This is a genomic window from Pseudomonas sp. GL_117 (assembly GCF_057835125.1).
The window spans coordinates 5,479,356-5,532,389 of sequence record NZ_CM174418.1 but is presented as its reverse complement, the minus strand read 5'-3'; the positions used below and the strand labels follow the sequence as shown (position 1 = coordinate 5,532,389).

Genomic DNA, 53,034 nt, shown 5'->3' with positions numbered 1-53,034 from the left:
CGTTCCGCTGGTGCTTCGGCTCAGCTGATCGCTCGTGAAGGTGTCTACGTGACCCTGCGTCTGCGTTCTGGTGAGATGCGTAAAGTGCTGGCTGAATGCCGCGCGACCCTGGGCGAAGTCTCGAACTCCGAGCACAGCCTGCGTTCGCTGGGTAAAGCTGGTGCCAAACGCTGGCGTGGCGTTCGCCCAACCGTTCGTGGTGTTGCCATGAACCCGGTTGACCACCCACACGGTGGTGGTGAAGGTCGTACCTCTGGTGGTCGTCATCCGGTATCGCCATGGGGCTTCCCGACTAAGGGCGCGAAGACTCGTGGTAATAAGCGTACCGACAAAATGATCGTCCGTCGTCGCAAGTAAATAGAGGGATACGACAGTGCCACGTTCTCTGAAAAAAGGTCCTTTTATTGATCTTCACCTACTGAAGAAGATCGAAGTGGCGGCGGAAAAGAACGATCGCAAACCAGTTAAGACCTGGTCGCGTCGTTCGATGATCCTGCCACAAATGGTCGGTCTGACCATCGCAGTACACAACGGTCGTCAACACGTCCCAGTTCTCGTTAACGAAGACATGGTCGGCCACAAACTGGGCGAGTTTGCCGGTACCCGCACTTATCGTGGGCACGTGGCAGACAAGAAAGCCAAGCGTTAAGGGGTTAGGAAATGGAAGTAGCCGCTAAGTTGTCGGGCGCTCGAATCTCCGCCCAGAAAGCCCGCTTGGTCGCCGACCAGATCCGCGGGAAGAAGGTGGGCGAAGCGCTCAACCTGTTGGCTTTCAGCAGTAAGAAAGCCGCCGAGATCATGAAGAAAGTGCTGGAGTCGGCCGTAGCCAACGCCGAGCATAACGAAGGCGCAGACGTTGATGACCTGAAGGTCAGCACCGTTTTCGTCAACGAAGGGCGTTCGCTGAAGCGCATCATGCCACGTGCCAAAGGCCGTGCTGATCGCATCGTCAAGCGGTCTTGCCATATCACTGTCAAGGTTGCTGACAAGTAACGGAGTCGAAGAGATGGGTCAGAAAGTACATCCCATTGGCATTCGCCTGGGAATCGTCAAGGAGCACACCTCCGTCTGGTACGCAGACGGTCGGACTTATGCGGACTACTTGTTCGCTGATCTGAAGGTGCGTGAGTATCTCCAAGACAAACTAAAAAGCGCGTCCGTAAGCCGTATCGATATCCATCGTCCGGCCCAAACTGCACGTATCACCATCCACACCGCTCGTCCAGGTATCGTTATCGGGAAGAAAGGTGAAGATGTTGAGAAACTGCGTCAGGACCTGACCAAGCAAATGGGTGTGCCTGTGCACATCAATATCGAAGAGATCCGCAAGCCGGAGCTCGACGGTATGCTGGTTGCGCAGAGCGTAGCTCAGCAGCTGGAGCGTCGCGTAATGTTCCGTCGCGCTATGAAGCGCGCAGTACAGAACGCCATGCGCATTGGTGCCAAAGGCATCAAAATCCAAGTGAGCGGTCGTCTCGGCGGTGCTGAAATCGCACGTACTGAATGGTATCGCGAAGGTCGTGTGCCACTGCACACCCTGCGTGCCGACATCGACTATGCCAACTACGAAGCTCACACCACTTACGGTGTGATCGGTGTAAAGGTTTGGATCTTCAAAGGCGAAGTAATTGGTGGTCGCCAAGAAGAACTGAAACCACAAGCACCAGCGCCTCGTAAAAAAGCTGCTAAGTAAGGGGTACGCCAAATGTTGCAACCTAAGCGTACGAAGTTCCGCAAGCAGATGACAGGCCACAACCGTGGTCTGGCTCAGCGCGGTAGCAAAGTCAGCTTCGGCGAGTTCGCGCTGAAGTCTGTAGCTCGTGGTCGTCTCACCGCTCGTCAGATCGAGTCAGCGCGTCGTGCTCTGACCCGTCACGTAAAACGTGGCGGCAAGATCTGGATCCGTGTATTCCCGGACAAGCCGATCTCCAAGAAGCCTCTCGAAGTGCGGATGGGTAAAGGTAAGGGTAACGTGGAATACTGGGTAGCCCAGATTCAGCCAGGCAAAGTCCTGTATGAGATCGAGGGTGTTTCTGAAGAGCTGGCGCGTGAGGCTTTCGCCCTGGCTGCTGCAAAGCTGCCGCTCGCCACCTCCTTTGTTAAACGGACGGTGATGTGATGAAAGCGAATGAACTTCGTGAAAAATCCGCACAGCAGCTGAACGAGCAACTGCTCGGCTTGCTGCGCGACCAGTTCAATCTGCGTATGCAGAAAGCAACTGGCCAGTTGGGGCAGTCTCATCTGCTCTCGCAAGTTAAGCGTGACATCGCTCGCGTGAAGACTGTGCTCAACCAGCAGGCAGGTAAGTGATCATGGCTGAAGCCGAAAAGACTGTCCGTACGCTGACTGGCCGTGTTGTCAGCGACAAGATGGACAAAACCATCACCGTTTTGATCGAGCGTCGCGTTAAGCACCCGATCTACGGTAAATATGTTAAGCGTTCGACTAAGCTGCACGCGCACGACGAAACCAATCAGTGCCACATCGGCGACAAAGTCACTATTCGTGAAACTCGTCCGCTGGCCAAGACCAAGTCTTGGGCACTGGTTGATGTTCTCGAACGCGCTGTGGAAGTCTAAGGACTAGGGGTCGGAGAAATTATATGATTCAGACTCAATCCATGCTCGATGTGGCCGATAACAGCGGCGCTCGCCGTGTTATGTGCATCAAGGTGCTGGGTGGCTCCCATCGTCGTTACGCTGGTATCGGTGACATCATCAAAGTTACCGTGAAGGAAGCAATTCCTCGCGGTAAAGTGAAAAAAGGCCAAGTGATGACTGCTGTTGTAGTCCGCACTCGTCACGGCGTACGTCGTGCTGATGGCTCCATTATCCGCTTTGATGGCAACGCTGCTGTTCTTCTGAACAACAAGCAAGAGCCGATCGGCACCCGTATCTTTGGGCCAGTGACCCGTGAACTTCGTACTGAGAAGTTCATGAAGATCGTCTCGCTCGCCCCAGAAGTGCTGTAAGGAGATCCGACATGCAAAAGATTCGTCGTGACGACGAGATCATCGTGATCGCCGGCAAAGACAAAGGTAAGCGCGGTAAGGTGCTTAAGGTTCTCGCTAATAACCGTCTGGTTATCGGTGGTCTGAACCTGGTTAAGCGTCATACCAAGCCTAACCCGATGTCGGGCGTGCAGGGCGGTATCGTCGAGAAAGAAGCTCCGCTGGATGCTTCTAACGTCGCCATCTTCAACGGCGAAACCAACAAGGCTGACCGCGTTGGTTTCAAAGTAGAAGACGGTAAGAAAATTCGTGTCTTCAAGTCGACCCAAAAAGCGGTTGATGCTTGAACACTGCTAGGTAGATTAGACCATGGCACGACTACAAGAGATTTACCGGAAGGAAATCGCCCCTAAGCTTAAGGAAGAACTTAAGCTTGGGAACGTGATGGAAGTTCCGCGCGTTACCAAAATCACCCTGAACATGGGTCTGGGCGAAGCGATCGGCGACAAAAAAGTCATCGAGCACGCTGTTGCTGACCTGGAAAAGATCACCGGCCAGAAAGTCGTTGTGACCTACGCTCGGAAATCCATCGCTGGCTTTAAAGTCCGTGAAGGTTGGCCGATCGGCGTCAAAGTGACCCTGCGCCGTGAGCGTATGTACGAATTCCTGGATCGTCTGCTGTCGATCTCCCTGCCTCGGGTTCGCGACTTCCGCGGCCTGAATGCCAAGTCCTTCGATGGTCGTGGTAACTACAGCATGGGCGTGAAAGAGCAGATCATCTTCCCGGAAATCGACTACGATAAGATCGATGCTCTCCGCGGTCTGGACATCACCCTGACCACCACTGCCAAGAACGATGATGAAGGTCGCGCCCTGTTGCGTGCTTTCAAATTCCCGTTCCGCAACTGATTGGAGTAGGACCATGGCCAAGATGAGCATGAAAAACCGCGAGCTGAAGCGTCAGCTCACGGTTGCCAAGTACGCCAAGAAGCGTGCAGCACTGAAAGCAATCATCGTTGATCTGAACGCAAGTCCAGAAGCGCGTTGGGAAGCTACAGTAGCTCTGCAGAAGCAGCCACGTGACGCAAGCGCTTCGCGCATGCGTAACCGCTGCCGCCTGACCGGTCGTCCACACGGCGTTTACCGCAAGTTCGGCCTCGGCCGTAACAAACTGCGTGAAGCGGCAATGCGTGGTGACGTACCAGGTCTGGTTAAAGCCAGCTGGTAAGTACTTTCAACGTCCGGGTGGTCTGAATCGAAAGATACTGACCGCCGGTGACCTTGAATCTGGAACAAGCCCCTTTTGGGGCTTGTTTCATTTCCGGAGTGTGTCTAAAATACGCGGCTCGCCTGAGCCCGTGTTTTTTACACGGAGATTCTCGGCGATATATGTAGCCGCAAGGCTAATTTTTTTGTATTAGGAGCGTCTAGCCCATGAGTATGCAGGACCCGTTAGCGGACATGCTAACTCGTATCCGTAATGCCCAGATGGCTGAAAAGTCCGTCGTAAGCATGCCATCTTCCAAGTTGAAGGTAGCTGTTGCCAAAGTCCTGAAAGACGAAGGCTACATTGCGGATTATCAGATCAGCAGCGATGTTAAAGCACTGCTGTCCATCGAGCTGAAGTACTTCGAAGGCCGTTCGGTCATCGAGGAAGTGAAGCGCGTTAGCCGTCCAGGCCTGCGTCAGTACAAGTCCGCTGAAGATCTGCCGAAAGTTCGTGGCGGTCTGGGCGTGTCTATCGTCTCCACCAACAAAGGTGTGATGACGGATCGTGCTGCGCGCGCTGCCGGTGTCGGCGGCGAAGTTCTTTGCACTGTGTTCTAAGGGGGGATAAGCATGTCTCGCGTCGCTAAGAACCCCGTTAAGCTGCCAGCCGGTGTCGAAGTAAAATTCGCAGGCCAACAGCTTTCGGTGAAGGGTGCCAAGGGTACTCTTGAACTGAACATCCATTCGTCCGTTGAGATCGTTGAAGAAGCTGGTGAGCTGCGTTTCGCTGCTCGCAATGGCGATCAACAAACTCGCGCAATGGCCGGTACCACGCGTGCGTTGGTAAACAACATGGTCCAAGGCGTAAGCCAAGGCTTCGAGCGCAAGCTCCAGCTGGTCGGTGTTGGTTACAAAGCGCAAGCAAAAGGCACGGTTTTGAACCTGGCCCTTGGCTTCTCGCACCCAGTGGATTACGAACTGCCGGAAGGCATCACCGCTGAGACTCCTAGCCAGACCGATATCCTGATCAAGGGCATCGACAAGCAACTGGTAGGTCAAGTGGCTGCTGAGATCCGCGACTTCCGTCCACCAGAGCCGTACAAAGGCAAAGGTGTGCGCTACGCGGACGAAGTCGTCCGTCGTAAAGAAGCCAAGAAGAAGTAGGGCATAGCAAATGACCGACAAAAAAGTTACTCGACTGCGTCGCGCTCGCAAAGCACGCCTGAAAATGCACGAACTCGAAGTCGTGCGTCTCTGCGTGTTCCGCTCGTCGCAGCACATCTACGCCCAGGTCATCTCGGCCGACGGCAACAAAGTCCTGGCAAGCGCCTCGACTTTGGATAAAGAACTGCGTGATGGTGCCACTGGCAACATCGACGCGGCCACTAAGGTTGGCCAGCTGGTCGCTACGCGTGCTAAGGCCGCTGGCGTCTCGCAAGTGGCTTTCGACCGCTCTGGCTTCAAGTACCATGGCCGCGTGAAAGCGCTTGCTGATGGCGCTCGTGAAGCTGGGCTGGAGTTCTAAGTTATGTCAAATAACGACCAAAAGCGCGACGAAGGCTACATTGAGAAGCTGGTTCAAGTTAACCGCGTAGCCAAAACCGTTAAAGGCGGCCGTATCTTCACCTTCACCGCGTTGACCGTGGTTGGTGATGGTAAAGGCCGTGTTGGCTTCGGCCGTGGCAAGTCGCGTGAAGTGCCTGCTGCGATCCAGAAGGCAATGGAAGCTGCTCGTCGCAACATGATCCAAGTTGACCTGAACGGCACCACTCTGCAGTACGCAATGAAGTCCGCCCATGGCGCTTCGAAGGTGTACATGCAGCCTGCTTCTGAAGGTACCGGTATCATCGCTGGCGGCGCTATGCGTGCTGTCCTCGAAGTTGCTGGCGTTCAGAACGTTCTGGCCAAGTGCTACGGCTCGACTAACCCGGTAAACGTGGTTCACGCCACTTTCAAAGGTTTGAAAGCTATGCAATCTCCTGAGTCCATCGCTGCTAAGCGTGGCCTGACTGTCAAGGAGATCTTCTGATCATGGCTACCGTTAAAGTAACGCTGATCAAAAGCATGACCGGCCGCATCCCTAACCACAAACTGTGCGTTAAGGGTCTGGGTCTGCGTCGCATCGGTCACACTGTAGAAGTACTTGATACTCCCGAGAATCGCGGGATGATCAACAAGGCTTACTACATGCTGCGTGTCGAGGGTTAATCGATGAAACTCAATGATCTGAGTCCAGCGCCGGGTTCCCGTCGCGAAAAGCATCGTCCGGGCCGTGGTATCGGTAGCGGTTTGGGTAAGACTGGTGGCCGTGGCCACAAAGGTCAAACCTCCCGCTCCGGTGGCACCATCGCTCCAGGCTTTGAAGGCGGTCAACAGCCGCTGCATCGTCGCCTGCCTAAGTTCGGTTTCGTATCCCTGAAAGCCATGGATCGCGCAGAAGTACGTCTGTCCGAGCTGGCTAAAGTGGAAGGCGACATCGTTACTGTGCAGACCCTGAAAGATGCCAACGTGATCAACGTCAACGTACAGCGTGTGAAAATCATGCTGTCCGGTGAAGTGACTCGCGCTGTCACTATCGGCAAGGGAATCGGCGCCACCAAAGGTGCGCGTTCGGCTATCGAAGCAGCTGGCGGCAAGTTCGAGGAATAAATGGCTAAGCAAGGTGCTCTCTCAGCGCTCGGCAAAGGCGGTATGTCTGAACTTTGGGCTCGTCTGCGTTTTCTGTTCCTGGCGATTATCGTCTACCGAATAGGCGCACACATCCCGGTTCCAGGTATCAACCCGGACCGACTCGCAGACCTGTTTCGACAGAATGAGGGGACCATTCTTAGCTTGTTCAACATGTTTTCCGGCGGCGCGCTGGAACGGATGAGCATCTTTGCACTGGGGATCATGCCGTACATTTCGGCATCGATCATCATGCAACTGATGACCGCCGTCAGCCCGCAGCTGGAGCAGTTGAAGAAGGAAGGTGAAGCTGGCCGTCGCAAGATTAGCCAGTACACCCGCTACGGCACTGTCGCTCTCGCCCTGGTTCAAGCTATCGGCATGTCCGTTGGCCTGGCGGGGCAGGGCGTTGCGTTCACTGGTGACTTTGGCTTCCATTTCGTCGCGGTATCCACTTTTGTGGCTGGTGCGATGTTCATGATGTGGCTGGGTGAGCAGATTACTGAGCGTGGTGTTGGTAACGGTATCTCGATGTTGATTTTCGCAGGTATCGTCGCCGGTCTTCCGAGAGCAATCGGGCAGTCTTTCGAGTCTGCGCGTCAGGGTGATATCAATATTTTCGCCCTGGTTGCCATCGGTTTGCTGGCAGTAGCGATTATCGGTTTTGTGGTGTTCATTGAGCGTGGCCAGCGTCGTATTGCTGTTCACTACGCCAAGCGTCAGCAGGGCCGTAAGGTTTTTGCTGCGCAGACCAGCCACTTGCCGCTGAAAGTGAATATGGCCGGTGTTATCCCGGCAATTTTCGCGAGCAGCATTTTGCTGTTTCCGGCTTCGTTGGGTACCTGGTTTGGTCAGTCTGAAAATATGGGCTGGCTGCAGGACCTCTCTCAGTCGATCGCTCCTGGTCAGCCGTTGAATATTCTGCTGTTTAGTGCAGGGATTATTTTCTTCTGCTTCTTCTATACGGCGTTGATGTTCAATCCGAAAGACGTAGCGGAAAACCTGAAGAAGTCCGGTGCCTTTATTCCGGGCATCCGTCCAGGTGAGCAGTCGGCACGCTACATTGATGGCGTTCTGACTCGTTTGACCCTGTTCGGTGCTCTATATATGACGGCCGTGTGCTTGCTGCCCCAGTTCCTGGTGGTTGCAGCAAACGTTCCGTTCTACCTTGGCGGGACCTCGTTGCTGATCGTCGTCGTGGTTGTGATGGACTTCATGTCCCAAGTACAATCGCACCTCGTTTCGCACCAGTACGAATCCCTGATGAAGAAAGCCAACCTGAAGGGCTACGGCAGCGGCATGTTGCGCTGAGTACCCATAAGGTTCGAGGAGTTGGTGATGAAAGTTCGTGCATCGGTGAAAAAGCTGTGCCGTAACTGCAAGATTATTCGCCGCGAAGGTGTTGTTCGAGTAATTTGCAGCGCGGAACCGCGTCACAAACAGCGCCAAGGCTGAGTGTGATCCGCTTGAAGCCCGGCAGCTAGTGCGCTGCCGGGTTGATTATTTGTTATTACAGCGATATTATCTCGCGCCCTATTTCTTGGCTTCCGGGGCGTAGGTAGCTGTCAATTGGAGTCCCACTGAATGGCCCGTATTGCAGGCGTTAACATTCCAGATAACAAGCACACTGTTATCTCGCTGACCTACATCTATGGTGTTGGTCGCACTACTGCGCAGAAAATTTGCGCAGTTGCTGGGGTAAACCCAGCCGCTAAGATCAAGGATCTGAGCGACGAGCAGATTGAACAGCTGCGTGGCGAAGTGGCGAAGTTCACCACTGAAGGTGATCTGCGTCGCGAAATCAACATGAAAATCAAGCGTTTGATGGACCTCGGTTGCTATCGCGGTCTGCGTCATCGTCGTGGTCTTCCAGTACGCGGTCAGCGTACCAAGACTAACGCGCGTACCCGTAAAGGTCCGCGTAAGCCGATCCGCAAGTAATCGCCCCAGCGAATCGACAGGAAAATTATCATGGCAAAACCTGCTGCTCGTCCTCGTAAAAAAGTTAAAAAGACAGTGGTTGATGGCATCGCCCACATCCATGCTTCTTTTAACAACACCATCGTGACCATCACCGACCGTCAAGGTAACGCGCTTTCTTGGGCTACCTCTGGTGGTTCGGGTTTCCGCGGTTCCCGCAAGTCCACCCCGTTTGCTGCTCAAGTAGCTGCTGAACGTGCTGGTCAAGCTGCGCTGGAATATGGCCTGAAAAACCTCGACGTTAACGTCAAAGGTCCAGGTCCAGGTCGTGAGTCTGCTGTCCGTGCTTTGAACGGCTGTGGCTATAAGATCGCCAGCATCACCGACGTGACGCCAATCCCGCACAACGGGTGCCGTCCGCCGAAGAAGCGCCGCGTGTAATCCAGGAGATTGTAAAGAATGGCTCGTTACATTGGTCCAAAATGCAAACTCGCTCGTCGCGAAGGCACCGATCTCTTCCTGAAGAGCGGCGTGCGCGCGATCGAATCGAAGTGCAACATTGAAGCAGCACCTGGTATCCACGGCCAACGCCGCGGTCGCCAGTCCGACTACGGCACCCAACTGCGTGAAAAGCAGAAGGTCCGTCGTATCTACGGCGTTCTCGAGCGTCAGTTCAGCGGCTACTACAAAGAAGCTGCTGGCAAGAAAGGTGCAACCGGTGAAAACCTGCTGCAACTGCTCGAATGCCGTCTGGACAACGTTGTATACCGTATGGGCTTTGGTTCTACTCGTGCCGAATCCCGTCAGCTGGTATCGCACAAATCCGTCAGCGTAAACGGCCAAACCGTTAACGTCCCGTCCTACCAGGTTCGTGCTGGTGACGTGGTCGCGATTCGCGAGAAAGCAAAAAACCAACTTCGCATTGTCCAAGCTCTCGATCTGTGTGCCCAACGTGGCCGCGTAGAATGGGTAGAAGTAGACACTGAGAAGAAGTCGGGCGTTTTCAAGAACGTTCCAGCTCGCAGTGATCTGTCCGCCGACATCAACGAAAGCCTGATTGTCGAGCTCTACTCCAAGTAAGGGCTAGAAAATAGGTGCATCCATGCAGATTTCGGTAAATGAGTTCCTGACACCCCGCCACATTGATGTGCAGGTTGTCAGTCCAACCCGCGCCAAGATCACTCTCGAGCCTCTCGAGCGTGGTTTTGGCCACACCCTGGGCAACGCGCTGCGCCGCATCCTGTTGTCCTCAATGCCCGGCTGTGCAGTAGTCGAGGCCGAGATTGACGGTGTGCTCCACGAGTACAGCGCCATCGAAGGTGTACAGGAAGACGTAATTGAAATCCTGTTGAACCTTAAAGGTCTGGCTATCAAGCTGCACGGCCGTGACGAAGTTACGCTGACCTTGTCGAAGAAGGGTTCGGGGGTGGTTACCGCTGCCGATATTCAGCTGGATCATGATGTCGAGATCGTTAACCCCGATCACGTAATCGCTAACCTGGCGTCTAACGGCGCCCTGAACATGAAGCTCACCGTAGCTCGTGGTCGTGGTTATGAACCGGCCGACTCGCGTCAGAGCGATGAAGACGAAAGCCGCAGCATTGGTCGCTTGCAGCTTGACTCTTCGTTCAGCCCGGTTCGCCGTATCGCATACGTGGTGGAAAACGCCCGTGTCGAGCAGCGTACTAACCTGGACAAGCTGGTTATTGATCTGGAAACCAACGGTACTCTGGATCCTGAAGAGGCTATCCGCCGCGCTGCAACCATCCTGCAACAGCAGTTGGCTGCGTTCGTCGACCTCAAAGGTGACAGCGAACCAGTGGTAATCGAGCAGGAAGACGAGATCGATCCGATCCTGCTTCGCCCGGTTGACGATCTGGAACTGACTGTACGTTCGGCTAACTGCCTTAAGGCGGAAAACATTTACTACATCGGCGACCTGATTCAGCGTACCGAAGTAGAACTGTTGAAGACTCCGAACCTGGGCAAGAAATCCTTGACTGAAATCAAGGACGTTCTGGCCTCCCGCGGTCTGTCCCTCGGCATGCGCCTCGACAACTGGCCGCCTGCAAGTCTTAAGAAGGACGACAAGGCGACTGCCTGATCGTCGTAATCACCGAACGTGAGTTTGGTAAGGAATGAACCATGCGTCATCGTAAAAGTGGTCGTCACCTGAGCCGTACCAGCTCGCACCGCAAGGCCATGTTCCAAAACATGGCGGTGTCGCTGTTCGAGCACGAGCTGATCAAAACTACACTGCCGAAAGCTAAAGAACTGCGTCGCGTTGCTGAGCCGCTGATCACTTTGGCCAAGACAGACAGCCTGGCTAACCGCCGTCTGGCTTTCGACCGTACCCGTTCGAAAGCTATCGTTGGTAAGCTCTTCAACGACCTGGGCAAGCGTTACGCTACCCGTGAGGGTGGCTACCTGCGCATCCTCAAGTGCGGTTTCCGCGCTGGCGACAACGCGCCTATGGCGTACGTCGAGTTGGTTGATCGTGCTACTGCCGGCGAAGCTGTAAGCGCCGAGTAAGACGTCAGTCTGTAACGAAGAACCGGGCCTAGTGCCCGGTTTTTTGTGCGCGTAAGAAATAGCTCGATGGGTACAAGCTTCCACAGGCAGTGCTCGGCACTATGGCGTTTAGAGGGTTGGTAGTTATTCTCTATCGATGCTTACAATTTAATGAATTTGTAGGCTTCATAGGGATGACCAATACTCTATCCAAGCCGATTAGCCGGCAGTTCCAAGTCCGACCTGAGGAAAATTGAGCATGAGCCAGAATAAAGTTCTTACCACCGCCAGCGGCGCTCCCGTCGCGGACAATCAGAATTCCCGTTCCGCCGGCCCGCGTGGTCCGTTGCTGCTCGACGACTTCCACCTGATCGAGAAGCTCGCTCACTTCAACCGTGAAAACATCCCTGAGCGACGCGTGCACGCCAAGGGTTCAGGCGCCTACGGTACTTTCACGGTAAGCAAAGATATTACCCAATACACCAGCGCCAAGCTGTTCGAGAGCGTAGGTAAGCAAACCCCGACCTTCCTGCGGTTTTCCACGGTAGGCGGTGAGCGTGGCTCGGCGGATACAGAGCGTGACCCTCGTGGCTTTGCTCTGAAGTTCTACACCGAAGAAGGCAACTGGGACATCGTGGGTAACAACACCCCTGTGTTCTTCATCCGTGACCCGCTGAAATTTCCTGACTTCATCCACACCCAGAAGCGTCTGCCCCAGAGCAATCTGAAAAGCGCGCAGATGATGTGGGATTTCTGGTCGCACTCTCCAGAAGCGCTGCATCAGGTCACCATCCTGTTTTCGGACCGTGGTATCCCGGACGGCTATCGTCACATGCACGGCTTCGGTAGCCACACCTACAGCCTGATCAACGCCAAGGGTGAGCGTCACTGGGTAAAGTGGCACTACAAAACCAAGCAGGGCATCAAGAATCTGGCTCCAGCTGAAGCCGCTCGCCTGGCCGGTACAGACCCCGATTACGCGCAGCGCGATCTGTTCGGTGCGATCGAGCGTGGTGATTTCCCGAAATGGCGCGTGTGCATCCAGATTATGACGGAGGCCCAGGCCAATGCTCACTACGAGAACCCTTTTGACGTGACCAAGACCTGGTCGCAGAAGGAATTCCCGCTGATCGAAGTGGGTGAACTGGAACTCAACCGTAATCCGCAGAACTACTTCGCTGAAGTCGAACAAGCTGCGTTTGGACCGAGCAATATGGTTCCGGGTGTAGGCCTGTCGCCGGACCGCATGCTGCAGGGCCGTGTGTTCGCCTACGCAGATGCTCACCGCTACCGTGTCGGCACCAACCACCAGCAGCTGCCGGTGAACGCCCCACGTAGCCCGGTGAACAGCTACCAGCGCGACGGTTCGATGGCATTCGGCAGCAATGGCGGTGGTACACCTAACTACGAGCCGAACAGTTACGCCGATGCGCCTAAACAAGCGCCTCAGTACGCAGAGCCCGCGCTGGCCCTGAGCGGTGCCGCAGACCGTTACGATCACCGCGAAGACACGGATTACTACAGCCACGCGGGTGCCCTGTTTCGCTTGATGAGCGCCGAGCAGAAAGACTTGCTCGTCAACAACATCGCCGGCGCAATGGCTGGGGTTTCCAGTGATGTGGTTCAGCGTCAATTGGCGCACTTCCAAAAGGCCGACCCGGCTTATGGAGAAGCAATCGCAAAGGCGTTGGGTGTATCGCTTAACTGACTCTAAACGATAAGCAGAACCGCCCTCATTTGGGCGGTTTTTGCGTTATTTAAGCTACTTTTCTGCGAAAATCTTCACTTTTCTGCCGTTGATCCCGTGACCTCCAGGTCATCATGGTTCAAACTACAGACTTTCAAGCAGGGAGATGTAGGGCGATGCAAGGTCACCCCGACGTAATCGATTACCTCAACACGTTGCTGACGGGCGAACTGGCAGCTCGTGACCAATATTTCATCCATTCGCGTATGTACGAAGACTGGGGCTTTACTGAGCTCTACGAGCGTATCAACCACGAAATGGAAGAAGAGGCACAGCACGCCGACGCGCTGATGCGCCGTATCCTGATGCTCGAAGGCACGCCACGTATGCGTCCCGATGACCTGGATGTAGGTACCACAGTGCCTGACATGCTCGCTGCCGACCTGCGATTGGAATACAAAGTCCGTGCTGCACTCTGCAAAGGCATCGAACTCTGCGAACAGCACAACGACTATGTCACTCGTGAAATCCTCCGCGTGCAGCTGAACGATACCGAAGAAGATCACACCTACTGGCTGGAGAAGCAGTTGGGCCTGATCAAGCTCATTGGCCTGGAAAATTACCTGCAATCGCAGTTCTAATTCCCGGCTATAAAAAAGCCCCGGTCACCTTAGCGGTGACCGGGGCTTTTCATTGGGCCCGATAAAGTCAGGCCCGGTCGCGGGCCAACAATGGTTTCAAGTAGTAACCGGTGTGCGACTGAGGCATCTCGGAGACCTGCTCCGGCGTACCTACTGCGATGATCTGGCCACCTTTGGAGCCACCTTCCGGCCCAAGGTCCACCAGCCAGTCGGCGGTTTTGATCACATCCAGGTTGTGCTCGATCACGACCACCGTGTTTCCGTGGTCGCGCAAGCGGTGCAACACGTCCAGCAGTTGCTGGATGTCCGCAAAGTGCAGGCCGGTTGTCGGTTCATCGAGGATGTAGAGAGTCTTGCCGGTATCGCGCTTGGACAGCTCGCGCGACAGCTTGACCCGTTGCGCCTCACCACCGGACAGCGTGGTCGCCGATTGCCCCAGCTTGATATACGACAGGCCCACATCCATCAGTGTTTGCAGCTTGCGCGCCAACGCCGGGACTGCATCGAAGAACACCCGCGCTTCCTCGATGGTCATCTCCAGGGTTTCATGGATGCTCTTGCCCTTGTATTTGATCTCCAGGGTTTCGCGGTTGTAGCGCTTGCTCTTGCACACATCACACGGCACGTAGATGTCCGGAAGGAAGTGCATTTCCACCTTGATCAAGCCATCGCCCTGACAGGCTTCGCAGCGTCCACCCTTGACGTTGAACGAGAACCGGCCTGGCCCGTAGCCCCGCGAACGGGACTCCGGAACGCCGGCAAACAATTCGCGGATCGGCGTGAACAGCCCGGTATAGGTCGCTGGGTTTGAGCGTGGCGTGCGACCGATCGGGCTCTGGTCGATGTCGACTACTTTGTCCAGGTGTTCCAGGCCCTTGATGCTGTCGTGCGCCGCTGCTTCCAGGGTGGTTGCGCCATTCAAGGCGGTAGCGCTCAGCGGGAACAGGGTGTTGTTGATCAGCGTCGACTTGCCTGAGCCGGAAACGCCTGTCACGCAGGTCAGCAGGCCAAGCGGGATTTCCAGGTCGACATTGCGCAAGTTGTTCCCGCGCGCACCCTTGAGGTGCAACGCCAGCTTCTTGTTGCGCGGTGTCCGTTTGGCCGGCACTTCAATCTTGACGCGACCAGACAGGTACTTGCCGGTCAGTGAGTCCGGGTGCGCCATGACTTCGGCAGGCGTACCTTCGGCGACAATATGCCCACCATGCACACCGGCGCCCGGGCCAATATCGACGACGTAGTCCGCCAGGCGAATCGCATCTTCGTCGTGTTCGACCACGATCACGGTGTTGCCAATGTCCCGCAGGTGTTTCAGCGTACCGAGCAGGCGATCGTTGTCCCGTTGGTGCAAGCCAATGGACGGCTCATCAAGGATGTACAACACACCTACAAGACCGGCACCAATCTGGCTGGCCAGGCGAATCCGCTGGGCTTCACCGCCCGACAAGGTATCCGCGCTGCGATCCAGCGACAGGTAGTCCAGGCCCACATTGACCAGGAACTGCAGTCGCTCGCGAATTTCCTTGAGGATCTTGTCGGCAATTTCCCCGCGACGGCCTGTCAGTTTAAGCACGCCAAAGTACTCGCAGGCATCACCGATAGGCAGGTTGGTTACCGCCGGCAACGTCTTCTCGCCTACCCACACATGCCGCGCCTCGCGACGTAAACGAGTGCCCCGGCAATCCGGGCACGGTTGGGTGCTTAGGAACTTCGCCAGTTCTTCGCGCACGCTCGCCGATTCGGTTTCGCGGTAGCGGCGCTCCAGGTTCGGCACGATGCCTTCGAACGGGTGGGAGCGTTTAACGATGTCGCCACGGTCGTTCAGGTACTTGAAGTCGACATTCTGCGTGCCGCTGCCGTGGAGGATGACCTTCTGCTGATCCGCCGGCAGTTGGTTGAACGGCACTTCGAGGCTGAATTTGTAGTGTGACGCCAACGACCCCAGCATCTGGAAGTAGTAGACGTTGCGCCTGTCCCAGCCGCGTATCGCGCCCTCCGCCAGGGTCAGCTCGCCGTTGACCAGGCGCTTGATGTCGAAGAACTGCTTCACACCGAGGCCATCGCAAGTCGGGCACGCGCCGGCCGGGTTGTTGAAGGAAAACAGCTTGGGTTCCAGCTCACTGATGGCGTGGCCACAGATCGGACAGGCAAAGCGCGCGGAGAAGATGATTTCTTCACCCGGCTCGTCGTCCATCGGCGCCACCAGGGCAATGCCGTCTGCCAGCTTCAGTGCTGTCTCGAACGATTCCGCCAGACGCTGTTGCAGGTCGGCCCGCACCTTGAAGCGGTCCACCACGACATCGATGGAGTGCTTTTTCTGCTTGTCGAGTTTCGGCGCTTCATCCAGCTCATAGAGCTTGCCGTTGATCCGCGCGCGTACGAAACCTTGTGCGCGAAGCTCCTCGAAGACGGAAAGGTGTTCGCCCTTGCGTTCACGAATCACCGGCGCCAGCAGCATCAGCTTGGCGCCTTCCGGCTGTGCCAGTACCAGGTCAACCATCTGGCTGACGGTCTGGGCTTCCAGGGGAATGTCGTGGTCCGGGCAGCGCGGGATACCTACGCGCGCATACAGAAGACGCAGGTAGTCGTAGATTTCGGTGATGGTGCCCACGGTGGAGCGCGGGTTATGGGAGGTCGACTTCTGTTCGATGGAGATCGCCGGCGACAGGCCTTCAATCGTGTCGACGTCGGGTTTTTCCATCATCGACAGGAACTGCCGGGCATAGGCCGACAACGATTCCACATAGCGCCGCTGGCCTTCGGCATACAGCGTGTCGAACGCCAGGGACGATTTGCCGGACCCGGACAAGCCGGTGATGACGATCAGTTTGTCCCGGGGCAGGGTCAGGTCGATGTTCTTCAGGTTGTGGGTTCTAGCCCCACGAATCAGGATCTTGTCCAAGATGGCCTCGCACGGCGGGCGTAAATAATGCAGGAGTATACGGCTAAAGACTGGATGAATATACACTGTCAAGTGGCCGCTTGCAGCCTTACATGAAAGCTGCGCGGCAAAGCGCCGCATATACCCTCTCAATCGATGGGACTGGTAGAATCGCCGCCGGTTCACACGAGGTTTTTCCATGCACGATCCCCACAGCGAACGCATGAGTAGCGGCGAGACCCGAGCGGCAAGCGGTCTGGCCCTGGTGTTCGCCTTCCGTATGCTTGGCATGTTTATGGTGTTGCCGGTACTCGCGACCTATGGAATGGATCTCGCAGGCGCGACCCCCGCCCTCATCGGCCTGGCGATTGGCGCCTACGGCCTGACCCAGGCAATTTTCCAGATTCCGTTCGGGATCATTTCCGACCGCGTTGGCCGTCGTCCGGTGATTTACCTGGGGCTGATCGTGTTCGCCCTCGGCAGTGTGCTCGCGGCGCAGTCCGATTCGATCTGGGGCGTGATCGCCGGTCGCGTCCTACAGGGCGCCGGTGCGATTTCTGCCGCCGTCATGGCGCTGCTGTCGGACCTGACCCGCGAACAGCATCGCACCAAGGCCATGGCCATGATCGGCATGACCATCGGCCTGTCGTTTGCCGTGGCCATGGTGGTCGGCCCCTTGCTGACGCGCGCGTTCGGCTTGCACGGGCTGTTCCTTGCCACGGGCGGCATGGCGTTGTTCGGCATCGTGATCGTCGCCTTCATGGTGCCGCGCTCCACTGGCACATTGCAGCACCGTGAGTCCGGGGTTGCGCGCAAGGCGTTGTTGCCGACACTCAAGCACCCCGACCTGCTGCGCCTGGATTTAGGTATCTTCGTATTACACGCGATGCTGATGTGCAGCTTCGTCGCCTTGCCCCTGGCCCTGGTGGAAAAAGCCGGCCTGCCCAAGGAGCAGCACTGGTGGGTCTACCTCACCGCGCTGTTGATTTCGTTCTTCGCCATGATCCCGTTCATCATCTATGGCGAGAAACGACGCAAGATGAAACAAGTGCTGCTCGGCGCCGTCGCGACGCTGATGCTCACTGAGCTATTCTTCTGGCAGTTCGGCGATAGCCTGCGAGCGCTGGTCATCGGTACGGTGGTGTTCTTCACCGCGTTCAACCTGCTGGAGGCTTCGTTGCCTTCGCTGATCAGTAAAGTTTCACCGGCCGGTGGCAAGGGCACGGCGATGGGGGTGTACTCCACCAGCCAGTTCCTTGGTTCTGCATTGGGCGGCATCATGGGTGGCTGGATGTTCCAGCATGGCGGTTTGTCGGTTGTGTTCCTCGGATGCGCTGGGCTGGCTGCACTTTGGCTAGCCTTTGCTGTTACCATGCGCGAACCCCCATACGTCACAAGCCTGCGCCTGCCGTTGTCGCCCGAAGCCATTCGTGAAGCCGGCCTGGTAGAGCGCCTGAAGGCCGTTGTTGGGGTAACAGATGCGGTAGTGATCGCCGAAGAAGCCGCCATCTACATCAAATTGGACACCGAATTATTGGATCGCGCGACGCTCGAGCAACTGGTCAATCCAGTGCCGACAGCGCGCCCAGCCTAGGAGAACGTTATGGCCCGTGGGGTTAACAAAGTCATATTGGTCGGTACATGCGGCCAGGATCCCGAAGTTCGCTACTTGCCTAACGGTAACGCCGTGACCAACCTGAGTCTGGCGACCAGCGAACAGTGGACCGACAAGCAAACCGGCCAGAAGGTCGAGAAAACCGAATGGCACCGTGTGTCGATGTTCGGCAAGGTGGCAGAGATCGCCGGTGAATACCTGCGCAAAGGTTCGCAGGTCTACATCGAAGGCAAACTGCAGACCCGCGAGTGGGAAAAAGACGGTATCAAGCGTTACACCACCGAAATCGTGGTCGACATGCAAGGCACCATGCAACTGCTGGGCGGCCGTCCACAGGGCGACCAACAGGGCCAGGGCGGCATGTCCAACTCGGCTCCGCGCCCACAGCAGTCGCGTCCGCAGCCAAGCCAGCAGCCACAGCGTGAGTCGCGTCCAGCGCCACAGCAGGCTGCTCCGCAACCGGCTCCGGATTTCGACAGCTTTGATGACGATATCCCGTTCTAGGATACCGCCCGGACCTGCCGTGCAGCGTCTTTCCCAAAAGCCCCCTGAGCCCTGCTCTCGGGGCTTTTTGTTTGCCTGCGAAAAACACCCTCAAGGATGAACACCGTGCCAAACACTCTTCTGGTCTTCCTGTTCAGTGCGATTTTTGTTGGCGTCTGCCCTACGCTGCAAGCGGCCCCAAACGCCTCGGCGTCCCTTGCGGGCGACAAAAAACTGGTCGTAGGAATCTGGGCCATGCAGGCGTTGAACGAAGGCAGAACCAATGTGGCCGAATTCAGGCCTGACGGCCAACTGTTGCTGCACGCGTTCAACTGTGTGGCATCCAGCCAGGAACCGACCGATGTGATGCGTTATTCCGTGGCCGATGACGGCAAGGTGATCAACATGATCTTGCCGACCAAAACCATCGAGCTGAAGGTGCTGACCTTCTCGCCGCAGTTCATGCAGTTCACCTCCCGTACCGGGGGGATGGAAATCAGGTACGACTTCGAGAAAGTCGACGACGTCGACTCAGTGTGTGAGCGATACCCGAAACTCAAGGCGGAGAAGGCGCGCAATACCCCCTATGCGAGCAGTGACTTTGTCGCCGCGCCGGCCATTCCCGAACACCCGGGCATGGAGCGATACCTTGGGACATGGGGGTCCAACAACGTCGCTGTGGTTGAAATCCTGCGAGACGCCGCCGACGGTTTTTACCTGAGTATGCCCAGCGACGGAACCTGGCATTACCTCTATAACGACGTGCATTGGGTCGGCGACGAACTGCACTTCCAGAGTTACACCTACTCGGATAATTCTGCGTCGTTTCCCTCACCCAAACACAAGCAGCGGATTCCGACCAGCCTGACGCCCATGTCCGACGGCATCTTGCGCCAAAACTTCACCCTGTTTGGCGATCCCTATCTGGGCATTTTGACGCGCATGAAATAGTCGGCGTGGTGTTTCGGCGGGTTTGTCGTCACGCCTCACAAGATTTAGGCTGTGGCCCACCTCAAGCGAAGGAGAGTCGCCATGACCTGGTCTGCCAAGCAGTACACGATGTTCGAACAACAGCGTACCCGCCCAGTCCGGGATTTGGTCGCGGCCATTCCTGACACCGAAGTCCACAGCGCCGTCGACCTGGGCTGCGGCCCCGGCAATTCCACTGAAGTATTGGCCGAGCGTTTCCCAGACGCCCACGTCACTGGCATGGACAGCTCCGTCGACATGCTGGCCGACGCGCGTAAACGCCTGCCGGCGCTGAATTTCGAACTGGCGGATATTGGCGACTGGAGCCCGGCGCAACCACTCGACGTGATCCTGGCCAACGCCTCGCTGCAATGGCTGCCGGACCACGCCACACTCTATCCGCACCTGGTCAGTCAACTGGCACCCGGCGGCACCCTGGCCGTGCAAACCCCGGACAACCTCGACGAACCCGCCCACCGGCTCGCCCGCGAAGTCGCAACTGATGGTCCCTGGGCCGCCAAGATCGGCGCGGTCAGACACAACGAGCGCCACACCGCGAGTTACTACTACGAGCTGCTGAGCCAACATTGCAGCACCGTCGATATATGGCGCACCACCTACCTGCACCCGTTGGCGAATCACGCGGCCGTGGTGGAGTGGTTCAAAGGCTCGGCATTACGCCCATTCCTTGCAGCGCTTACCGATAGCGAAAAGGCTGCGTTCCTACAGCAATACCAGGCACGGATTACCCAAGCTTACCCAGCCCTGGCCGATGGTACTGTCCTGCTGCCATTCCCGCGCCTGTTTATCATCGCTTCCCGCTGACACCGGCCGAGCAAGTGACGGTCATGCCGCCGTCGCTTGCGCCTTCAGGTATTCGTCCGCCGAAACCACGCCTGCGTAACCGAACGCCAACGATGCCATATACGCATCGTGCACTTGCGCGGCCGGAATCACTCGGCCATTGAACTCCAGGTCCCGCGTCGCGCAGGCATCGTGAATCAGCGTGACCTTGTAGCCCAGATCCGCCGCCGCCCTCACCACGGCATCGATGCACATATGGCTCATGCTGCCGACCACCACCAGTTCGGTGATGCTGCGTTGCTCCAGCAATGCACGCAGGTTGGTTTCGCGAAACGCGTTGACGAAATGCTTCAGCACCACCGGCTCGTTGCCTTGGTTCAGCACCTTTGCATGCAAATGCGCGCCTTCGGAGCCCGGCGTGAAGAACGGCGCGTCCTCGGAGGTGAACTCATGGCGCACGTGAATCACCGCATCCCCAGCCTGTCGAAACGCTTGCAGCACCTGCGCCGCCTTGTCCGCAGCGGCGTCCACGCCGTCGAGCGGCCACTTGCCCTGCGGGAAGTAGTCGTTCTGTATATCGATTAGGATGAGTGCTCTCTTGGCCATGTGTATTGCCTCGTGATGGGTTGATAGGCCCAGTATCTTAGCTGGCGTGTGCACCCGGGATTGGCTGCACCGACAAAAACAGGGGGAAAACTGACAATGGCTGTTGTTGAATTGGGTGTGTTGATCTACCAAGGCGCGCAACTGGCCGCCGTGCACGGTTTGACCGACCTGTTTGGCGTGGCCAACCGGATCGCCGCCGAGCATCAATCTGCGCAGTTGCCGTTGCTGCGGGTCAGTCATTGGCAGGTGGATGTCACCGGCACACCTGCGCGGGTATTCGACAGCCATCCTGGCCCTGATCAACCGATGATGGCCGTCTTGGTGCCACCCTCGATTGGCGACTTTACCGAAGAACAAGCGCCGCCGGCGCTGCTGGAATGGATCCGCCAGCAGCACGCGATGGGTACGGTGCTCGGCGGCGTGTGTATCGGTTCGATCATGCTGGCGCGCAGCGGTCTGTTGGACGGGCGTAGCGCCACCACCCACTGGTCCTCCGCCCAGTCCTTCGCCAGGCGCTTTCCCGCTGTGCGCCTGGAAGCGGACAAACCCATCGTCGATGACGGCGACCTGATCACCACCGCCGGGCTGATGGCCTGGTCCGAACTGGGCCTGCGCCTGGTCGACCGGCTGATGGGCCCGAGTGTTGCAGCGGATACTGCGCGTTTTCTGGTGATCGAACACAGTGACAGCGCCAGCCAATGCGGCAGCAACTTCGCGCCGATTCTCGGGCATGGCGACGGCGCGATCCTCAAGGTTCAGCATTGGCTGCAAGCCAGCGGCGCAGTGGATGTCAGCGTCGCGGCCATGGCGCAAGAGGCGGGCCTGGAAGAGCGCACTTTCCTACGGCGCTTTCGCAGTGCCACGGGGTTGAAACCCACCGAATACTGTCAGCACCTGCGCGTGGGCAAGGCGCGGCAAATGCTTGAATTCACCAACGGCACCATCGACCACATCGCCTGGACCGTGGGTTACCAAGACCCCAGCGCCTTTCGTGCCACCTTCAAGAAAATCACCGGCCTGGCCCCCAGTGATTACCGCAGTCGGTTTGGTGTCTGATCGTGCAGAACACCACCGAATCACGGCCGCCTCGTGCAGAATAAAACAGGCGTTATGCCATCGCTTTTTGCTTAACAGCTTGATTTGACAGCCTTCTGTACTCTGCGGGCCTTGGCGTGATCCCTGCATTCCTTCCCCTACACACAGGGCTGCACAGCCGAGGGGAACGCATGACCCCGACACAACGCAAGAAACTCGTAGTCGCCCACTCCACCCGCGAGGGGGCTGCGCAGCATGAGGTCGACACCAACCACGCGCTGGCGCGCTGGCTGGCGCAGATTCTCGGCCTCAAGTTCGGCGGCAGTTACGACGCGCAGCAGCATGCCGGCCGGGAACTCTACGTGCTGCCCACCCAGACCCTGGTCGGCGCCGCGCAAGCGCGAGCGCTTCAAGTCAGAGGCCCGCAAGACCTGTGGGGCGGTTATGTCGATCACGACTTCATCTGCACCAAGGCGATCAGCCACGGCCTGTTCAACCCGCAGGCCAAGGCCCCGGAAGGCTGGTCATCCCTGTTCGCTGAGCGCGTACGAAAAGTCGTGTTGGATGGCGTGAGCGTCTTCGCGTTGGAGGACGCCAGGCCCGCCGCCGCGCACCTGCTCAAGTGTGGGCCGATCCGCCTGAAGCCCGTGCATGCTTGCGCCGGACGCGGCCAGGAAGTTATCCACAACCTGGATGAATTCGAGGCAGTGCTGGCGCGTCCCGGCGCTGCGGCAATGATTGATGAAGGCCTGGTGCTGGAGCAGGATTTGCAGGACGTGATGACCCACAGTGTCGGTCAGAGCTTTATCGGCGATCACGTATTCAGCTACTGCGGCGAGCAGTACCTGACCCAGGACGGGCAGGGTGAAGATGTCTACGGCGGCTCCGACCTGCTGGTGGTGCCGGGCTACTATGAAGACTTGCTCAAGCTCCCATTGCCTGGGGATGTGCGCCTGGCTATCGAGCAAGCCCGGGTTTTCGATAACGCCGCCGACGAGGCCTATCCCGGCTTCTACGCGTCCCGGCGCAATTACGACATTGCCCAGGGCCTGGACGGCAACGGCCAGCGCCGCAGTGGTGTGCTCGAACAATCCTGGCGCATGGGCGGCGCCAGCAGTGCCGAAGTGGCGGCGCTGCAAAGCTTTATCAACCACCCCGGCCTGCGCGCCATTCGTGTGTCTTCAGTGGAGACCTACGTGGACCGGGCACTGCCGGCGGATGCGATCGAGGTGTATCGGGGCCCGGCGCAAAACAGTGACTTTCTTCTCAAGTATGTGACGGTCAAATCCTATGACGGCTAGAAGCGAAAGCATTGCAATCGACATTGACGACGAGCAAATGAGCGGCACCTTCCTGAGCCCGAAATCCAAGGTGCCAGGGGTGCTGTTCGTGCATGGCTGGGGCGGTAGCCAGGAGCGTGACCTCGAGCGCGCCAAGGGCATCGCCGGGCTGGGCTGCGTGTGTCTCACCTTCGACCTGCGCGGTCACGCCGACACAGGCATTGCGCTGTCACGCGTGACCCGTGAAGACAACCTGCGCGATCTACTGGCGGCTTACGACCGCTTGCTCGCCCACCCGGCCATCGACACCTCGGCGGTGGCGGTGGTGGGCACCAGCTACGGCGGTTACCTGGCCGCCATCCTCACTTCCTTGCGCCCGGTACGCTGGCTGGCGCTGCGGGTGCCGGCACTGTATCGCGACCAGGAATGGCTCAAACCCAAGCGTGACCTGGATAAGGTCGACCTGATGGACTACCGCAGCACCCTGGTACACGCCGAGACCAATCGAGCCTTGCATGCCTGTGCGCAATTTACCGGCGATGTGCTGATCGTCGAATCCGAGACGGACGAGCACGTGCCCCACGCCACCATCATGAGCTACCGCGCGGCGTGCCAGCAGACTCACTCGTTGACCCACCGCATCATCGATGGTGCCGACCATTCGTTGAGCGATCCTGTGTCCCAGCAGGCCTACACCTCGATCCTGGTGGGCTGGATTACCGAGATGGTGGTGGGGGAGCGCTTGAGCATCATCCAGTCCCGATAAGCGGGGTGTCATTGACGCCGCCTTCGCGGGCAAGCCCGCTCCCACAGTTGGAATGCATTTTCCCTGCTGGAATGCATTCTTCCTGCTGGAATGCACTCCCCTGTGGGAGCGGGCTTGCCCGCGAAGGCAATAGATCAATCAACAGCGATTCAAGCCGGTGCCTTCTTCACCCGCAACGCCTTGGCCTTGGCCTCTACCGCGAGGTACATCACCAATGCAATCAACAGCGGCACAATAAAATAAATCGCCCGGTAGGCAATCAACCCCGCCAATAAACTGCCCCGCGACGCCTCATGCTGCAACAGCGCGATAAACACCGCCTCGAGCACGCCCAAACCCGCAGGAACATGGGTGAGCACACCGGCAATCGCGCTGATCAGCAATACCCCCAACACCAGTGGATAATCGAGCTTGGCCGGCAGCAGGGTGAAGATCACCGCCGCCATCAGCGACCAGTTCAACGCGCCCAAGGCCAGTTGCAGGCATGCCATGCGCACCGACGGCAGATTGATCTCCATGCCCCGGATCGCCCACGCGCGCTTTTTGCAAAACTGGCACGCTGCCAGATACCCCAGGCTCGCCAGCACCAACACCAGGCCAATGCCCTGCAACGCGCCGGTGCTGACTTTCCAGCCCGGCGGCATGCGCACCAGGCCGCTGCTGAACACCACCCCGGCCAGCGCCATGTAGCCAAACCAATTGGTTGCCAGGCTCAGGCCGAGGATCTTGGCGATATTGCCGTTGCTCACCCCCAGCCGCGAATACAATCGATAGCGCATGGCAATGCCGCCGACCCATGCGCTGAGGTTGAGGTTGAACGCATAACTGATGATCCCCACCGGCAGAATCTGTTTCCAGCCCAGGTTCTGGCGGATGTAGGTGCGGCCGATCAGATCGAAGCTGGCGTACACCAGAAAACTGCACAGCGTCAGCGCGCCCGCGATCAACAAGGTGCGCAGCTTGAAATCGCCCAGGGTCTGCAGCACTTCACTCCAATCGATGCGTCGGGCGAGGAGGGTGAACAGCACAATCAGCGCCAGGAAGAACAACACGGTCAGTGGTTTCTTCCAGTTGGCAAAGCGCGAAGCGCTGGCTTCAGAGGTCATGGGCCTGGCTCTCGATGGGTTTCAACCGCGGCTTGTGCGCCGGCAACCAGCCCGTCAGCGCGGGGAAGTGGCGCATCACATGAAACACCAGGAACCCCACGGTCAACCGCCATAGCCATAAACGCGGCTTGCGGTTTTCCGGCATGGTCTGACAGTGGTCTTTCGCTAGGGTTTGCAGGCGCTCGTACAGCTGTTGGTTGAACCGGCGGTCATGAATCAACACGTTGGCCTCCAGGTTCAGCGACAGGCTCAGCGGGTCCAGGTTGCTTGAGCCCACGGTGCTCCACTCTTCATCCACCAGCGCGACCTTGCCGTGCAGTGGGCGCTGGCAATATTCGTGGATCACCACGCCGTCCTTGAGCAAGTAGTCGTAGAGCATGCGCGCCGCCAGCTTGGCCAGCAGCACATCGGGCTGGCCCTGCATGATCAGTTGCACCTGTACGCCCCGGCGCGCCGCATTGCGGATTGCGCGCAGCAGGCGGTAGCCGGGGAAGAAGTACGCGTTGGCGATCACCACGCGTGTCTGCGCCTTGCCCAGGGCATGGATATAGGCTTCTTCGATGTCATCGCGGTGTTGCAGGTTGTCACGGTAAATCAGGCGCACCAGCCCCTCGCCTTGATCACCGGGCCACGCTGACGGTGGTTGCTGACGCCGCCGCCAGCCGCGCCGCATACGCACCTGGCGACCGCTCTGCGCCAGGGCGAAGTGATGCAAGTCCGCCACCGCCGGGCCCGTCACCTGCACGGCGTAATCCTGCTTGGCCTCAGGGCCGAAATCCCCCAGGTGATCCGCCGAAAAATTGATCCCGCCGATAAACGCCACGTTGGCGTCCACGACCACAATCTTGCGATGCAAGCGGCGAAACCAGTTGGTGCGAATGCCCAGGGTCTTGGACGCGGGGTCGAACATCTGCACCGTCACGCCGGCGTCGGCCAATTCGCCGAGAAACGCCGGCTGCAACTCACCGCAACCAAAACCGTCCAGGCTGACCACCACCTTCACCCCACGCCGGGCCGCCTCAATGAGCACGCCTTGCAGCTCAAGGCCTACCTTGTCTTCGAACAGGATAAAGGTCTCCAGCAGGATCTCCCGCTGCGCCTGGCGCAATACCTCGAACACCTTGGGGAAGTACGCTTCGCCGTTTTCCAGCAACTCAACCTGGTTACCGCTCTGCCAGCCGTAATCCAGGTCACGGGCCTTGGTTTGATCCGGCGGCTGGTCGGTGGCGATGTGTTCGACGGCAATGTTCATAGCTCGATCTCCACCGACAGCGGCACATGGTCAGACAAATGCGACCAGGGCCGCGTGGTCAACACCTGGGGGTTGTGTACCTTGAGGTTGCGCACGTAGATACGGTCCAGAGGCAGCAACGGCAGCCGCGCCGGGAACGTGCGCGCCGGCTTGCCATGGGCCTGCACGAATACTTCGGTGAGGCCGCTCTGGCTCAAGTCGGCCTTCTGCCGCCAGTCGTTGAAATCGCCAGCGACCACCAGCGGCGCTTCGGCGGGAATCTCGCGAATGCGCTGCTCCAGCAGGCGCAACTGTTGCTGGCGATGGACCTCGCGCAGGCCCAGGTGGATGCAGATCGCGTGCACCTCATGGCCGCTGCCCGGCAGGCGCAGCACACAATGCAGGAGGCCGCGGTTTTCATGGCCGCTCTGGGAAATGTCGAGGTTGTCATAGCGCACGATCTGGAATTTCGACAGCAGCGCATTGCCGTGATCGCCGTGGGGGTAGACGGCGTTGCGTCCGTAGGCGAACTGCGGCCAGATGCTGTCGGCGAGGAATTCGTACTGTGGCATGTTGGGCCAGTCGCTGTAGCGCTGCGGGTGGCGTTCGTGGGTGCCATGGATTTCCTGCAGGAACACCATGTCCGCGCCCACGGCACGCACCGCTTCGCGCAGCTCGGGCAGGATGAATCGCCGGTTCAGGGCGGTAAAACCCTTGTGGATATTGACCGTCAGCACCGTGAACCGAGTGATGGCGACGTTGGGCGTGATGGGCATCCAGTCGGGGATCGCAGCCATGGTTGCTCCTGAAAAAGAGTGGGGGGCTTACCCTCGTTTAAGGCTGACTCTAAGGGGCCGCGGAAAGTTTCCAGCGTCCTACGGATGGCATAAACATGGCCGCGCGGGGGAACGATCAAGCCTCAATCCCGTCAGTTCCTTACAGACCCATCTGCAAGGAGTCCGGTGTTTTGCTGAATTTCAAGACTGCAATCCTGCTCGGCGCGCTGCTGTTGTGCGCCAGCGGCGCCCTGTACGCCGCGGATTCCGCGCCCGAAGCCCAAGCACCGGCCAAGCCTGAGTTGTTGGTGGAAGGCGGGCTGTTGGGGGCCATCAGTTCCAGCATCGACGATGTGCAACAGCAGCTCGACCTCAACCAGGGCCTCATCGACGCCTGGCGCCTGCGCGCCGATCGCGCGGCGGATGAAGTAGGGCGGTTGGTCGATCAGACGTCCGAGCGTTCGCCATGGAGCGTGGCCGGGGACTTCGTCTTGTTGTCCGGGGTGTGGGTCGGTGCGTTTGCCTTGCTGACGTTGCTCGGGCGTTTGATTGTGCAGCGCTTGGGGCGACGCCCATGGTTTGAGCCGCGCGAGCGCCTGCAGGCGCTGCTCGGGTACGTGGTGCCCTATACGATTCCCGCACTGATTTGTCTGCCGCTGACCCTCTATGTCAGCCACTTTTTACCGACTTCCGTAGGACGTGCGCTGGCGCTGTGTTTTGCCTACGCCACCAGCAGCGGGATCTTTTCCACATCGATGCTGCTTTGCGTGATCGTCATGTTCAATCTCGGTCACAAGCGTTCGGCGGTGCGGATTATTCGCAATTATTGTCCCAAGCCGCTGTTCCTGATCGGCTTCCTGGCTGCCCTCAGTGATGCCCTGACCAGCCCGCAAATCGCTCGCCAACTCGGCGGCAATATCACCAGCAGCGTCGCGGTATTTACCGGCCTGTTTGCCGCCGTGATCTTTGGCGTACTGGTCGTGCGCCTGCGCCGCCCGGTGGCCCATCTGATTCGCAATCGGTCGCTGGCCCAGCGCCTGAAGCATCCGGCGTTGCAACAATCCCTGCGGGTGTTTTCCGGGCTGTGGTACTGGCCGATCCTGTTGATGGTGCTGGTCTCGGCGATCAACCTGATTGGCGCCGGCGACGACAATCAAAAAGCCCTGCGCTGCGCCCTGTTCACCACGATCCTGCTGATCGGCACCGTGTTCCTCAGTACCGTGCTGCAACATCTGTTCAAGTCGCGCAGCCAGGTGGCGATCCAGCGCAGCAGTGCCTACAAGGAGCGTTTTCTCAGCCTGCTGCACGCAATCCTGCGCATTGCCATGGCGATCGGCTTTATCGAGATCCTCGGGCGCATCTGGGGTGTCTCGCTGTTCGAGTTCGCCGAGCGCAATTCCATCGGCCGGGCGATCAGCGATTCACTCAGCAGCATCGGCCTGATCCTGTTGATGACCTGGCTGTTCTGGGTGGTGCTCGACACCGCGATCCAGGAAGCCTTGAAACCGCCGGTGAACAAACGCTCCAGCCGCCAGCCGAGCACTCGGGTGAAAACCATCCTGCCGCTGGTGCGCAATGCGGTGAAGATCATCCTGGTGGTGATCTGCGCGATCACCACCATGGCCAATCTGGGGATCAACGTTGCGCCGCTGCTGGCGGGTGCCGGAGTGGTCGGCCTGGCGATTGGTTTTGGTTCGCAGCAACTGGTGCAGGATGTGATCACCGGGCTGTTCATCATCATCGAAGACACGCTGTCCATCGGCGACTGGGTGGTGCTCGACTCGGGCCACGCCGGTACGGTCGAGGGCTTGACCATTCGCACGTTGCGCCTGCGTGACGGCAAGGGGTTTGTGCATTCGGTGCCGTTCGGGCAGATCAAGGCGGTCACCAACCAGTCGCGGCAATTTGCCTATGCGTTCTTCTCGGTGCAGTTCACCTACGACACCGATGTGGACAAGGCCGTAGAGTTGATCCGCGAGGCGGGGCAGTCGATTCGCGACGATGTGTTCCTCAAGTACAACCTGCAAGGGCCGCTGGAGGTGTTTGGCGTCGACAAGATGGACCTCAATGGCGTGGTGCTCACGGCGCAGTTCCGCACGGTGTCGGGCGGGCAGTACGCGGTGAGCCGTGCGTTCAACCAGCGCTTGAAAAAGCTTGTGGATAACTGTGCCGAGGTGCAGTTCGCGCAGACTTATCCACAGCAGGTCCTGGTGCCCGCACGAGCACCCCTTGAGCATGACCCGGCCGCGGCCGGCACGAAAACAGTTAATCCGTGACGGTTGCGCTACAAACCCGCAAAATGCAACGATTCTGACCAATACTTAAATAGCCATCGTTCCAAACTGACCGGGCCTGCTCAATCTATGCGAATGCGCCTTATGTTGTTGGGCGGCGGGAATGCCCTCGGGCAGGCGCTGATTCGCCTCGGTGCAGAGGAAGACATCGGTTTCCTCGCCCCCAAACCGCCCCAAGACGGCTGGGATGCCGCGAGCCTTACCCAATTGCTCGACGACACCCGTCCCGATGCGTTGATCAACCTCGCCTACTATTTCGACTGGTTCCAGGCCGAAGCCGTCAGCGAAACCCGTCTGGCCGCCCAGGAGTTCGCCATCGAACGCCTGGCCGAACTGTGCCAGCACCACACCATCACCTTGCTGCAACCCTCCAGCTACCGGGTGTTCGATGGCTCCCGCGCCACCGCCTACAGCGAAAAAGACGAGCCGGTGCCCCTGGGCCTGCGCGGCCAGGCGTTGTGGCGTATCGAACAGAGCGTGCGCGCCACCTGCCCGCAACATGTGTTGCTACGGTTTGGCTGGCTGCTGGATGACAGTGTCGAGGGCTCCCTCGGGCGCTTCCTTGCCCGTGCCGAGAAACCGGACGAATTGCTGATGGCGGACGACCGTCGCGGCAATCCGACGCCCGTGGACGATGCGGCGCGGGTGATCATTTCGGTGCTCAAGCAGCTCGATTGCGCGGCGCCGTTGTGGGGCACTTATCACTACGCGGGCCAAGAGGCGACCACACCGTTGGCGCTGGGCCAGGCGATCCTCACCGAAGCGCGCAATTACCACCCATTGGCCATCGAATCACCCACCGCCCAGGCCCATGCGGCCCGGCCGGATGCGGGTGACGAACCGCAGCATGCGGTGCTGGCCTGCAAGAAGATCCTGCACACCTTTGGTATCAAGCCACGGGCCTGGCGGGCGGGGTTGCCGGCGTTGCTGGATCGTTACTACCGTCACAGCTGACACAGCCCAAACGCAAATGTGGGAGCTGGCCGCTGTGGGAGCCGGGCTTGCCCGCGATGCAGACACCTCGGTGTATCAGTGATACCGAGGTGTTGCTATCGCAGGCAAGCCAGCTCCCACAGCGGCCAGCTCCCACATGGGTTATGCGGTGCCGCTTAGAACTTGTAGCCGATACCCACCATGTAGACCATCGGGTCCACGTCCACATTGACCTTGGCACGAGTGCCAGGTGCCACGGCGTTGTTTTCCACGGTGGCCTTGGTGCTGATGTCGATGTAGCGCGCCTGGGCGTTGATCATCCACTTGTCGTTGATCATGTAGTCCGCACCGATCTGTGCGGCCCAGCCCCAGGAGTTTTCAGCCTTGAAGTTGCTGAAACCGGCGCCTTGAGCGCGGCTGCCGACGTGTTCGTCGTAGATCCAGGTGTAGTTGATACCGGCGCCCACGTACGGTTGGAAGGCAGACTTGTTGTCCAGCGGGTAGTACACGACGCTCAGGGTCGGCGGCAGGTGTTTCAGGGTACCGAGCTTGCCGTTGGCGGCGCCGAGGGCGGTGTTCTTGATCTTCACGTCATGTTCGAACGGCGTGGCGGCCAGCAGTTCGATACCGACGTGGTTGGTCAGCATGTAGGCGAAGTTCAGGCCCAGTTGGGTGTCGCTGCTCATGGTCGCCTTGCCGCCCAGGTTGGCGCCTGCCAGTGGGCCCTGGTCAACCTTTACGGTGCCGCTGTCGGCCTTCGGGTTGACGGTAATGGCACCGGCGCGAACCAGGATGTCGCCCGCTTCGTGAGCGTGGGCAACAGGGGCGACGAGGGCGAGCGCGAAGAGGGACGCGCCGAGCAGTGACTTGTTCATGGGAGCTCCAAGGGACGTTTAAAAGTTGTAGGTCCAATGGTAAAGATCGTTCCGTGCGGTCTTTTGATTCAGCTCAATGAAAGGGCGATCAGCGTTATTACTGCAGTTCGTACATGTAAATCTTCTCGGCCTCCATCTGGTAACCGGCGTCGGCCAGCTCGCTGGTGGACGGCTTGACCTGCATCGCGCCCTCGATCCAATACGGCTGGTATAGCTCATCGAGTTTCACGCCGACTTCGCTTTTGACATGCACGATCTGGTTCGACGGCGGCGGTGGCACATGGATGCATGCGCCGAAATACGGCACCAGCAAGAACTCGGTGGTGCGGCCTTCTTCGCTGACTTCCAGCGGCACGATATAGCCCGGCAGGCGGATGTGCTGGCCGTCGAGGGCCTGTACCACGGGGGCGTTGGGCAGGTCCTGCTTGGCGGCCGGCGCCGCTTCGACCGATAAGGTATCGGCCATGTTCGACAGGTCGTGCAGCGGTTTCATGTTTGGTACTTCCGGCGGCGCATCCGGCGGGATCATCTCCTGCCACGACAAATCCTTGGGCTGCCCGGCAGCCCAGGCAGGCACGCTCATCAGCAGCAACAGCGCAAACAGGGCACGACGCATCGAAGCCTTCCTCATAAACGAATGGACAGGCCGTCGGCCAGGGATTGTCGATAGGCACGCCACGCGGGCACGCCTCCCATCAACAGCGCGGCGGCCAGGATACCGGCGAGCAACGTCCATTCATATTCGCTTGGCCACGCCATTGGCAAGTCCAGGCCGTAGTTGGCCTGCAAATACCCACGCGAGGCGGCGATGCACACGTACAGCAAGCCAATGCCCGCGACCACGCCGGACAGCGCCAGGGCGAAGGCCTCGAAGATCAGCAATGTCGCGATGTGCCACGGACGTGCGCCCACCGAGCGCAAGATCGCCATTTCGCGGCGGCGCTCGTTGAGGCTGGTGAGGATCGCTGTGAGCATGCCGATCAAACCGGTCAGCACCACGAACAGCGAGATCACGAACAGCGCTTTTTCGGCGGTGCTCATCATGCTCCACAACTCTTGCAGCGCCACGCCCGGCAAGATCGCCAGCATCGGCTCGCCACGGAATTCATTGATCTCCCGTTGCAGGGCGAACGTGGAAATCTTGTTGTTCAGGCCCAGCATGAACGCAGTGATGGCCTGCGGGGTGAGGTCCATGTTGCGCGCCTGATCTGCGCTGATACGGCCTTTGCCCTGGGCCGGCACGCCGTTGTGCCAGTCGATGTGGATCGCCTCCATGCCGCCCAGGCTGATGTGCAACGTGCGGTCTACCGGGGTGCCGGTGCGTTTGAGGATGCCGACCACGGTGAAGGGTTTGTCGTCGTGCTTGACCAGGCTGACCACCGCCACGCCATGGGCCAGTACCAGCTTGTCGCCGAGCTTGTAGTGCAACGCCTCGGCGACTTCGGCGCCGAGCACCACTTCGAACGGGTCGCTGGCGAAGGCGCGGCCGCTGGCCAGTTCGAGGTGTTGCTTGCGGCCGTACTGATAGTGCTCGAAGTAGGATTCGTTGGTGCCCATCACGCGGTAGCCACGATGAGAGTCGCCGAGGGAAATCGGGATCGCCCATTTCACCTGGGGGTTGGCGGCGAAGTGCTCGTAGCTGTCCCAGCGGATGTTGTTGGTGGCATTGCCGATGCGGAACACCGAGTACAGCAGCAGGTTCACCGAGCCGGAGCGGGCGCCGACGATCAGGTCGGTGCCGCTGATGGTGCTGGCGAAACTGTTGCGCGCCTCGACGCGCACACGCTCTACCGCCAGCAGCAGGCACACCGAGAGGGCGATGGCGAAGGCCGTGAGGATCGCGGTAAAGCGGCGGTTAGCCAGGCTGGCCATGGCTAGACGGAACAGATACATCTCAAACCTCTGCGGGCGTGGCGGCGCGATTGAGTTCGGCCAGCGACAGGTGGCGGTCGAACAGCGCAGCCAGGCTTTGATCGTGGCTCACAAACAGCAGGCTGGCGCCGGCTTCGCGGCATTCGGCGAACAACAGCTGAAGGAAAGCCTCGCGGGCGTCGTAGTCCAGGGCCGAGGTGGGCTCGTCGGCGATCACCAGTTCCGGTTGGCCGATCAATGCACGGGCGGCGGCGACACGTTGTTGTTGGCCGATGGACAGTGAATCGGCGCGGCGTTCCAGCAAGGTTTTATCCTTCAAGCCGAGGTGCGCGAGCAAGGTCGCGGCGGCTTGATCGACACTGCCGTGGCGCTGCCTGGCCCGTTGCGCACGCAGCTTGGAAAAGTGGCAGGGCAACTCGACATTCTCGCGCACCGACAGGAACGGCAGCAGGTTGAACTGCTGGAAGATATAGCCGGTGTGGTCGACGCGGAAGCGGTCGCGGGCGCCGGCCGAAAGCTCGGTCAGCTCCTGGCCGAGCAGGCGGATGCTGCCCTGGCTGGGCGTTTGCACACCGCCGAGCAGGCCCAGCAGCGTGGTTTTGCCGCTGCCGCTAGGGCCCTTGAGGAACAGGCTTTCACCCGCGTCCAGGCGGAACGCGGGGATGTCGAGCAACTGCGGGTGACCGGGCCAGTTGAAGCCCAGGTCGGACAGTTCGATCAGTGCTTGGGTCATGTGAACTCAGAACTTCAGAGTGGCGGCTGTGGCCGTCGCGTCAACACCTTGCTGGCCGCTCGGGCCGATCAGTTGTACCTGAATTTTCTGGGTGGCGGGGAAGGTCTTGAACACCTGGGTCAGGTCGAGGTTGCTCAGGGCCGTCGGCGTGGCGCAGGTGAATTGGTAGTGGGCGTGGATTTCGCTGTGGTCGTGATGATGCTCGCCGTCTTTGGCGTCGTGATCGTGGTCATCATCGTCGTCGTGATCGGCTTCGGGCTTGTCGCCGAACAGTGGGCTGTTGAGTTCCTGGGAGCTGGCCACGCAACCGGCGGCCTTGGGCAGGTTGAACAGGGCCAGCGGGTTCTCCAGCTGTTTGCGCACGGCCGCGACCTTGGCTTTGTCGGCGGCGCTGGTGGCAGGGTGTTCGAAACCCACCAGGTTCATTGCCGGGCTGTCCAGTTCCAGCTCCAGGGCCTGGCCGTCGAGCACAGCGTTGAGGCGGCCGACGCCATGTTCGTGGGCGCCGAGGCTGCCGTGCTCGTGGTCGTGCTCTTCATGGGCATGGGCAACCGCCAGTGGCAGCAGGGCAAACGGCAAAGCAAGCAACAAACGGCGCATGGGGGCGGCTCCAGAGATGAAAGTTTTGTTATGTGATCTTATAACAATAGGGCTGAGAGTTTGACCGCCCGCTTGGCGTTGCGCAAGCCGCATGGGAGCATGCCCGTCAGAAAAAATGCAGGAGTACGGATGATGTTGAGAATTCGTGGAACCGTCGGCGACCTGCCGGTGGACTTGACCCTGGAGCTGGACGACGGCGATTGGGCACGCCTGGGCGCCCAGTTGCAGGCTGCCCCCGCGCCAAGTGCGCCGGCTGCAGTGCCAGTCAAGCAGGATGAAGATCTATGGCAGAAGGCCCAGGATGTATTGCGCAGCGCCGGGCAACTCAGCGGTCTGGAGTTGCTCGATCAATTGGAAGGCCTGGCCGGCGACGCCTCGGCGGGCAAGCGCCTGTTGGTGCGCCTGCGCCATAACGCCAAGGTGAAAGTCGCCAGCGGCGGGGATACGCCGCTGTACAGCTGGGTCGGTGATTAGTACAACGCAGCGAACAGCTTGCGGCGGTACACCGTGACCAGCGGGTGATCATTGCCCAGCAGTTCGAACACCTGCAGCAAGGTCTTGTGCGGCAAGCCTTCACTGTAGCTGCGGTTGCGGATAAACAACTTGAGTAAACCTTCCAGCGCCGCGTCGTACTGCTGGCGCGCCAGTTGCTGGATGCTCAGTTGGTAGGCCGCTTCGTCATCCTGCGGGTTTTGCGCCAGGCGGCTTTTCAGGTCGGCGGCGTCCGGCAGGTCGGCGGCCTGGCGCAGGAAGGTGATCTGCGCCTTGGCGCCGGCGAGGGCGGCCTTGTGCTCGTCGCTTTTGACTGCGTCGAGCACGGTTTGGGCTTCGCCCAGCTCACCGCGCTCGGCCAGGCAGCGTGCATACAGGATCAGCGCGGCGGCGTTGGTGTTGTCCTCGCCCAGCAGCGTCACCAGTACGGCCTCGGCATCGTTGATGCGGCCTTCGGCAAACAACGCCTGGGCCTGCTCCAGCGGATCGGCTGCCGCCGGTGGTGGCATCTGCACATGCGGCTCCAGCATTGCCCGCACTGCCGACTCCGGCTGCGCCCCGGCAAACCCATCGACCGGCTGGCCATCCTTGAACAGCACCACCGTCGGCAGGCTGCGAATGCCAAAGCGCGCCACGATGTCCTGTTCGGCCTCGCAATCGACCTTGGCCAGCAGCAGCTCACCCTGGTAACTCTCGGCAATCTGCGCCAACAACGGCATCAACGCCTTGCACGGCGCACACCACTCGGCCCAGAAGTCCACCAGCACGGGCTTGTGGAAGGAGTTCTCGATCACTGCCTGGTCGAATGTGGCGGTGGTGACATCGAAGATATACGGCGTGGGCTCACTCATGGGGCGTCTCGAATAAAGCGGGAATGGGGGGAACTATAAGGGCTGGCGCAGTTGGCTGAAAGCACGGCGGGTTCAAGATCGCTATCGCGGGCAAGCCCGCTCCCACAGGGGAATGCATTTCAACAGGACGCGGCAGTGCGAATCTGGGAGCGGGCTTGTCGGCGATGGCCTCAAGGCCGCCGCGAGTGGTACAGGCTCACCTTGCGAAACTCCCAAGGCTCGGCCAGGTCCGGCAGCGTCAACGCGTCCAGGACTTCCAGTCTTTGATACTCCGCATGTTGAAAGTCGCGCACCCGCGAATCGGCCACCAGTGCCTCACGGCCGCGGGTCAGGAAGTGATCGAGCAGCGGCAGGTTGGCGCGGTCGTAAAGCACGTCGGCCACGAGGATCAGGTCGAAGCGGTCGGTTTCGGCAAAGAAGTCCTGTGAATACCCCAGTTCCACACCGTTGAGTTCGGCATTCGCCCGGCAAGACGCCAGCGCCAGCGGATCAAGATCGCACGCCACCACTTCCAGGGCGCCGGCCTTGACCGCCGCGATCGCGGCCACGCCGGAGCCGGCGCCAAAATCCAGCACGCGCTTGCCGGCAACCCACTCGGGATGCACCGCCAGATACCGCGCCAGCGCCAGGCCGCTGGCCCAGCAGAAGCTCCAGTAGGGCGGTTCATGCAGGATGCGCCGGGTTTCTTCGGGGCTGAAGGCGCGGTCCATGTTGTCTGCATCCAGCAGCCATAACGACAACTCGGTGCCCGGCAGCGGGCAGGGCATCAGTTGGGCGTCGCCGATCAGTTCGCTCAGTGCCGCTTGCAGGGCCAGCGGTGGCGTCATGGTGCCTTGACGAGTTGCAGGGGGCCGGTGGTCTGGGTGATCGCCTGGGTGATGCGCACGGCGGGCAGGTGCAGGATCAACTGGCCGGACTGGCTGGCGCGGCCGCGCAATTCAACGCGGGCGCCGGCCGGGAAGGCCTGGGGGTTGAAACGCAGGCGGAAGGCCAGGGGCTTGCCATTGCCGGTGAGCACGCTGCTGGCGAGCAACTGTTGTGGGCGCGAGCGATCGTCGATCACCAGCAGGGCCATCTCGACTTCGGCGCCGGCCGGCACGTTGGTCAGGCTGCCGTTGATTTCACGCTGATAGGCCGGTAGCGGGCCGAGGTCTTCAAGGCCCGGGACTTTTTTCTCTTGCGCAGGCTGAGGGGCGGGCGCGGAAGGTTTGGGGGCTTCGCTGCTGCAGGCGACCAGGAAACTGAACACGGTAAGTAATACAAGTGGTCGTAACTGCATGTACGGCTCCAGAAAGGGCAAAATCCGTGGCTTAAAAAAAATGAAACATAATAGTCAGCCTATATACCGTAAAGGCTATGGCTTGTCTTGCCACGGGGATGCGCTACCATGGCCCTCCCTTTTTTTGTTGCCTGCCACCATGCACTGTCCCTTCTGCGGTGCCAACGACACCAAGGTCATTGACTCACGTCTGGTCGCCGAGGGCGATCAAGTGCGTCGCCGGCGCGAATGCCTGGCCTGTGGTGAACGTTTCACCACCTTCGAAACCGCCGAACTGGTATTGCCACGCCTGATCAAGTCCGACGGCAGCCGCCAGCCTTTCGACGAAGAAAAACTGCGCGCCGGTATGCAGCGCGCCCTGGAAAAACGCCCGGTGAGTGTCGAGCGGCTGGAGGCGGCGCTGGCGCATATCAAGCACAAACTGCGTGCGACCGGCGAGCGCGAGGTCAAGAGCCTGGTGGTTGGAGAACTGGTGATGGGCGAGCTGCAAAAGCTCGACGAAGTCGCCTATATCCGTTTCGCCTCGGTCTATCGACGCTTCCAGGACCTCAATGAGTTCCGCGAAGAGATCGACCGCCTGGCCCGGGAGCCTGCCAAACAATGAACCCGCCGTCTGCCGAACAAGCTGTCCTGGACGCCCACTACATGGCCCGCGCCCTCGAATTGGCGCGCAAAGGCTTGTACACCACCCATCCCAACCCTCGGGTCGGCTGCGTGATCGTGCGCGATGGGCAGATTGTCGGTGAAGGTTGGCATGAGCGCACCGGCGAGCCCCACGCCGAGCCCAACGCCTTGCGCGCCGCCGGTGACAAGGCCCGGGGCGCCACGGTGTACGTGACCCTCGAACCGTGCAGCCACCACGGGCGTACACCGCCGTGCGCCGATGCCTTGGTCACGGCCGGTGTCGCGCGCGTCGTGGCCGGCATGCAGGACCCGAACCCCGAAGTGGCCGGGCGCGGCATGCAGCGTCTGGCACAAGCCGGGATCGAGGTCTTTAGTGGCGTGCTGGAAGCCCAGGCCCGCGCATTGAATCCGGGGTTCCTCAAACGCATGGAACACGGCCTGCCCTTCGTGCGGGTCAAGCTGGCAATGAGCCTGGACGGTCGCACCGCCATGGCCAGTGGCGAAAGCCAATGGATCACCGGTCCGGCTGCCCGCGCCGCCGTGCAGCGCCTGCGTGCCGAGGCCAGTGTGGTGCTGACCGGCGCCGACACGGTGCTCGCCGACGGCGCCCGCCTGACCGTGCGCGCTGCCGAACTGGGCCTGGACGACGCCACCACGGCCCTGGCCATGTCGCGCCCGCCGTTACGTGTACTGATTGACGGCCGCCTGCGCGTGCCGCTCAACGCACCGTTCTTCAAGGCCGGGCCGGCGCTGGTCATCACCTGCGTAACCCCGGAGAACCAGTTCCCACGTGGCCCCGAATGCCTGGTGGTGCCGGGTGTCGATGGCCAGGTCGACCTGCGTTCGGCGCTGGTGGCGCTGGCCGCCCGTGGCGTCAACGAAGTGTTGGTCGAGGCAGGCCCGAGCCTGGCGGGGGCATTTGCCCAGCAAGGCCTGGTGGATGAGTACGTGATATTCATCGCCGGCAAGTTCCTCGGTTCCGCTGCACGGCCGTTGCTGGACTGGCCGCTTGAGAAACTGGCCGACGCCCCCCAACTCAAGATCACTGAAATGCGCGCTGTAGGCGACGACTGGCGAGTCACTGCCATCCCGCTTCCACCCGCGAGCGTATAATTCTGACCGGGCGCTCAAGTGCCCGCACCGTTTTCCAGGAGAAGGCCATGTTCACCGGCATCATCGAATCCATCGGCAGCATCCGCGCCATGACCCCAAAAGGCGGCGATGTGCGCCTGTCGGTTGAAACCGGCAAGCTCGACCTCGGCGACGTCAAGCTGGGTGACAGCATCGCGATCAACGGCGTGTGCCTGACCGTCATCGAGTTGCCGGGCAACGGCTTTGCCGCCGACGTCAGCCGGGAAACCCTGGATTGCACCGCGATGAACGACCTCAAGGCTGGCAGCCCGGTCAACCTGGAAAAAGCCCTCACCCCAACCACCCGCCTGGGTGGTCACCTGGTCAGCGGCCATGTCGATGGCGTCGGCGAAGTGGTAGCCCGCAGCGAAAACGCGCGTGCCGTGGAATTCCGTATCCGCGCGCCCAAAGAGCTGGCCAAGTACATCGCGCACAAAGGCTCGATCACCGTCGATGGCACCAGCCTGACCGTGAACGCCGTGAACGGCGCCGAATTCGAACTGACCATCATTCCCCACACCCTCAGCGAAACCATCATGGCGTCCTACCAACCAGGGCGCCGGGTGAACCTGGAAGTCGACTTGCTTGCCCGTTACCTGGAGCGCCTGCTACTGGGCGATAAGGCCGCAGAGCCAACCGGAAGTAACATCACCGAAAGTTTTCTGGCCGCTAACGGCTACCTGAAATCCTGACCAAGGGGGTGCCACGTGGCGCTCAATAGCATCGAAGAACTGGTTGAAGACATCCGCCAAGGCAAGATGGTCATCCTCATGGATGACGAAGACCGCGAGAACGAAGGCGACATCATCATGGCCGCCGAGGCCTGCAAGCCCGAGCACATCAACTTCATGGCCAAGCACGCCCGGGGGCTGATCTGCATGCCCATGAGCCGCGAGCGCTGCGAATTGCTCAAGCTGCCGTTGATGGCGCCGCGCAACGGCTCCGGGTTTGGTACCAAGTTCACCGTGTCCATCGAAGCGACGACGGGCGTCACCACCGGTATCTCCGCTGCCGACCGCGCACGCACCGTGCAAGCGGCCGCCGCCAAGGACGCCAAGGCCGAAGACATCGTCAGCCCCGGCCACATCTTCCCGTTGATGGCCCAACCGGGTGGCACCCTGGCCCGCGCCGGCCACACCGAAGCCGCCTGTGACCTGGCGCGCATGGCCGGTTTCGAGCCCAGCGGCGTGATCTGCGAAGTGATGAACGACGACGGCACCATGGCCCGTCGCACCGAACTCGAGGCGTTTGCCGCCGAACACGGCATCAAGATCGGCACCATCGCCGACCTGATTCACTACCGGATGATCCACGAACGTACCGTTCAGCGGATTGCCGAGCAGCCACTGGACAGCGAACTGGGCCAATTCAATTTGGTGACCTACCGTGATTCAGTGGAAGGCGACGTGCACATGGCCCTGACCCTGGGCACCGTGTGCGCCGAAGAGCCGACCCTGGTGCGCGTGCACAACATGGACCCACTGCGCGACCTGCTGATGGTCAAGCAACCGGGCCGCTGGAGCCTGCGCGCCGCGATGGCTGCGGTCTCCGAGGCCGGCAGCGGTGTGGTGCTGTTGCTCGGTCATCCCCTTGATGGCGATGTGCTGCTGGCGCATATCCGTGAAACGGCCGACCACGCGCCGGTGAAAAAGCCGACCACCTACAGCATTGTCGGTGCCGGTTCGCAGATCCTGCGTGACCTGGGCGTGCGCAAAATGCGCCTGATGAGTGCACCGATGAAATTTAATGCCATATCCGGTTTCGACCTGGAAGTTGTAGAATACGTGCCCTCCGAATAAAGGCCGGCGATTTCTGCCCCTTGTTCGCGGTTAAATCATCACTAAGGGACGCACTTTTCGCGTCCCCGCTCTTTAAGAGATTTGTCGAATGACCCTGAAGACCATCGAAGGTACCTTCATCGCCCCCAAAGGCCGCTACGCCCTGGTGGTTGGCCGCTTCAACAGCTTCGTGGTTGAAAGCCTGGTAAGCGGTGCCGTGGACGCCCTGGTTCGCCACGGTGTGAGCGAGAGCGACATCACGATCATCCGTGCGCCTGGCGCCTTCGAAATTCCGCTGGTTGCGCAAAAAGTTGCTCAGCAGGGCGAATACGCGGCGATCATCGCCCTGGGCGCGGTCATTCGAGGCGGCACTCCGCACTTCGAATACGTGGCTGGCGAATGCACCAAGGGCCTGGCTCAGGTGTCCATGGAGTTCGGCGTGCCGGTTGCGTTCGGCGTTCTGACCGTTGACTCCATCGAGCAAGCCATCGAGCGTTCCGGCACCAAGGCCGGCAACAAAGGTGCTGAAGCTGCCCTGTCCGCCCTGGAAATGGTCAGCCTGCTGTCGCAGTTGGAGGCCAAGTGATTTCCGACGAGAGCGATCGTTTCAACCCACGCGACGAGCGTCCGGCCGATGCCGGCAAGCCATCGAAGAACGAGAAGCGTCGCGCTGCTCGTCAGTTGGCGACCCAGGCGCTGTACCAACGTCACCTGGCCGGTGCCTCGCTGAACGAAATCGAAGCGCAGTTTCGCGTCGACAACGATTTCACCTTCGCCGACCTGCCGTACTTCCACGACATCCTGCACGGCGTGCATGCGCACCTGACCGAGATCGACACGGCCCTGGCACCTTGCCTGGACCTGACCATCGAGGAACTGGACCCGGTTGAACTGTGCGTGATGCGCCTGTCCGCATGGGAACTGCTCTATCGCGTCGACGTGCCGTACCGCGTAGTGATCAACGAAGGCATCGAACTGGCGAAAGTCTACGGTTCGACCGACGGTCACAAGTTCGTCAATGGCGTACTCGACAAGCTGGCCCCGCGCTTGCGCGAAGCCGAAGTGAAGGCGTACAAGCGCTAACCTGCGCTTGAATCCTTGATGGGCGAGTTTGAGCTGATCCGTAAATACTTCGCCGCCGCGCCTTGTGCGCAGGGCGGCGAAGGCATTGCCCTGGGGATCGGCGATGACTGCGCCTTGCTGGCGCTCCCCGCTGGGGAGCAGTTGGCAATCTCCACCGATACCTTGGTGGCCGGGGTGCATTTTTCCGACCCTTGCGACCCGTTCCTGCTCGGCCAGCGCTCGTTGGCCGTGGCGGTAAGCGACCTGGCGGCCATGGGCGCCCATCCCCTCGCATTTACCCTTGCCCTGACCACGCCGACCGTGGATGCCGATTGGCTGCAACGCTATGCCCAAGGTTTGAACGCCATGGCGCAGAGTTGCGGCGTGGGCCTGGTGGGCGGTGATACCACACGTGGCCCGCTGAGCCTGACCCTGACCGTGTTCGGTCGTGTGCCGGCCGGGCAGGCGTTGACCCGCAGCGGTGCGCAGCCGGGCGACCTGCTGTGCGTGGGCGGTGAGCTGGGCAACGCCGCCGGTGCCTTGGCTTTGGTCCTGGGGCAGCGCAGCGCCGACGCAGCCATCGCCGAACCGTTGCTGGCCCATTACTGGTCGCCACAACCGCAACTGGCCCTGGGGCTGGCGCTGCGGGGCAAGGCTACGTCTGCGATGGACATCTCCGACGGTCTGCTGGCTGATTGCGGGCATATCGCCAAGGCTTCGGCCGTCAGCCTGTTGATCGAGCGCGAGCGATTGCCGCTGTCAGAGGCGTTGCTGGCGTTTGTCGGCGATGACGAAGCGCGTGTGGCCGCGTTGAGTGGCGGCGATGATTATGTGCTGGCGTTCACCCTGCCACCTGCCGAACTGGCGCCGTTGCTGGCCAGCGGTTGGCCGGTGCGGGTGATTGGCCGGGTCGAGGTGGGGCAGGGCGTGACGCTGCTGGACGCCAACGGGCGGGACATCACCCCGGCCGTGCGCGGTTATCAGCACTTTCGCGATGCGCCGTAAGTCGGCGCGCTGCGCTACCCTCTATCCGATGGTTACGAAGTAGGAGGTTGTCCGTATGGATGTGCGCCGCTGGCTGCTTATCCTACTGTGCGCAATGACATCTTTGGCTCAGGCCGATCAGGTGCCCGGCAAGGTTCTGCTCGCCAGTGAAGCCTGGGACGACTACACCAATACCGATGGCAGCGGTCTGGCCTGGGACGTCTTGCGCCAGGTGTTCGAGCCGGAGGGAATCACCCTGCAAACCCGTACCGAACCCTATACACGCTCGGTCGGCCTTACCCAGCGCGGCGAGGTGGACGGCTGGGTGGGCGCCTATCGCGACGAAGCCACCGGCGTGTTGTATCCCCGCTCGAATTTCGACTCCGACCATATCTACGCCCTTGGACTGGCCAGCACGCCACCGCCGACGTTGGCCACATTGGGCAACTATCGCCTGGCCTGGGTGCGCGGCTACAAGTACGAGGACTACCTGCCCAATGTGCAGCGTTTCAACCAGATCGAGCGGCGCGACAGCGTCACGTCAATGCTCCTGCATGCCCGGGCGGACTTCTATATCGATGCCCTGACCGAGGTCAGCGAAGTCCTCAAGCAAGCGCCAGACCCTTCCAGGTTCAAACTGACGCATCTCGCGGAACTGCCGCTGTACGTGGGTTTTGCCGATACCGAACGAGGCCGCAGCCTGATGGCGGTATTTGACCGGCGCATGGCAGCCCTGGTGAGCAGCGGCGAGCTGAAGCCGATCTTTGAACGCTGGAAACAGCCGTATCCGTTCTGACCTGCATAGAACCGGGATGAAGGCCAATCGAACCGATTGATCTTTATCAGCGATAATTCAGCTTAAGCGTCTGTAGGAACGTGCTGTTACAATGGCCGCCTTTGTAAAAACTGAAATCAGGAGCACACGGTGCCCGTCGTTTTCGTCGCCGCTTCCAAGCTGCCTACCCCTTTTGCCACGTTCACCATGAACGGCTTTCTCGAAGAAGCCACCGGCCGCGAGCACGTTGTGCTCAGCCTTGGCGACATCGCTGACGGCGCGCCGGTGCTTGGCCGCGTGCACTCCGAATGCCTGACTGGCGACGCACTGTTCAGCCAGCGTTGCGACTGTGGTTCACAACTGGAAGCCGCCATGCGTGCCATCGCCCGTGAAGGCCGTGGTGTGTTGCTGTATCTGCGCCAGGAAGGCCGTGGCATTGGCCTGATGAACAAGATCCGCGCCTATGAGTTGCAAGATGGCGGCGCCGACACCGTCGAAGCCAACGAGCGCCTGGGGTTTGCCGCCGACCAGCGGGACTATGCGATCTGCCTGCCGATGCTCGAGCACCTGGGCGTCAAGTCCCTGCGCTTGATGACCAACAACCCGCGCAAGGTCAAGGCCTTGACCGAAATGGGTATCACCGTCGCCGAGCGTGTGCCGCTGCACACCGGGCACAACCCGCACAACAAGCTCTACCTGGCCACCAAAGCCAGCAAGCTCGACCACATGATGGGCAATGAGCATCAGGGCGAGGTCGACCGCGCGTGACCCGTGGCCAGGTGAAACGGCGACTGTCCTTCAACTGGTGGCAGTACCTGGCCCTGGCGCTGCTGCCTTTGTTTGTGATCAACCTGGTGTTTGGCCAGACCGAAGCCCTGCTGCCGGTACTGGCCATGCCGTTCTTTATCGCCGGCGTGGCCTCGATGTTTCTCAGCCTGCGTTACTTTCACGGCTATAAACACGCGTTGATCGCCACCTCCAAAGCCCTCGATACCCCTGAAGAGCCCGCGGCCTGGATCACCCTGGCAGCCCGCCGACGTACCGCCTTGCTGATTGCCGCCATACCGGCCTGGATCGGCGCGCTGGCGGTGTTTGTCGGCCTCGAAGCGGTGCCACTGTTTTTGTTGGCGCTGTCGACGCTGGTGCTGTTTTACCTCTACCGCATCCCTCGCCAACTGGGATGAAGCGCCACTGGCTGGCGCTTGTGTTGCTGGCATCCAGCGTTCAGGTGCTGGCGGTTGAGCGTGTCGTCAGCCTGGCGCCATCCCTGTCTGAAATCGTGTTTGAACTGGGCGCCGCCGACCTGCTGGTGGGCGTGCTCGACGGCGGTGAACGGCCGGCAGCCTTGGCAGAGGTGCCGTCAGTCGGGCGCTACGGCCAGTTGGACATGGAGCGTCTGCTCAGCCTCAAACCCGACCTGATCCTGCTGTGGCCCGGCAGTGTCGGCCCGGCGCAGCGTGAGCAGCTACAGCGCTTGAAGATTCCGGTTTACCTCGCCGACCCCCATAGCCTTGAACAACTGGTCACCCAGGTGGACGCGATTGCCGTGCAACTGGGGCGTGCGGACGCTGGCCGCCGATTGGCCGCCAACTTGCGCGAACAACTGGTTGAACTGCGCCGGCGTTACCAGCGCGCCGAGCCGTTGCGGGTGTTTTACCAGGTGTGGAACCAGCCGCTGTATACCGTGGGCGGTGAGCAGATCATCAGTGATGCGCTGAAGGTGTGCGGCGCACGCAATGTGTTCGATGACCTCAAGCTGCCTGCGCCGCAGGTGAGTATCGAGTCGGTGTTGCAGCGTGATCCGCAGGTGATTCTGGTCGGTGATCAGGTGCAGAAAGAGGCCTGGAATGCCTGGCCGGCGATGGCGATGCGGGTTCGGGTGGTGCCGGACAAAGGGCTGGAGCGGCCCAGTGGGCAGATGGTGCAGGCGCTGGGGCGCTTGTGTCAGGTGATTGCGCCGAGCCTCTGAAGGTAGTCCAAACCAATGTGGGAAGGGCTTGCCCCTCCCACATTCTGATCCGGGTTACAGGCCCAGTTGCGCCGTGCGCTTGAGCACCGCCGCCTCGATACCCGCTTCATCCAAACCACATTCCGCCAGCATCTGCGCCGGCTTGGCGTGTTCGACGTACACATCCGGCAAGCCCAGGTGCAGCACCGACTTGAGGATGTTCTCCCGCGCCAGGAACTCGCTGACCGCCGCACCCGCGCCGCCCATGATGGCGTTTTCTTCAACCGTCACCAGCAGCTCGTGGCTGGCGGCCATCTCGCGGACCAAGGTTTCATCCAACGGTTTGACGAAGCGCATGTCGACCACGGTAGCGTCGATCTTCTGCGCCACTTTCAGGGCTTCGGCCAGTTGCACGCCAAACACCAGGAACGCTGTCTTGCTGCCTTGGCGCCGCACGATGCCCTTGCCGATCTCGATAGGCGCCAGGTCCTTCTCGATCACCGCGTTCGGGCCATTGCCGCGGGGGTAGCGCACGGCGGCCGGACCGTTGTAGAGGTGGCCGGTGCTGAGCATCTTGCGCAGTTCGTTCTCGTCGCTCGGGGTCATCACCAGCATGCCGGGGATGCAGCGCAAGTAGGACAAATCAAAGCTGCCGGCGTGGGTCGGGCCGTCTTCGCCAACCAGGCCGGCGCGGTCGATGGCGAAGAGCACGTCGAGGTTCTGCACGGCGACGTCATGTACCAGTTGGTCGTAGCCGCGTTGCAGGAATGTGGAGTAGATCGCCACCACCGGCTTGGCGCCTTCGCAGGCCATGCCAGCGGCGAACGTCACCGCGTGCTGCTCGGCAATCGCCACGTCGAAGTAGCGCAGCGGGAAGCGCTCGCTGAAGGCCACCAGGTCGGAGCCTTCCTTCATCGCCGGGGTGATCCCCACCAGGCGCGGGTCGGCAGCGGCCATGTCGCATAGCCATTCGCCGAACACGCCGGAGTACTTCGGCCCACTGGCCTTTTTCGGCGCGGCGGCGGGGGCGTCCAGCGGTTCCAGCTTGGTGATGGCGTGGTAGCCAATCGGGTCGACTTCCGCAGGCGCGAAGCCTTTGCCTTTCTTGGTGACGATGTGCAGGAACTGCGGGCCCTTGAGGTCACGCATGTTGCGCAGCGTGGCGATCAGGGTCGGCAGGTCATGGCCGTCGATCGGGCCGATGTAGTTCCAGCCCAATTCTTCGAACAGGGTGCCGGGAACCAGCATGCCCTTGGCATATTCTTCGGTGCGCCGGGCAATTTCCCACGCGCCGGGCAGGCGCGAGAGCACTTTCTTGCTGCCTTCGCGCATGCTGGCGTAGGTGCGGCTGGAAAGGATTTTTGCCAGGTAATTGGACAAGCCACCGACGTTGCGCGAGATCGACATGTCGTTGTCGTTGAGGATCACCAACATGTTGGCGTCCACTTCCGGCGCGTGGTTCAACGCTTCGAAGGCCATGCCGGCGGTCAGCGCGCCATCACCGATCACCGCAATCGCCTTGCGATCGCTGCCTTGCAGGCGGGCGGCAATCGCCATGCCCAGCGCGGCACTGATGGAGGTGCTGGAGTGACCGACGCCAAAGGTGTCGTACTCGCTCTCGGAGCGACGCGGGAAGGCGGCAATGCCGTCCTTCTGGCGCAGGCTGCCCATCTGGTCGCGGCGGCCCGTGAGGATTTTATGCGGATACGCCTGATGGCCCACGTCCCACACCAGCCGGTCGTCCGGGGTGTCGAACACGTAATGCAGGGCGATAGTCAGCTCGATGACGCCCAGGCCGGCACCGAAATGCCCACCGGTCTGGCCGACCGTGTAGAGCAATTCCAGGCGCAACTCATCGGCCAGGGTTTCCAGCTCGGCTTCACCCAGACGACGCAGGCCGGCCGGCGTGGCAGCACGGTCGAGCAGGGGCGTGGACGGGCGCTTGCGGGGAATCTCTTGAAACGTCGTGGGCATCAGGCGAATCGTTATAGGTATAGAAGAGGCGGCAGTTTACCTCAAGCATCGCAAACTGCCCACGCAGAGCGCCGAACTTGGCTGATATGCGGCTGCAATGGCCGCAGTAATCAGTGCCGGCGTTCGACGATATACCGCGCCAGGTCGCGCAGTGGCTCGGCTGCCGCGTCGAAAGGTCGCAGGGCGTCCAGGGCCTGGTCGCGTAGTTCCAAGGCGTAGGCCTTGGCCGATTCAAGCCCAAGCAGCGCAGGATAAGTCGGTTTGTCCCGTGCGATGTCGGCGCCCTGGCGTTTGCCCAGGGTCGCGGTGTCACTTTCGACGTCGAGGATGTCGTCCTGCACCTGGAAAGCCAGGCCGATGGCGCGGGAATAGGTCTTCAATGCGGCCAACTGCGCAGCGTCGGCACGGCCACTGGCCAGGGCGCCGAGTTGCACGGCGGCTTCGATCAGCGCACCGGTCTTGTGGCGGTGCATGAATTCCAGGGCGTGTTGATCGAGCTTCTGGCCGACCGAACCCAGGTCGATGGCCTGGCCGCCGACCATACCGGCGGGGCCCGCTGCCAGGGCCAGGGCGGTGACCATGCGCAAGCGGATCTCGGCGTTGGCGTCGCTCAGCGTCGGGTCCAGCAGTGCGCTGAACGCCAGGCTTTGCAGGCCGTCACCGGCCAGAATCGCGCAGGCTTCGTCAAAGGCTTTGTGGGTGGTGGGCTGGCCGCGACGCAGATCGTCATCGTCCATGGCCGGCAAATCGTCATGCACCAGGGAATAGGCGTGGATCAACTCCACCGCACACGCCGCGCCGTTGGCCTGCTCGGCAGGCGCGCCGAGGGCTTCGCAGGCGGCATAGGCCAATAACGGGCGCACGCGCTTGCCGCCATTCATCACGCTATAGCGCATGGCTGCATAAAGACGTGTGAGTTCGGGGCTTGGCGCAACAAACAAGGGCTCCAGCGCCGCATTGACCCGGGCTTGGCTACTGGCCTGATACGCGTCGATCATTCCGGCTGTTCCGCATCGAAAGGTTCTTCGGCCAACTCCCCGTCACGCTCCAGCAGCACCTGGACCTTCTGCTCCGCCTGCGCCAAGGCGCTCTGGCAGTCGCGGGTCAGGCCGATGCCTTGCTCAAACGCTGTCAACGAGTCTTCCAGCGACAACTCGCCGTTCTCCAGACGCTCGACCAGGGTTTGCAGGTCGGCGAGGGATTGTTCGAAATCGAGTGCAACTTTTTTGCGGGCCATGGCGGCTATTCCGGTAGACGGTAAACCGGCGCGACACTAGCAGACATGGGGGATGGGGGCAAATGAGCGGGGGGGGCGATCGTCTGGGCCAGTGATTTGATAGCGCGTACCGCGTCCCTTATAGGGCCATGCCTTAAAAGGCACCGTTGGTCGATCAGGCCGTGCTGATCCACGTTGTACTGCTCGACGTTGCTGCATAGAAATGTGGTCGGCAGGCGTGTGAGCCGATTGTGTAGCCTAATTGACGGTTATCTCGATGATGGCCCGGTGCTATTCTGCGTCACGACCTGCAGCCATCCGTGGACAGTGCAGGCAAAAAAAAGCGCGTTTGAGGAGATAGGGATATGTCGTTGTTGGCGTTCTTGCAGGCCAGGAAATACTCAAGCTCGGGGCGTGTCTATGTAGCACCCAATATTCCCAAGAAGCTGCTGAGCAATGCGCTGGCCGCTTACGATTTGACGCTGGACCCCAGCGACGTGGTGGTGTTGGTCGACGACACCATGTTTGGCAGCGGCAAGGATGGTTGCCTGATCGCGCACGACTGCCTGGCGATCCGTGAAACCTTCACTGACGCTGTCACCTACGCCTACAGCGAAGTGCAGTCGCTGGAGCTCCAGGGCAGCAAACTCTTCCTCAACAAGCGTCAGGCAATTGCCTTCAACATGCCGGACAAGGCGGATCTGAACCGCTGTTTCGCATTGGTCCTGGAGTGGATGAGCAGCCAGTCCGGTGCTGCGCCTTCGGCCAAGCGCACCGAAGTAAAAGCTGCCGCCGGCAATCAGGAGTTAAGCGCCGCCCAAGTCGAGGCGGTGGTGCAGATGAGCGTCAACCTGGCCGAACGCCTGGGCTTGGAGCGCGTCTACGTGCGCCCGCACATTCCGCAGAAAAAACTGCAAGCGGCGCTGGAGTCTTACGGCGCCAATATGCGTGAAGACGAAGTGCTGGTGCTGATCGATGACACCCTGTTCGGTGGCGCCAAGGAAGGCGTACTGATGGGCGAGAGCAAGCTGGCGCTGAAAATGGTGTTTGAAGCGCCGCGCCTGTTTTTCTGGCGCCATCTGGAGGGGCTGTCGGTGGAGAAGCGCGACCTGTACGTCAACTCGCGCAAGGTCGGCTCCTTCACTCAGGTAGGCGAAAAGGAATTGGGCGAGTTCTTTTCGCTGATCGACCAGGCGTTGATCGATGTGCGCCAGGCCTCGGTCGACGACACCCCTGCGCCCCAGCAGGTGGTGCCCGAGCCTGAACCTGAGGTGCTGGAGCCTGCGCAGGTGGAAGAAATTTCTGCCCTGGCGGTCATCGAAGACACCCCAGTGCGTAGTCCCGCCGAGCAGCAGAGCAAGGTCAGCGGCAAAGACAAACTGCTCGGTTATGTCGCCGTGGCCATCGAGCAAAACAAGCCCAAGATCCTGCCGTTTCTCAAGGAAAAAACCGGCGAGGCGTCCCTGGCTGCACTGCGTGATGACGCCAACGTCGAGAAGCTGGGCGTGTTCATTTATGCCTTCCTGCCGGGGGTGGTTCGTCTCGCGCTGAAGGAAGATACCTTCGTGCGCTTCATGCTGGAAAACCGCAACAAACTCCTCGACAAGCTATTGGTCGGCGAAGCCGAACGCGTCGCTGCCTTGCCGGACATCACGCCGGCGGCGCCAGTGAGCCGTGGCTACCATGCCTATCTGGACGACCTGTTGATGGACGATGAACCCGAGCTGCGGCCGGGGCAGCAACCCGTCGACACCCTGCGTGCGATTTTGCAGGAGATGAAACAGGATCAGCTCGAAGACCCGGATGCCGAGTTCATCTGGCAGTTGCCCATTGATTTCCTGGAAGCGCTGATCCCCAAGGCGGAAAAACTGATTGGCGCCCCCGATAAAAAAGTCGAGGACCAGGTCTTCTTTGTGCTGGCGCTGATGTACGGTTTTTCCTTCCACAAGGTGCCGGAGGCCGTGCGTACTCAGGAGAACATTTTCGAGACATTCCTCAACGGTTTCGGCGTGATCTGCAGCAGCTACGAGGAACGTAACCCCGCCAGCACCTTCAATCTGGACGACGATGTGCTGCCGATGTTGCTGATCATGACCAAAGTGGCGAGCAAGCAGCAGCTCAACGAGCTGGTCAGGAAAATGCTCGACGAGCACAGCACCGTCAGTGAACCGGGTGACTTCGAGATGGATGACATCATGTTGCTGCTTCGTGCCGCCAACACCGGCGCGGTGGCCTGGGTGGACGCACTGACCCGTGTCTGCGTCGCCCAGGAGCGCGAAGTGCAACGCAAATGGGGAGACGTGCTCAACTAAGTGCGGGGCGGGCGGCCAGTTTCAACCAGGCGTTCAAACTGGCATTGCCCCTGCGCGTCTTGCAGGCTGGCCTCAAAGGCCAGCAAACCGGCCAGCACCTGCTGCTGGGCTGCAATCTGCGTGACCAGTTCATGCTTCTTTTGCGCAATCGCCGCCGTCGCCCGTTGTTGTGCCAACGCACCTGCCGGGGCGCCGTGGAGAATTTCCTGCAATTCCTTGAGCTTGAATCCCAGTTGCTGGGCGCACTTGATGAACATCAGCAGCTCGACACTTTGCTCTGAATAGACCCGGTATTGGCCCTCGCGCCGGGCCGTCGGCAGCAGGCCGATCGCCTCATAGTGACGAATCGCCTTGATGGTCGTGCCCGACAGTTGCGCGGCTTTGCCGATGTACATGAAAACTCCCTTTTTCCAGAAGTGCGCCGGCTTGTTTCAGCCAGGCGTCGCGCTGCGTGGATGTCGATCCGAGGACCGGCCCGAACAGCAACGTCTTGATCGGCTTGATGCCGCAAAACGCCAGGGTGGTCTTGCGCATCTGATGTACGCCCGGCATGTGATAGAACCAACGGTAATACCACGGCGGCGTATCCAGGGTCACCAACAGGTGTGCGGTTCGGCCGCGCAGGAGTTTGTCAGGAAACGCCTTGCCTGCGCGGTATTTGAAGGCAAAACCGGGTAGGAAAATACGGTCGATAAAGCCTTTCATCAAGGCCGGTATGCCACCCCACCAGATGGGGAAGGCGAAGGCCAGGTGGGTGGCCCATAGGATGTCGGCTTGCGCGCGGAGCAGATCGGCTTCCAGGGGTTGAATCTGGTTGTAGCCGTTGTGCAGGATCGGGTCGAAATCAAGCTCGCCCAAGCGTAGGACGCGCACCTCATGGCCTGCGGTTTTTGCACTGCGGATGTAGGCGTCGGCGAGGGCAGAGCAGAGGCTGGTCGTGGAGGGGTGGCCGAGGATGACCAGGATGCGATGGGCCATGGTGGGATGTCCTGAAAGCGGGGGTTCAGGGTAGGGGGTGCTGTATAGGGGAGAGTCAAGCAATACGCCTATTTGCAATTGCCAGCAGGACGGATCTGCAATCCTTGAGAGGCCCTTCCTGAAGCGTTCGTTGCGCCTTGTGGCCAACGCGCGTTGGACGCGCAGGAGCACGACATAGAAACCGCGTTGATCAAGCATGTCACCGACTTTCTGCGGGGGTTGGAGGGGCGCAAACAACAAAAGCCTGCTTTTCAGGGCAGGCATTTTGTTTAACGCGCTTTGCTTAGTTCTTGTGCGCCGTCAGCGCCGCATAACCATTCATCAGGTTGCGATAGTTCGGAATGCGCTGGGACAACAGGTTGCCCAGGCCTTCGATGTCGTTGCGCCAGTCGCGGTGCAGCTCACACGCCACCGAGAACCAGTTCATCATCTGCGCGCCGGCCTGGGTCATGCGGCTCCATGCGGCCTGCTGCACGGTGGTGTTGAAGGTGCCCGAGGCATCGGTGACCACGAACACATCAAAGCCTTCGGCCAGTGCCGAGAGGGTAGGGAACGCTACGCACACATCGGTGACCACGCCGGCAATGATGATCTGCTTGCGGCCGGTGGCCTTGATCGCCTTGACGAAGTCTTCGTTGTCCCAGGCGTTGATCTGGCCTGGGCGGGCGATGTACGGCGCGTCCGGGAACATTTCCTTCAACTCTGGCACCAGCGGGCCGTTGGGGCCTTGCTCGAAGCTGGTGGTGAGGATGGTCGGCAGTTCGAAGAACTTGGCCAGGTCCGCCAGGGCGAGCACGTTGTTCTTGAACTCGTTGGGCGAGAAGTCCTGCACCAGGGAAATCAGGCCGGTCTGGTGGTCGACCAGCAGAACTACGGCGTCGTCTTTGTTCAAGCGGTTGTAGGTTGGAGTGCTCATGGTTGAATCCTTTTTTGTTTAGGTTGGTTGGGCGTTGCGTTCAACATGGGCACAGATTAATGGGTGGGTGGCGGTGGATAAATCGGCTGGAACGGGTAATACCGTCAACTCAAAAGCGACAATCGTTAAATCTTCACCCGTACGGGGAGGGACGTAGCCAAGAAAAGTCATACAAAAAATCTCACGCGTGAGCTATTGAGCGTGATGAAAATTGCCTGTAGATTTTCTCACGCGTGAGTTTTTCACTACGAGGTCAGCATCATGAAAAGC

The 53,034-nt window shown here is 60.1% G+C and carries 67 protein-coding genes (1 of these 67 cut by a window edge); 48 read left to right on the top strand and 19 right to left on the bottom strand.

Going from position 1 to position 53,034, the window contains the following annotated elements:
* From rplB to bfr, 26 genes are all read left to right on the top strand, one after another.
* Positions 1-357 carry the final stretch of a 50S ribosomal protein L2 gene (gene rplB, locus AC3ISR_RS25315; protein WP_008053874.1) on the top strand. The gene continues 468 nt to the left of window position 1, outside the view, so the window shows 357 of its 825 coding nt (coding positions 469-825); its start codon lies off the left edge, out of view; its stop codon occupies positions 355-357.
* A 16-nt stretch (positions 358-373) separates the two neighbouring features.
* Entirely contained in the window at positions 374-649 is a 276-nt protein-coding gene (gene rpsS, locus AC3ISR_RS25310; protein ID WP_002555486.1) for a 30S ribosomal protein S19, read from the top strand.
* An 11-nt stretch (positions 650-660) separates the two neighbouring features.
* Positions 661-993 (top strand): 50S ribosomal protein L22, encoded by a 333-nt coding sequence (rplV, locus tag AC3ISR_RS25305; RefSeq protein ID WP_003103908.1) that lies wholly within the window; start codon positions 661-663, stop codon positions 991-993.
* A gap of 13 nt (positions 994-1,006) precedes the next feature.
* Complete coding sequence (gene rpsC / locus AC3ISR_RS25300; protein WP_003176422.1) at positions 1,007-1,693, top strand: 30S ribosomal protein S3; 687 nt, start codon at positions 1,007-1,009, stop codon at positions 1,691-1,693.
* 12 nt (positions 1,694-1,705) lie between these two features.
* Positions 1,706-2,119, top strand: coding sequence for a 50S ribosomal protein L16 (rplP, locus tag AC3ISR_RS25295; protein WP_003176421.1), 414 nt, complete (start codon positions 1,706-1,708; stop codon positions 2,117-2,119).
* Positions 2,119-2,310, top strand: a complete 192-nt coding sequence (gene rpmC, locus AC3ISR_RS25290) for a 50S ribosomal protein L29 (protein ID WP_002555481.1) — start codon at positions 2,119-2,121, stop codon at positions 2,308-2,310. The genes rplP and rpmC overlap by 1 nt, the downstream gene beginning before the upstream one ends.
* A gap of 2 nt (positions 2,311-2,312) precedes the next feature.
* The gene (gene rpsQ / locus AC3ISR_RS25285; RefSeq protein WP_003176419.1) at positions 2,313-2,579 is read left to right on the top strand and encodes a 30S ribosomal protein S17; all 267 of its coding nucleotides are present in this window, start codon (positions 2,313-2,315) and stop codon (positions 2,577-2,579) included.
* Positions 2,580-2,602: 23 nt separating this feature from the next.
* Positions 2,603-2,971: a 50S ribosomal protein L14 gene (gene rplN, locus AC3ISR_RS25280; RefSeq protein WP_002555479.1), complete on the top strand. Its 369-nt coding sequence runs from the start codon at positions 2,603-2,605 to the stop codon at positions 2,969-2,971.
* 11 nt (positions 2,972-2,982) lie between these two features.
* Positions 2,983-3,297: a 50S ribosomal protein L24 gene (rplX, locus tag AC3ISR_RS25275; RefSeq protein ID WP_003176416.1), complete on the top strand. Its 315-nt coding sequence runs from the start codon at positions 2,983-2,985 to the stop codon at positions 3,295-3,297.
* A 22-nt stretch (positions 3,298-3,319) separates the two neighbouring features.
* Positions 3,320-3,859, top strand: coding sequence for a 50S ribosomal protein L5 (gene rplE / locus AC3ISR_RS25270; protein WP_003194642.1), 540 nt, complete (start codon positions 3,320-3,322; stop codon positions 3,857-3,859).
* A gap of 13 nt (positions 3,860-3,872) precedes the next feature.
* Entirely contained in the window at positions 3,873-4,178 is a 306-nt protein-coding gene (gene rpsN, locus AC3ISR_RS25265; RefSeq protein ID WP_003176414.1) for a 30S ribosomal protein S14, read from the top strand.
* A 206-nt stretch (positions 4,179-4,384) separates the two neighbouring features.
* Positions 4,385-4,777, top strand: a complete 393-nt coding sequence (gene rpsH / locus AC3ISR_RS25260) for a 30S ribosomal protein S8 (protein WP_192299100.1) — start codon at positions 4,385-4,387, stop codon at positions 4,775-4,777.
* A 12-nt stretch (positions 4,778-4,789) separates the two neighbouring features.
* A complete protein-coding gene (rplF, locus tag AC3ISR_RS25255; RefSeq protein WP_003176412.1) occupies positions 4,790-5,323 on the top strand; it encodes a 50S ribosomal protein L6 in 534 nt (177 codons plus the stop codon).
* A gap of 10 nt (positions 5,324-5,333) precedes the next feature.
* Complete coding sequence (rplR, locus tag AC3ISR_RS25250) at positions 5,334-5,684, top strand: 50S ribosomal protein L18 (RefSeq protein WP_017736664.1); 351 nt, start codon at positions 5,334-5,336, stop codon at positions 5,682-5,684.
* A gap of 3 nt (positions 5,685-5,687) precedes the next feature.
* Complete coding sequence (rpsE, locus tag AC3ISR_RS25245; RefSeq protein WP_003176409.1) at positions 5,688-6,188, top strand: 30S ribosomal protein S5; 501 nt, start codon at positions 5,688-5,690, stop codon at positions 6,186-6,188.
* Between the two features lie 2 nt (positions 6,189-6,190).
* Entirely contained in the window at positions 6,191-6,367 is a 177-nt protein-coding gene (rpmD, locus tag AC3ISR_RS25240) for a 50S ribosomal protein L30 (protein ID WP_003186033.1), read from the top strand.
* 3 nt (positions 6,368-6,370) lie between these two features.
* Positions 6,371-6,808, top strand: coding sequence for a 50S ribosomal protein L15 (gene rplO / locus AC3ISR_RS25235; RefSeq protein WP_003176407.1), 438 nt, complete (start codon positions 6,371-6,373; stop codon positions 6,806-6,808).
* Positions 6,809-8,137 (top strand): preprotein translocase subunit SecY, encoded by a 1,329-nt coding sequence (gene secY / locus AC3ISR_RS25230; protein WP_017736663.1) that lies wholly within the window; start codon positions 6,809-6,811, stop codon positions 8,135-8,137.
* A gap of 27 nt (positions 8,138-8,164) precedes the next feature.
* Positions 8,165-8,281, top strand: a complete 117-nt coding sequence (gene rpmJ, locus AC3ISR_RS25225) for a 50S ribosomal protein L36 (RefSeq protein ID WP_002555468.1) — start codon at positions 8,165-8,167, stop codon at positions 8,279-8,281.
* Between the two features lie 129 nt (positions 8,282-8,410).
* Positions 8,411-8,767: a 30S ribosomal protein S13 gene (gene rpsM / locus AC3ISR_RS25220; protein WP_003194635.1), complete on the top strand. Its 357-nt coding sequence runs from the start codon at positions 8,411-8,413 to the stop codon at positions 8,765-8,767.
* Positions 8,768-8,797: 30 nt separating this feature from the next.
* Positions 8,798-9,187, top strand: a complete 390-nt coding sequence (gene rpsK, locus AC3ISR_RS25215) for a 30S ribosomal protein S11 (RefSeq protein ID WP_002555466.1) — start codon at positions 8,798-8,800, stop codon at positions 9,185-9,187.
* A gap of 18 nt (positions 9,188-9,205) precedes the next feature.
* Positions 9,206-9,826: a 30S ribosomal protein S4 gene (rpsD, locus tag AC3ISR_RS25210; RefSeq protein WP_003210056.1), complete on the top strand. Its 621-nt coding sequence runs from the start codon at positions 9,206-9,208 to the stop codon at positions 9,824-9,826.
* 22 nt (positions 9,827-9,848) lie between these two features.
* Positions 9,849-10,850, top strand: a complete 1,002-nt coding sequence (locus AC3ISR_RS25205) for a DNA-directed RNA polymerase subunit alpha (protein ID WP_003176403.1) — start codon at positions 9,849-9,851, stop codon at positions 10,848-10,850.
* A gap of 41 nt (positions 10,851-10,891) precedes the next feature.
* The gene (gene rplQ, locus AC3ISR_RS25200; RefSeq protein WP_003176402.1) at positions 10,892-11,278 is read left to right on the top strand and encodes a 50S ribosomal protein L17; all 387 of its coding nucleotides are present in this window, start codon (positions 10,892-10,894) and stop codon (positions 11,276-11,278) included.
* 238 nt (positions 11,279-11,516) lie between these two features.
* Positions 11,517-12,965: a catalase gene (locus AC3ISR_RS25195; protein ID WP_192299099.1), complete on the top strand. Its 1,449-nt coding sequence runs from the start codon at positions 11,517-11,519 to the stop codon at positions 12,963-12,965.
* A 155-nt stretch (positions 12,966-13,120) separates the two neighbouring features.
* Positions 13,121-13,585, top strand: coding sequence for a bacterioferritin (gene bfr / locus AC3ISR_RS25190; protein WP_003176400.1), 465 nt, complete (start codon positions 13,121-13,123; stop codon positions 13,583-13,585).
* 67 nt (positions 13,586-13,652) lie between these two features.
* Here bfr and uvrA read toward each other — a convergent pair whose 3' ends face one another.
* Positions 13,653-16,487 carry an excinuclease ABC subunit UvrA gene (gene uvrA, locus AC3ISR_RS25185; RefSeq protein WP_305391612.1) on the bottom strand — a complete coding sequence of 945 codons (2,835 nt, stop codon included), beginning with the start codon at positions 16,485-16,487 and terminating at the stop codon, positions 13,653-13,655.
* A 178-nt stretch (positions 16,488-16,665) separates the two neighbouring features.
* Between uvrA and AC3ISR_RS25180 the strand changes: the two genes are divergently transcribed.
* From AC3ISR_RS25180 to tam, 4 genes are all read left to right on the top strand, one after another.
* Positions 16,666-18,060, top strand: a complete 1,395-nt coding sequence (locus tag AC3ISR_RS25180) for an MFS transporter (RefSeq protein ID WP_463983921.1) — start codon at positions 16,666-16,668, stop codon at positions 18,058-18,060.
* 9 nt (positions 18,061-18,069) lie between these two features.
* A complete protein-coding gene (locus tag AC3ISR_RS25175) occupies positions 18,070-18,585 on the top strand; it encodes a single-stranded DNA-binding protein (RefSeq protein WP_003232445.1) in 516 nt (171 codons plus the stop codon).
* A gap of 105 nt (positions 18,586-18,690) precedes the next feature.
* The gene (locus tag AC3ISR_RS25170; RefSeq protein WP_463983920.1) at positions 18,691-19,515 is read left to right on the top strand and encodes a hypothetical protein; all 825 of its coding nucleotides are present in this window, start codon (positions 18,691-18,693) and stop codon (positions 19,513-19,515) included.
* A gap of 81 nt (positions 19,516-19,596) precedes the next feature.
* The gene (gene tam / locus AC3ISR_RS25165) at positions 19,597-20,358 is read left to right on the top strand and encodes a trans-aconitate 2-methyltransferase (RefSeq protein WP_192299095.1); all 762 of its coding nucleotides are present in this window, start codon (positions 19,597-19,599) and stop codon (positions 20,356-20,358) included.
* A 21-nt stretch (positions 20,359-20,379) separates the two neighbouring features.
* Here tam and AC3ISR_RS25160 read toward each other — a convergent pair whose 3' ends face one another.
* Positions 20,380-20,943 (bottom strand): cysteine hydrolase family protein, encoded by a 564-nt coding sequence (locus AC3ISR_RS25160; protein WP_192299094.1) that lies wholly within the window; start codon positions 20,941-20,943, stop codon positions 20,380-20,382.
* Between the two features lie 96 nt (positions 20,944-21,039).
* Between AC3ISR_RS25160 and AC3ISR_RS25155 the strand changes: the two genes are divergently transcribed.
* The 3 genes from AC3ISR_RS25155 to AC3ISR_RS25145 all read left to right on the top strand — a co-directional run bounded on the left by AC3ISR_RS25155 (position 21,040) and on the right by AC3ISR_RS25145 (position 24,024).
* Complete coding sequence (locus AC3ISR_RS25155; RefSeq protein ID WP_463983919.1) at positions 21,040-21,999, top strand: GlxA family transcriptional regulator; 960 nt, start codon at positions 21,040-21,042, stop codon at positions 21,997-21,999.
* Between the two features lie 170 nt (positions 22,000-22,169).
* The gene (locus AC3ISR_RS25150) at positions 22,170-23,279 is read left to right on the top strand and encodes a DUF3182 family protein (RefSeq protein ID WP_463983918.1); all 1,110 of its coding nucleotides are present in this window, start codon (positions 22,170-22,172) and stop codon (positions 23,277-23,279) included.
* Complete coding sequence (locus AC3ISR_RS25145; RefSeq protein ID WP_463983917.1) at positions 23,269-24,024, top strand: alpha/beta hydrolase family protein; 756 nt, start codon at positions 23,269-23,271, stop codon at positions 24,022-24,024. Before AC3ISR_RS25150 ends, AC3ISR_RS25145 begins: the two co-directional genes overlap by 11 nt.
* A gap of 149 nt (positions 24,025-24,173) precedes the next feature.
* Here AC3ISR_RS25145 and AC3ISR_RS25140 read toward each other — a convergent pair whose 3' ends face one another.
* The 3 genes from AC3ISR_RS25140 to AC3ISR_RS25130 are packed head-to-tail and all read right to left on the bottom strand — an operon-like array spanning position 24,174 to position 27,158.
* Positions 24,174-25,130 (bottom strand): lysylphosphatidylglycerol synthase domain-containing protein, encoded by a 957-nt coding sequence (locus AC3ISR_RS25140; protein WP_192299092.1) that lies wholly within the window; start codon positions 25,128-25,130, stop codon positions 24,174-24,176.
* On the bottom strand, positions 25,120-26,382 hold the full coding sequence (gene clsB / locus AC3ISR_RS25135) for a cardiolipin synthase ClsB (protein WP_192299091.1): 1,263 nt from the start codon (positions 26,380-26,382) through the stop codon (positions 25,120-25,122). The genes AC3ISR_RS25140 and clsB overlap by 11 nt, the downstream gene beginning before the upstream one ends.
* Positions 26,379-27,158, bottom strand: a complete 780-nt coding sequence (locus AC3ISR_RS25130; protein WP_192299090.1) for an endonuclease/exonuclease/phosphatase family protein — start codon at positions 27,156-27,158, stop codon at positions 26,379-26,381. The genes clsB and AC3ISR_RS25130 overlap by 4 nt, the downstream gene beginning before the upstream one ends.
* 170 nt (positions 27,159-27,328) lie before the next feature.
* Between AC3ISR_RS25130 and AC3ISR_RS25125 the strand changes: the two genes are divergently transcribed.
* Together AC3ISR_RS25125 and AC3ISR_RS25120 are read left to right on the top strand one after the other, a co-directional pair.
* A complete protein-coding gene (locus tag AC3ISR_RS25125) occupies positions 27,329-29,413 on the top strand; it encodes a mechanosensitive ion channel family protein (RefSeq protein WP_463983916.1) in 2,085 nt (694 codons plus the stop codon).
* A gap of 87 nt (positions 29,414-29,500) precedes the next feature.
* Positions 29,501-30,385, top strand: a complete 885-nt coding sequence (locus AC3ISR_RS25120) for a sugar nucleotide-binding protein (RefSeq protein WP_192299088.1) — start codon at positions 29,501-29,503, stop codon at positions 30,383-30,385.
* Positions 30,386-30,540: 155 nt separating this feature from the next.
* Here AC3ISR_RS25120 and AC3ISR_RS25115 read toward each other — a convergent pair whose 3' ends face one another.
* The 5 genes from AC3ISR_RS25115 to AC3ISR_RS25095 form a co-directional block, all read right to left on the bottom strand.
* Positions 30,541-31,239 carry an OmpW/AlkL family protein gene (locus AC3ISR_RS25115; RefSeq protein WP_192299087.1) on the bottom strand — a complete coding sequence of 233 codons (699 nt, stop codon included), beginning with the start codon at positions 31,237-31,239 and terminating at the stop codon, positions 30,541-30,543.
* Positions 31,240-31,336: 97 nt separating this feature from the next.
* Positions 31,337-31,855 (bottom strand): DUF3299 domain-containing protein, encoded by a 519-nt coding sequence (locus tag AC3ISR_RS25110; RefSeq protein WP_192299086.1) that lies wholly within the window; start codon positions 31,853-31,855, stop codon positions 31,337-31,339.
* An 11-nt stretch (positions 31,856-31,866) separates the two neighbouring features.
* On the bottom strand, positions 31,867-33,132 hold the full coding sequence (locus tag AC3ISR_RS25105; protein WP_192299085.1) for an ABC transporter permease: 1,266 nt from the start codon (positions 33,130-33,132) through the stop codon (positions 31,867-31,869).
* Between the two features lies 1 nt (position 33,133).
* Positions 33,134-33,844, bottom strand: coding sequence for an ABC transporter ATP-binding protein (locus AC3ISR_RS25100; protein ID WP_192299084.1), 711 nt, complete (start codon positions 33,842-33,844; stop codon positions 33,134-33,136).
* A gap of 6 nt (positions 33,845-33,850) precedes the next feature.
* Positions 33,851-34,444 carry a DUF2796 domain-containing protein gene (locus AC3ISR_RS25095; RefSeq protein ID WP_192299083.1) on the bottom strand — a complete coding sequence of 198 codons (594 nt, stop codon included), beginning with the start codon at positions 34,442-34,444 and terminating at the stop codon, positions 33,851-33,853.
* A gap of 132 nt (positions 34,445-34,576) precedes the next feature.
* Between AC3ISR_RS25095 and AC3ISR_RS25090 the strand changes: the two genes are divergently transcribed.
* Complete coding sequence (locus AC3ISR_RS25090) at positions 34,577-34,918, top strand: hypothetical protein (RefSeq protein WP_305391605.1); 342 nt, start codon at positions 34,577-34,579, stop codon at positions 34,916-34,918.
* Here the strand turns inward: AC3ISR_RS25090 and trxA are convergent.
* The 3 genes from trxA to AC3ISR_RS25075 all read right to left on the bottom strand — a co-directional run bounded on the left by trxA (position 34,915) and on the right by AC3ISR_RS25075 (position 37,066).
* A complete protein-coding gene (gene trxA, locus AC3ISR_RS25085; protein WP_192299081.1) occupies positions 34,915-35,787 on the bottom strand; it encodes a thioredoxin in 873 nt (290 codons plus the stop codon). The genes AC3ISR_RS25090 and trxA overlap by 4 nt on opposite strands.
* A 170-nt stretch (positions 35,788-35,957) precedes the next feature.
* Positions 35,958-36,614: a class I SAM-dependent methyltransferase gene (locus AC3ISR_RS25080; protein WP_463983915.1), complete on the bottom strand. Its 657-nt coding sequence runs from the start codon at positions 36,612-36,614 to the stop codon at positions 35,958-35,960.
* Positions 36,611-37,066, bottom strand: a complete 456-nt coding sequence (locus AC3ISR_RS25075) for a YbaY family lipoprotein (protein WP_192299079.1) — start codon at positions 37,064-37,066, stop codon at positions 36,611-36,613. The genes AC3ISR_RS25080 and AC3ISR_RS25075 overlap by 4 nt, the downstream gene beginning before the upstream one ends.
* Positions 37,067-37,205: 139 nt before the next feature.
* On the opposite strand from AC3ISR_RS25075, the gene nrdR reads away from it, so the two are divergent.
* The 11 genes from nrdR (at position 37,206) to AC3ISR_RS25020 (ending at position 45,389) form a co-directional block, all read left to right on the top strand.
* Positions 37,206-37,670 carry a transcriptional regulator NrdR gene (gene nrdR, locus AC3ISR_RS25070; protein WP_192299078.1) on the top strand — a complete coding sequence of 155 codons (465 nt, stop codon included), beginning with the start codon at positions 37,206-37,208 and terminating at the stop codon, positions 37,668-37,670.
* A complete protein-coding gene (ribD, locus tag AC3ISR_RS25065; protein ID WP_463983914.1) occupies positions 37,667-38,803 on the top strand; it encodes a bifunctional diaminohydroxyphosphoribosylaminopyrimidine deaminase/5-amino-6-(5-phosphoribosylamino)uracil reductase RibD in 1,137 nt (378 codons plus the stop codon). Before nrdR ends, ribD begins: the two co-directional genes overlap by 4 nt.
* Positions 38,804-38,850: 47 nt before the next feature.
* Positions 38,851-39,513, top strand: a complete 663-nt coding sequence (locus tag AC3ISR_RS25060) for a riboflavin synthase (RefSeq protein ID WP_017736638.1) — start codon at positions 38,851-38,853, stop codon at positions 39,511-39,513.
* A 15-nt stretch (positions 39,514-39,528) separates the two neighbouring features.
* Positions 39,529-40,620, top strand: coding sequence for a bifunctional 3,4-dihydroxy-2-butanone-4-phosphate synthase/GTP cyclohydrolase II (gene ribBA / locus AC3ISR_RS25055; RefSeq protein WP_463983913.1), 1,092 nt, complete (start codon positions 39,529-39,531; stop codon positions 40,618-40,620).
* An 88-nt stretch (positions 40,621-40,708) separates the two neighbouring features.
* Positions 40,709-41,185 (top strand): 6,7-dimethyl-8-ribityllumazine synthase, encoded by a 477-nt coding sequence (ribH, locus tag AC3ISR_RS25050; RefSeq protein ID WP_003176356.1) that lies wholly within the window; start codon positions 40,709-40,711, stop codon positions 41,183-41,185.
* On the top strand, positions 41,182-41,682 hold the full coding sequence (nusB, locus tag AC3ISR_RS25045) for a transcription antitermination factor NusB (protein ID WP_192299075.1): 501 nt from the start codon (positions 41,182-41,184) through the stop codon (positions 41,680-41,682). The genes ribH and nusB overlap by 4 nt, the downstream gene beginning before the upstream one ends.
* Before the next feature lie 18 nt (positions 41,683-41,700).
* Positions 41,701-42,666: a thiamine-phosphate kinase gene (gene thiL / locus AC3ISR_RS25040; RefSeq protein ID WP_192299074.1), complete on the top strand. Its 966-nt coding sequence runs from the start codon at positions 41,701-41,703 to the stop codon at positions 42,664-42,666.
* 55 nt (positions 42,667-42,721) lie between these two features.
* Positions 42,722-43,441 (top strand): substrate-binding periplasmic protein, encoded by a 720-nt coding sequence (locus AC3ISR_RS25035; protein ID WP_192299073.1) that lies wholly within the window; start codon positions 42,722-42,724, stop codon positions 43,439-43,441.
* A gap of 129 nt (positions 43,442-43,570) precedes the next feature.
* A complete protein-coding gene (gene ribA, locus AC3ISR_RS25030) occupies positions 43,571-44,188 on the top strand; it encodes a GTP cyclohydrolase II (protein WP_016978544.1) in 618 nt (205 codons plus the stop codon).
* Positions 44,185-44,604 carry a nuclear FMR1 interacting 1 family protein gene (locus AC3ISR_RS25025; RefSeq protein ID WP_192299072.1) on the top strand — a complete coding sequence of 140 codons (420 nt, stop codon included), beginning with the start codon at positions 44,185-44,187 and terminating at the stop codon, positions 44,602-44,604. Before ribA ends, AC3ISR_RS25025 begins: the two co-directional genes overlap by 4 nt.
* Entirely contained in the window at positions 44,601-45,389 is a 789-nt protein-coding gene (locus tag AC3ISR_RS25020) for a cobalamin-binding protein (protein ID WP_463983912.1), read from the top strand. The genes AC3ISR_RS25025 and AC3ISR_RS25020 overlap by 4 nt, the downstream gene beginning before the upstream one ends.
* Before the next feature lie 54 nt (positions 45,390-45,443).
* Here AC3ISR_RS25020 and dxs read toward each other — a convergent pair whose 3' ends face one another.
* From dxs to AC3ISR_RS25005, 3 genes are all read right to left on the bottom strand, one after another.
* A complete protein-coding gene (gene dxs / locus AC3ISR_RS25015; protein WP_192299070.1) occupies positions 45,444-47,342 on the bottom strand; it encodes a 1-deoxy-D-xylulose-5-phosphate synthase in 1,899 nt (632 codons plus the stop codon).
* Positions 47,343-47,452: 110 nt separating this feature from the next.
* Positions 47,453-48,340, bottom strand: coding sequence for a (2E,6E)-farnesyl diphosphate synthase (gene ispA, locus AC3ISR_RS25010; protein ID WP_192299069.1), 888 nt, complete (start codon positions 48,338-48,340; stop codon positions 47,453-47,455).
* Positions 48,337-48,579, bottom strand: a complete 243-nt coding sequence (locus tag AC3ISR_RS25005) for an exodeoxyribonuclease VII small subunit (protein ID WP_003176346.1) — start codon at positions 48,577-48,579, stop codon at positions 48,337-48,339. The genes ispA and AC3ISR_RS25005 overlap by 4 nt, the downstream gene beginning before the upstream one ends.
* 344 nt (positions 48,580-48,923) lie before the next feature.
* Between AC3ISR_RS25005 and AC3ISR_RS25000 the strand changes: the two genes are divergently transcribed.
* Positions 48,924-50,870: a hypothetical protein gene (locus AC3ISR_RS25000; protein WP_463983911.1), complete on the top strand. Its 1,947-nt coding sequence runs from the start codon at positions 48,924-48,926 to the stop codon at positions 50,868-50,870.
* Here the strand turns inward: AC3ISR_RS25000 and AC3ISR_RS24995 are convergent.
* The 3 genes from AC3ISR_RS24995 to ycaC form a co-directional block, all read right to left on the bottom strand.
* Positions 50,867-51,265, bottom strand: a complete 399-nt coding sequence (locus AC3ISR_RS24995) for a MerR family transcriptional regulator (protein WP_192299067.1) — start codon at positions 51,263-51,265, stop codon at positions 50,867-50,869. The two genes, AC3ISR_RS25000 and AC3ISR_RS24995, sit on opposite strands and share 4 nt — an antisense overlap.
* Positions 51,204-51,848, bottom strand: coding sequence for an NAD(P)H-dependent oxidoreductase (locus tag AC3ISR_RS24990; protein WP_463983910.1), 645 nt, complete (start codon positions 51,846-51,848; stop codon positions 51,204-51,206). Before AC3ISR_RS24990 ends, AC3ISR_RS24995 begins: the two co-directional genes overlap by 62 nt.
* Positions 51,849-52,131: 283 nt before the next feature.
* Positions 52,132-52,764 carry an isochorismate family cysteine hydrolase YcaC gene (ycaC, locus tag AC3ISR_RS24985; protein WP_192299065.1) on the bottom strand — a complete coding sequence of 211 codons (633 nt, stop codon included), beginning with the start codon at positions 52,762-52,764 and terminating at the stop codon, positions 52,132-52,134.
* Positions 52,765-53,034: the final 270 nt, after the last annotated feature.

Coding starts and splice junctions, on each gene's coding strand:
- AC3ISR_RS25205 (WP_003176403.1), top strand. CDS start 9,849: ATGCAGATTTCGGTAAATGAGTTCCTGACACCCCGCCACATTGATGTG.
- AC3ISR_RS25110 (WP_192299086.1), bottom strand. CDS start 31,855: ATGCGTCGTGCCCTGTTTGCGCTGTTGCTGCTGATGAGCGTGCCTGCC.
- rpsE (WP_003176409.1), top strand. CDS start 5,688: ATGTCAAATAACGACCAAAAGCGCGACGAAGGCTACATTGAGAAGCTG.
- AC3ISR_RS25100 (WP_192299084.1), bottom strand. CDS start 33,844: ATGACCCAAGCACTGATCGAACTGTCCGACCTGGGCTTCAACTGGCCC.
- AC3ISR_RS25155 (WP_463983919.1), top strand. CDS start 21,040: ATGGCTGTTGTTGAATTGGGTGTGTTGATCTACCAAGGCGCGCAACTG.
- AC3ISR_RS25000 (WP_463983911.1), top strand. CDS start 48,924: ATGTCGTTGTTGGCGTTCTTGCAGGCCAGGAAATACTCAAGCTCGGGG.
- AC3ISR_RS25150 (WP_463983918.1), top strand. CDS start 22,170: ATGACCCCGACACAACGCAAGAAACTCGTAGTCGCCCACTCCACCCGC.
- AC3ISR_RS25035 (WP_192299073.1), top strand. CDS start 42,722: ATGGATGTGCGCCGCTGGCTGCTTATCCTACTGTGCGCAATGACATCT.
- AC3ISR_RS25120 (WP_192299088.1), top strand. CDS start 29,501: ATGCGAATGCGCCTTATGTTGTTGGGCGGCGGGAATGCCCTCGGGCAG.
- nrdR (WP_192299078.1), top strand. CDS start 37,206: ATGCACTGTCCCTTCTGCGGTGCCAACGACACCAAGGTCATTGACTCA.
- AC3ISR_RS24995 (WP_192299067.1), bottom strand. CDS start 51,265: ATGTACATCGGCAAAGCCGCGCAACTGTCGGGCACGACCATCAAGGCG.
- AC3ISR_RS25075 (WP_192299079.1), bottom strand. CDS start 37,066: ATGCAGTTACGACCACTTGTATTACTTACCGTGTTCAGTTTCCTGGTC.
- rpsQ (WP_003176419.1), top strand. CDS start 2,313: ATGGCTGAAGCCGAAAAGACTGTCCGTACGCTGACTGGCCGTGTTGTC.
- ycaC (WP_192299065.1), bottom strand. CDS start 52,764: ATGAGCACTCCAACCTACAACCGCTTGAACAAAGACGACGCCGTAGTT.
- trxA (WP_192299081.1), bottom strand. CDS start 35,787: ATGAGTGAGCCCACGCCGTATATCTTCGATGTCACCACCGCCACATTC.
- rpsK (WP_002555466.1), top strand. CDS start 8,798: ATGGCAAAACCTGCTGCTCGTCCTCGTAAAAAAGTTAAAAAGACAGTG.
- AC3ISR_RS25020 (WP_463983912.1), top strand. CDS start 44,601: ATGAAGCGCCACTGGCTGGCGCTTGTGTTGCTGGCATCCAGCGTTCAG.
- clsB (WP_192299091.1), bottom strand. CDS start 26,382: ATGAACATTGCCGTCGAACACATCGCCACCGACCAGCCGCCGGATCAA.
- rpmD (WP_003186033.1), top strand. CDS start 6,191: ATGGCTACCGTTAAAGTAACGCTGATCAAAAGCATGACCGGCCGCATC.
- AC3ISR_RS25175 (WP_003232445.1), top strand. CDS start 18,070: ATGGCCCGTGGGGTTAACAAAGTCATATTGGTCGGTACATGCGGCCAG.
- rpsD (WP_003210056.1), top strand. CDS start 9,206: ATGGCTCGTTACATTGGTCCAAAATGCAAACTCGCTCGTCGCGAAGGC.
- AC3ISR_RS25095 (WP_192299083.1), bottom strand. CDS start 34,444: ATGCGCCGTTTGTTGCTTGCTTTGCCGTTTGCCCTGCTGCCACTGGCG.
- rpsN (WP_003176414.1), top strand. CDS start 3,873: ATGGCCAAGATGAGCATGAAAAACCGCGAGCTGAAGCGTCAGCTCACG.
- AC3ISR_RS24990 (WP_463983910.1), bottom strand. CDS start 51,848: ATGGCCCATCGCATCCTGGTCATCCTCGGCCACCCCTCCACGACCAGC.
- tam (WP_192299095.1), top strand. CDS start 19,597: ATGACCTGGTCTGCCAAGCAGTACACGATGTTCGAACAACAGCGTACC.
- AC3ISR_RS25080 (WP_463983915.1), bottom strand. CDS start 36,614: ATGACGCCACCGCTGGCCCTGCAAGCGGCACTGAGCGAACTGATCGGC.
- AC3ISR_RS25060 (WP_017736638.1), top strand. CDS start 38,851: ATGTTCACCGGCATCATCGAATCCATCGGCAGCATCCGCGCCATGACC.
- AC3ISR_RS25160 (WP_192299094.1), bottom strand. CDS start 20,943: ATGGCCAAGAGAGCACTCATCCTAATCGATATACAGAACGACTACTTC.
- rplF (WP_003176412.1), top strand. CDS start 4,790: ATGTCTCGCGTCGCTAAGAACCCCGTTAAGCTGCCAGCCGGTGTCGAA.
- rplP (WP_003176421.1), top strand. CDS start 1,706: ATGTTGCAACCTAAGCGTACGAAGTTCCGCAAGCAGATGACAGGCCAC.
- rplO (WP_003176407.1), top strand. CDS start 6,371: ATGAAACTCAATGATCTGAGTCCAGCGCCGGGTTCCCGTCGCGAAAAG.
- secY (WP_017736663.1), top strand. CDS start 6,809: ATGGCTAAGCAAGGTGCTCTCTCAGCGCTCGGCAAAGGCGGTATGTCT.
- AC3ISR_RS25140 (WP_192299092.1), bottom strand. CDS start 25,130: ATGACCTCTGAAGCCAGCGCTTCGCGCTTTGCCAACTGGAAGAAACCA.
- AC3ISR_RS25115 (WP_192299087.1), bottom strand. CDS start 31,239: ATGAACAAGTCACTGCTCGGCGCGTCCCTCTTCGCGCTCGCCCTCGTC.
- dxs (WP_192299070.1), bottom strand. CDS start 47,342: ATGCCCACGACGTTTCAAGAGATTCCCCGCAAGCGCCCGTCCACGCCC.
- rpsM (WP_003194635.1), top strand. CDS start 8,411: ATGGCCCGTATTGCAGGCGTTAACATTCCAGATAACAAGCACACTGTT.
- rplQ (WP_003176402.1), top strand. CDS start 10,892: ATGCGTCATCGTAAAAGTGGTCGTCACCTGAGCCGTACCAGCTCGCAC.
- AC3ISR_RS25180 (WP_463983921.1), top strand. CDS start 16,666: ATGCACGATCCCCACAGCGAACGCATGAGTAGCGGCGAGACCCGAGCG.
- ribH (WP_003176356.1), top strand. CDS start 40,709: ATGACCCTGAAGACCATCGAAGGTACCTTCATCGCCCCCAAAGGCCGC.
- bfr (WP_003176400.1), top strand. CDS start 13,121: ATGCAAGGTCACCCCGACGTAATCGATTACCTCAACACGTTGCTGACG.
- rpmC (WP_002555481.1), top strand. CDS start 2,119: ATGAAAGCGAATGAACTTCGTGAAAAATCCGCACAGCAGCTGAACGAG.
- ispA (WP_192299069.1), bottom strand. CDS start 48,340: ATGATCGACGCGTATCAGGCCAGTAGCCAAGCCCGGGTCAATGCGGCG.
- rpmJ (WP_002555468.1), top strand. CDS start 8,165: ATGAAAGTTCGTGCATCGGTGAAAAAGCTGTGCCGTAACTGCAAGATT.
- thiL (WP_192299074.1), top strand. CDS start 41,701: ATGGGCGAGTTTGAGCTGATCCGTAAATACTTCGCCGCCGCGCCTTGT.
- AC3ISR_RS25195 (WP_192299099.1), top strand. CDS start 11,517: ATGAGCCAGAATAAAGTTCTTACCACCGCCAGCGGCGCTCCCGTCGCG.
- rplV (WP_003103908.1), top strand. CDS start 661: ATGGAAGTAGCCGCTAAGTTGTCGGGCGCTCGAATCTCCGCCCAGAAA.
- rpsH (WP_192299100.1), top strand. CDS start 4,385: ATGAGTATGCAGGACCCGTTAGCGGACATGCTAACTCGTATCCGTAAT.
- AC3ISR_RS25130 (WP_192299090.1), bottom strand. CDS start 27,158: ATGGCTGCGATCCCCGACTGGATGCCCATCACGCCCAACGTCGCCATC.
- rplN (WP_002555479.1), top strand. CDS start 2,603: ATGATTCAGACTCAATCCATGCTCGATGTGGCCGATAACAGCGGCGCT.
- rplE (WP_003194642.1), top strand. CDS start 3,320: ATGGCACGACTACAAGAGATTTACCGGAAGGAAATCGCCCCTAAGCTT.
- AC3ISR_RS25105 (WP_192299085.1), bottom strand. CDS start 33,132: ATGTATCTGTTCCGTCTAGCCATGGCCAGCCTGGCTAACCGCCGCTTT.
- AC3ISR_RS25145 (WP_463983917.1), top strand. CDS start 23,269: ATGACGGCTAGAAGCGAAAGCATTGCAATCGACATTGACGACGAGCAA.
- rplR (WP_017736664.1), top strand. CDS start 5,334: ATGACCGACAAAAAAGTTACTCGACTGCGTCGCGCTCGCAAAGCACGC.
- AC3ISR_RS25005 (WP_003176346.1), bottom strand. CDS start 48,579: ATGGCCCGCAAAAAAGTTGCACTCGATTTCGAACAATCCCTCGCCGAC.
- rpsC (WP_003176422.1), top strand. CDS start 1,007: ATGGGTCAGAAAGTACATCCCATTGGCATTCGCCTGGGAATCGTCAAG.
- ribD (WP_463983914.1), top strand. CDS start 37,667: ATGAACCCGCCGTCTGCCGAACAAGCTGTCCTGGACGCCCACTACATG.
- AC3ISR_RS25090 (WP_305391605.1), top strand. CDS start 34,577: ATGTTGAGAATTCGTGGAACCGTCGGCGACCTGCCGGTGGACTTGACC.
- rplX (WP_003176416.1), top strand. CDS start 2,983: ATGCAAAAGATTCGTCGTGACGACGAGATCATCGTGATCGCCGGCAAA.